Annotated in this window: 59 protein-coding genes and 3 tRNA genes (2 of these 62 running past the window's edge); 28 read left to right on the forward strand and 34 right to left on the reverse strand. The window is 57.9% G+C overall.

Annotation, left to right across the window (positions count from 1 at the left end):
- The 3 genes from AC3WN7_RS08855 to AC3WN7_RS08865 all read right to left on the reverse strand — a co-directional run.
- On the reverse strand, positions 1-923 hold the start of the coding sequence (locus tag AC3WN7_RS08855) for an extracellular solute-binding protein (protein WP_095966786.1). The gene continues 946 nt to the left of window position 1, outside the view; 923 of the gene's 1,869 nt are visible here — the first part of the coding sequence; the start codon lies at positions 921-923; its stop codon lies beyond the left edge, outside the window.
- A gap of 131 nt (positions 924-1,054) precedes the next feature.
- Positions 1,055-1,336 (reverse strand): peptidylprolyl isomerase, encoded by a 282-nt coding sequence (locus AC3WN7_RS08860; protein WP_095966785.1) that lies wholly within the window; start codon positions 1,334-1,336, stop codon positions 1,055-1,057.
- A gap of 107 nt (positions 1,337-1,443) precedes the next feature.
- Positions 1,444-2,325, reverse strand: a complete 882-nt coding sequence (locus AC3WN7_RS08865; RefSeq protein ID WP_095966784.1) for an esterase/lipase family protein — start codon at positions 2,323-2,325, stop codon at positions 1,444-1,446.
- Between the two features lie 338 nt (positions 2,326-2,663).
- Between AC3WN7_RS08865 and AC3WN7_RS08870 the strand changes: the two genes are divergently transcribed.
- The gene (locus AC3WN7_RS08870) at positions 2,664-3,728 is read left to right on the forward strand and encodes a hypothetical protein (RefSeq protein WP_095966783.1); all 1,065 of its coding nucleotides are present in this window, start codon (positions 2,664-2,666) and stop codon (positions 3,726-3,728) included.
- A gap of 57 nt (positions 3,729-3,785) precedes the next feature.
- Here the strand turns inward: AC3WN7_RS08870 and AC3WN7_RS08875 are convergent, their stop codons facing one another.
- Positions 3,786-4,865, reverse strand: coding sequence for a 3-deoxy-7-phosphoheptulonate synthase (locus AC3WN7_RS08875; protein ID WP_095966782.1), 1,080 nt, complete (start codon positions 4,863-4,865; stop codon positions 3,786-3,788).
- A gap of 627 nt (positions 4,866-5,492) precedes the next feature.
- Between AC3WN7_RS08875 and AC3WN7_RS08880 the strand changes: the two genes are divergently transcribed.
- From AC3WN7_RS08880 to AC3WN7_RS08925, 10 genes are all read left to right on the forward strand, one after another.
- Positions 5,493-6,251, forward strand: a complete 759-nt coding sequence (locus AC3WN7_RS08880) for a carbon-nitrogen hydrolase family protein (protein ID WP_102674068.1) — start codon at positions 5,493-5,495, stop codon at positions 6,249-6,251.
- Positions 6,251-6,685 (forward strand): GNAT family N-acetyltransferase, encoded by a 435-nt coding sequence (locus AC3WN7_RS08885; RefSeq protein ID WP_102674069.1) that lies wholly within the window; start codon positions 6,251-6,253, stop codon positions 6,683-6,685. The genes AC3WN7_RS08880 and AC3WN7_RS08885 overlap by 1 nt, the downstream gene beginning before the upstream one ends.
- Before the next feature lie 136 nt (positions 6,686-6,821).
- Positions 6,822-7,463, forward strand: a complete 642-nt coding sequence (gacA, locus tag AC3WN7_RS08890) for a response regulator transcription factor GacA (protein ID WP_008015884.1) — start codon at positions 6,822-6,824, stop codon at positions 7,461-7,463.
- 2 nt (positions 7,464-7,465) lie between these two features.
- Positions 7,466-9,289 (forward strand): excinuclease ABC subunit UvrC, encoded by a 1,824-nt coding sequence (gene uvrC / locus AC3WN7_RS08895; protein WP_102674070.1) that lies wholly within the window; start codon positions 7,466-7,468, stop codon positions 9,287-9,289.
- A gap of 32 nt (positions 9,290-9,321) precedes the next feature.
- Positions 9,322-9,882, forward strand: coding sequence for a CDP-diacylglycerol--glycerol-3-phosphate 3-phosphatidyltransferase (gene pgsA / locus AC3WN7_RS08900; protein WP_007992985.1), 561 nt, complete (start codon positions 9,322-9,324; stop codon positions 9,880-9,882).
- A 63-nt stretch (positions 9,883-9,945) separates the two neighbouring features.
- A tRNA-Gly gene (locus AC3WN7_RS08905) sits at positions 9,946-10,021 on the forward strand.
- A 47-nt stretch (positions 10,022-10,068) separates the two neighbouring features.
- A tRNA-Cys gene (locus tag AC3WN7_RS08910) sits at positions 10,069-10,142 on the forward strand.
- A 195-nt stretch (positions 10,143-10,337) separates the two neighbouring features.
- Positions 10,338-10,424, forward strand: a tRNA-Leu gene (locus tag AC3WN7_RS08915).
- A 251-nt stretch (positions 10,425-10,675) separates the two neighbouring features.
- On the forward strand, positions 10,676-12,223 hold the full coding sequence (locus tag AC3WN7_RS08920; RefSeq protein WP_095966608.1) for a phospholipase D family protein: 1,548 nt from the start codon (positions 10,676-10,678) through the stop codon (positions 12,221-12,223).
- A 526-nt stretch (positions 12,224-12,749) separates the two neighbouring features.
- On the forward strand, positions 12,750-13,355 hold the full coding sequence (locus AC3WN7_RS08925; RefSeq protein WP_095966609.1) for a transglycosylase SLT domain-containing protein: 606 nt from the start codon (positions 12,750-12,752) through the stop codon (positions 13,353-13,355).
- 122 nt (positions 13,356-13,477) lie between these two features.
- Here the strand turns inward: AC3WN7_RS08925 and AC3WN7_RS08930 are convergent, their stop codons facing one another.
- Positions 13,478-13,672, reverse strand: a complete 195-nt coding sequence (locus AC3WN7_RS08930) for a hypothetical protein (protein ID WP_095966610.1) — start codon at positions 13,670-13,672, stop codon at positions 13,478-13,480.
- A gap of 93 nt (positions 13,673-13,765) precedes the next feature.
- The gene (locus tag AC3WN7_RS08935; protein ID WP_095966611.1) at positions 13,766-14,608 is read right to left on the reverse strand and encodes an NmrA family NAD(P)-binding protein; all 843 of its coding nucleotides are present in this window, start codon (positions 14,606-14,608) and stop codon (positions 13,766-13,768) included.
- A 179-nt stretch (positions 14,609-14,787) separates the two neighbouring features.
- On the opposite strand from AC3WN7_RS08935, the gene AC3WN7_RS08940 reads away from it, so the two are divergent.
- A complete protein-coding gene (locus AC3WN7_RS08940; RefSeq protein ID WP_095966612.1) occupies positions 14,788-15,444 on the forward strand; it encodes a TetR/AcrR family transcriptional regulator in 657 nt (218 codons plus the stop codon).
- 33 nt (positions 15,445-15,477) lie between these two features.
- Here AC3WN7_RS08940 and AC3WN7_RS08945 read toward each other — a convergent pair whose 3' ends face one another.
- The 8 genes from AC3WN7_RS08945 to AC3WN7_RS08980 all read right to left on the reverse strand — a co-directional run bounded on the left by AC3WN7_RS08945 (position 15,478) and on the right by AC3WN7_RS08980 (position 21,449).
- Positions 15,478-15,762, reverse strand: a complete 285-nt coding sequence (locus tag AC3WN7_RS08945; RefSeq protein ID WP_007975979.1) for a hypothetical protein — start codon at positions 15,760-15,762, stop codon at positions 15,478-15,480.
- A 207-nt stretch (positions 15,763-15,969) separates the two neighbouring features.
- Positions 15,970-16,200 carry a hypothetical protein gene (locus AC3WN7_RS08950; RefSeq protein ID WP_007975977.1) on the reverse strand — a complete coding sequence of 77 codons (231 nt, stop codon included), beginning with the start codon at positions 16,198-16,200 and terminating at the stop codon, positions 15,970-15,972.
- 129 nt (positions 16,201-16,329) lie between these two features.
- Positions 16,330-16,551 (reverse strand): hypothetical protein, encoded by a 222-nt coding sequence (locus tag AC3WN7_RS08955; RefSeq protein WP_095966613.1) that lies wholly within the window; start codon positions 16,549-16,551, stop codon positions 16,330-16,332.
- Between the two features lie 72 nt (positions 16,552-16,623).
- Positions 16,624-17,649, reverse strand: a complete 1,026-nt coding sequence (locus AC3WN7_RS08960; RefSeq protein ID WP_102675186.1) for a DNA topoisomerase IB — start codon at positions 17,647-17,649, stop codon at positions 16,624-16,626.
- Between the two features lie 75 nt (positions 17,650-17,724).
- Complete coding sequence (gene modC, locus AC3WN7_RS08965) at positions 17,725-18,804, reverse strand: molybdenum ABC transporter ATP-binding protein (protein WP_102675185.1); 1,080 nt, start codon at positions 18,802-18,804, stop codon at positions 17,725-17,727.
- 3 nt (positions 18,805-18,807) lie between these two features.
- A complete protein-coding gene (gene modB, locus AC3WN7_RS08970; protein WP_015094922.1) occupies positions 18,808-19,488 on the reverse strand; it encodes a molybdate ABC transporter permease subunit in 681 nt (226 codons plus the stop codon).
- Between the two features lies 1 nt (position 19,489).
- Positions 19,490-20,257 (reverse strand): molybdate ABC transporter substrate-binding protein, encoded by a 768-nt coding sequence (modA, locus tag AC3WN7_RS08975; RefSeq protein WP_095966616.1) that lies wholly within the window; start codon positions 20,255-20,257, stop codon positions 19,490-19,492.
- A 124-nt stretch (positions 20,258-20,381) separates the two neighbouring features.
- Positions 20,382-21,449 carry an NAD(P)H-dependent flavin oxidoreductase gene (locus tag AC3WN7_RS08980; protein WP_095966617.1) on the reverse strand — a complete coding sequence of 356 codons (1,068 nt, stop codon included), beginning with the start codon at positions 21,447-21,449 and terminating at the stop codon, positions 20,382-20,384.
- Between the two features lie 211 nt (positions 21,450-21,660).
- On the opposite strand from AC3WN7_RS08980, the gene acuI reads away from it, so the two are divergent.
- Positions 21,661-22,644: an acrylyl-CoA reductase (NADPH) gene (gene acuI / locus AC3WN7_RS08985; protein WP_095966618.1), complete on the forward strand. Its 984-nt coding sequence runs from the start codon at positions 21,661-21,663 to the stop codon at positions 22,642-22,644.
- Here acuI and ada read toward each other — a convergent pair whose 3' ends face one another.
- The 5 genes from ada to AC3WN7_RS09010 form a co-directional block, all read right to left on the reverse strand.
- Positions 22,645-23,709, reverse strand: coding sequence for a bifunctional DNA-binding transcriptional regulator/O6-methylguanine-DNA methyltransferase Ada (gene ada, locus AC3WN7_RS08990; RefSeq protein ID WP_102675184.1), 1,065 nt, complete (start codon positions 23,707-23,709; stop codon positions 22,645-22,647). It abuts the gene before it with no gap.
- Between the two features lie 87 nt (positions 23,710-23,796).
- Positions 23,797-24,489: a DNA oxidative demethylase AlkB gene (gene alkB / locus AC3WN7_RS08995; protein ID WP_102675183.1), complete on the reverse strand. Its 693-nt coding sequence runs from the start codon at positions 24,487-24,489 to the stop codon at positions 23,797-23,799.
- Positions 24,479-25,183, reverse strand: a complete 705-nt coding sequence (locus AC3WN7_RS09000) for a 2OG-Fe(II) oxygenase (protein ID WP_102675182.1) — start codon at positions 25,181-25,183, stop codon at positions 24,479-24,481. Before AC3WN7_RS09000 ends, alkB begins: the two co-directional genes overlap by 11 nt.
- A 117-nt stretch (positions 25,184-25,300) precedes the next feature.
- Positions 25,301-25,468 (reverse strand): hypothetical protein, encoded by a 168-nt coding sequence (locus tag AC3WN7_RS09005; RefSeq protein ID WP_007985513.1) that lies wholly within the window; start codon positions 25,466-25,468, stop codon positions 25,301-25,303.
- A gap of 37 nt (positions 25,469-25,505) precedes the next feature.
- Complete coding sequence (locus AC3WN7_RS09010) at positions 25,506-25,808, reverse strand: DUF1883 domain-containing protein (protein WP_007912251.1); 303 nt, start codon at positions 25,806-25,808, stop codon at positions 25,506-25,508.
- A 201-nt stretch (positions 25,809-26,009) separates the two neighbouring features.
- On the opposite strand from AC3WN7_RS09010, the gene AC3WN7_RS09015 reads away from it, so the two are divergent.
- Both AC3WN7_RS09015 and AC3WN7_RS09020 read left to right on the forward strand, forming a co-directional pair.
- Positions 26,010-26,366, forward strand: a complete 357-nt coding sequence (locus AC3WN7_RS09015; protein ID WP_095966622.1) for a hypothetical protein — start codon at positions 26,010-26,012, stop codon at positions 26,364-26,366.
- 72 nt (positions 26,367-26,438) lie between these two features.
- Entirely contained in the window at positions 26,439-26,669 is a 231-nt protein-coding gene (locus AC3WN7_RS09020; RefSeq protein ID WP_102675181.1) for a hypothetical protein, read from the forward strand.
- A gap of 11 nt (positions 26,670-26,680) precedes the next feature.
- Here AC3WN7_RS09020 and AC3WN7_RS09025 read toward each other — a convergent pair whose 3' ends face one another.
- Together AC3WN7_RS09025 and AC3WN7_RS09030 are read right to left on the reverse strand one after the other, a co-directional pair.
- Positions 26,681-26,962: a hypothetical protein gene (locus tag AC3WN7_RS09025; protein ID WP_015094930.1), complete on the reverse strand. Its 282-nt coding sequence runs from the start codon at positions 26,960-26,962 to the stop codon at positions 26,681-26,683.
- Positions 26,963-27,544: 582 nt separating this feature from the next.
- A complete protein-coding gene (locus AC3WN7_RS09030) occupies positions 27,545-27,733 on the reverse strand; it encodes a hypothetical protein (protein WP_095966624.1) in 189 nt (62 codons plus the stop codon).
- Between the two features lie 290 nt (positions 27,734-28,023).
- Between AC3WN7_RS09030 and galU the strand changes: the two genes are divergently transcribed.
- Positions 28,024-28,863, forward strand: coding sequence for a UTP--glucose-1-phosphate uridylyltransferase GalU (galU, locus tag AC3WN7_RS09035; protein ID WP_007975949.1), 840 nt, complete (start codon positions 28,024-28,026; stop codon positions 28,861-28,863).
- Between the two features lie 182 nt (positions 28,864-29,045).
- Here galU and AC3WN7_RS09040 read toward each other — a convergent pair whose 3' ends face one another.
- Genes AC3WN7_RS09040 through AC3WN7_RS09060 form a run of 5 tightly spaced genes read right to left on the reverse strand, consistent with a single transcriptional unit; the run spans position 29,046 to position 32,616 of the window.
- On the reverse strand, positions 29,046-29,489 hold the full coding sequence (locus tag AC3WN7_RS09040; protein WP_158247854.1) for a PaaI family thioesterase: 444 nt from the start codon (positions 29,487-29,489) through the stop codon (positions 29,046-29,048).
- Positions 29,490-29,491: 2 nt separating this feature from the next.
- The gene (locus tag AC3WN7_RS09045; RefSeq protein ID WP_102675178.1) at positions 29,492-30,523 is read right to left on the reverse strand and encodes a fatty acid desaturase; all 1,032 of its coding nucleotides are present in this window, start codon (positions 30,521-30,523) and stop codon (positions 29,492-29,494) included.
- Positions 30,523-31,257 (reverse strand): class I SAM-dependent methyltransferase, encoded by a 735-nt coding sequence (locus AC3WN7_RS09050; protein WP_102675177.1) that lies wholly within the window; start codon positions 31,255-31,257, stop codon positions 30,523-30,525. The genes AC3WN7_RS09045 and AC3WN7_RS09050 overlap by 1 nt, the downstream gene beginning before the upstream one ends.
- Positions 31,244-31,906, reverse strand: a complete 663-nt coding sequence (locus AC3WN7_RS09055; RefSeq protein WP_007975945.1) for a hypothetical protein — start codon at positions 31,904-31,906, stop codon at positions 31,244-31,246. The genes AC3WN7_RS09050 and AC3WN7_RS09055 overlap by 14 nt, the downstream gene beginning before the upstream one ends.
- A gap of 20 nt (positions 31,907-31,926) precedes the next feature.
- On the reverse strand, positions 31,927-32,616 hold the full coding sequence (locus AC3WN7_RS09060) for an iron-containing redox enzyme family protein (protein WP_158247853.1): 690 nt from the start codon (positions 32,614-32,616) through the stop codon (positions 31,927-31,929).
- A 738-nt stretch (positions 32,617-33,354) separates the two neighbouring features.
- On the opposite strand from AC3WN7_RS09060, the gene AC3WN7_RS09065 reads away from it, so the two are divergent.
- The 3 genes from AC3WN7_RS09065 (at position 33,355) to gorA (ending at position 35,720) form a co-directional block, all read left to right on the forward strand.
- Positions 33,355-33,738: a helix-turn-helix transcriptional regulator gene (locus AC3WN7_RS09065; RefSeq protein WP_158247852.1), complete on the forward strand. Its 384-nt coding sequence runs from the start codon at positions 33,355-33,357 to the stop codon at positions 33,736-33,738.
- Positions 33,739-33,762: 24 nt separating this feature from the next.
- The gene (locus tag AC3WN7_RS09070) at positions 33,763-34,182 is read left to right on the forward strand and encodes a PaaI family thioesterase (RefSeq protein ID WP_007975942.1); all 420 of its coding nucleotides are present in this window, start codon (positions 33,763-33,765) and stop codon (positions 34,180-34,182) included.
- A 179-nt stretch (positions 34,183-34,361) separates the two neighbouring features.
- Positions 34,362-35,720, forward strand: coding sequence for a glutathione-disulfide reductase (gene gorA, locus AC3WN7_RS09075; RefSeq protein WP_102675174.1), 1,359 nt, complete (start codon positions 34,362-34,364; stop codon positions 35,718-35,720).
- Here gorA and AC3WN7_RS09080 read toward each other — a convergent pair.
- On the reverse strand, positions 35,717-36,727 hold the full coding sequence (locus AC3WN7_RS09080) for a DNA-binding protein (RefSeq protein ID WP_095966626.1): 1,011 nt from the start codon (positions 36,725-36,727) through the stop codon (positions 35,717-35,719). The genes gorA and AC3WN7_RS09080 overlap by 4 nt on opposite strands.
- 291 nt (positions 36,728-37,018) lie before the next feature.
- Here AC3WN7_RS09080 and AC3WN7_RS09085 point away from each other — a divergent pair, with 291 nt between their 5' ends.
- The 3 genes from AC3WN7_RS09085 (at position 37,019) to ahpF (ending at position 40,355) form a co-directional block, all read left to right on the forward strand.
- Positions 37,019-37,957, forward strand: a complete 939-nt coding sequence (locus AC3WN7_RS09085) for a site-specific integrase (RefSeq protein WP_095966628.1) — start codon at positions 37,019-37,021, stop codon at positions 37,955-37,957.
- A gap of 138 nt (positions 37,958-38,095) precedes the next feature.
- On the forward strand, positions 38,096-38,659 hold the full coding sequence (gene ahpC, locus AC3WN7_RS09090) for an alkyl hydroperoxide reductase subunit C (protein ID WP_007975937.1): 564 nt from the start codon (positions 38,096-38,098) through the stop codon (positions 38,657-38,659).
- A gap of 133 nt (positions 38,660-38,792) precedes the next feature.
- Complete coding sequence (gene ahpF / locus AC3WN7_RS09095; RefSeq protein ID WP_102675173.1) at positions 38,793-40,355, forward strand: alkyl hydroperoxide reductase subunit F; 1,563 nt, start codon at positions 38,793-38,795, stop codon at positions 40,353-40,355.
- A gap of 163 nt (positions 40,356-40,518) precedes the next feature.
- Here the strand turns inward: ahpF and gloA are convergent, their stop codons facing one another.
- Complete coding sequence (gene gloA, locus AC3WN7_RS09100) at positions 40,519-41,040, reverse strand: lactoylglutathione lyase (RefSeq protein WP_095966630.1); 522 nt, start codon at positions 41,038-41,040, stop codon at positions 40,519-40,521.
- Between the two features lie 144 nt (positions 41,041-41,184).
- Between gloA and AC3WN7_RS09105 the strand changes: the two genes are divergently transcribed.
- The gene (locus AC3WN7_RS09105) at positions 41,185-41,703 is read left to right on the forward strand and encodes a DUF4946 domain-containing protein (protein ID WP_095966631.1); all 519 of its coding nucleotides are present in this window, start codon (positions 41,185-41,187) and stop codon (positions 41,701-41,703) included.
- A 164-nt stretch (positions 41,704-41,867) separates the two neighbouring features.
- Here AC3WN7_RS09105 and AC3WN7_RS09110 read toward each other — a convergent pair whose 3' ends face one another.
- The 3 genes from AC3WN7_RS09110 to AC3WN7_RS09120 form a co-directional block, all read right to left on the reverse strand.
- Complete coding sequence (locus AC3WN7_RS09110; RefSeq protein WP_008065377.1) at positions 41,868-42,230, reverse strand: histone-like nucleoid-structuring protein, MvaT/MvaU family; 363 nt, start codon at positions 42,228-42,230, stop codon at positions 41,868-41,870.
- Positions 42,231-42,463: 233 nt separating this feature from the next.
- Positions 42,464-43,996 carry an EAL domain-containing protein gene (locus tag AC3WN7_RS09115; protein WP_102675172.1) on the reverse strand — a complete coding sequence of 511 codons (1,533 nt, stop codon included), beginning with the start codon at positions 43,994-43,996 and terminating at the stop codon, positions 42,464-42,466.
- A 124-nt stretch (positions 43,997-44,120) separates the two neighbouring features.
- Positions 44,121-44,993 (reverse strand): LysR family transcriptional regulator, encoded by an 873-nt coding sequence (locus AC3WN7_RS09120; protein WP_102675171.1) that lies wholly within the window; start codon positions 44,991-44,993, stop codon positions 44,121-44,123.
- A gap of 78 nt (positions 44,994-45,071) precedes the next feature.
- On the opposite strand from AC3WN7_RS09120, the gene AC3WN7_RS09125 reads away from it, so the two are divergent.
- Together AC3WN7_RS09125 and hppD are read left to right on the forward strand one after the other, a co-directional pair.
- Positions 45,072-46,016, forward strand: coding sequence for a DMT family transporter (locus tag AC3WN7_RS09125; RefSeq protein ID WP_102675170.1), 945 nt, complete (start codon positions 45,072-45,074; stop codon positions 46,014-46,016).
- A gap of 250 nt (positions 46,017-46,266) precedes the next feature.
- Positions 46,267-47,343 carry a 4-hydroxyphenylpyruvate dioxygenase gene (gene hppD, locus AC3WN7_RS09130; protein ID WP_095966635.1) on the forward strand — a complete coding sequence of 359 codons (1,077 nt, stop codon included), beginning with the start codon at positions 46,267-46,269 and terminating at the stop codon, positions 47,341-47,343.
- A 125-nt stretch (positions 47,344-47,468) separates the two neighbouring features.
- Here the strand turns inward: hppD and rarD are convergent, their stop codons facing one another.
- The 3 genes from rarD to AC3WN7_RS09145 form a co-directional block, all read right to left on the reverse strand.
- Positions 47,469-48,350 carry an EamA family transporter RarD gene (gene rarD, locus AC3WN7_RS09135; protein WP_095966636.1) on the reverse strand — a complete coding sequence of 294 codons (882 nt, stop codon included), beginning with the start codon at positions 48,348-48,350 and terminating at the stop codon, positions 47,469-47,471.
- A 212-nt stretch (positions 48,351-48,562) separates the two neighbouring features.
- Positions 48,563-49,576, reverse strand: a complete 1,014-nt coding sequence (locus AC3WN7_RS09140; protein WP_102675169.1) for an aldo/keto reductase — start codon at positions 49,574-49,576, stop codon at positions 48,563-48,565.
- Between the two features lie 183 nt (positions 49,577-49,759).
- Positions 49,760-51,070: an MFS transporter gene (locus AC3WN7_RS09145; RefSeq protein ID WP_102675168.1), complete on the reverse strand. Its 1,311-nt coding sequence runs from the start codon at positions 51,068-51,070 to the stop codon at positions 49,760-49,762.
- Positions 51,071-51,240: 170 nt separating this feature from the next.
- On the opposite strand from AC3WN7_RS09145, the gene AC3WN7_RS09150 reads away from it, so the two are divergent.
- From AC3WN7_RS09150 to AC3WN7_RS09160, 3 genes are all read left to right on the forward strand, one after another.
- Entirely contained in the window at positions 51,241-52,362 is a 1,122-nt protein-coding gene (locus AC3WN7_RS09150; RefSeq protein WP_102675167.1) for a sugar diacid recognition domain-containing protein, read from the forward strand.
- Between the two features lie 239 nt (positions 52,363-52,601).
- The gene (locus tag AC3WN7_RS09155; RefSeq protein ID WP_102675166.1) at positions 52,602-53,744 is read left to right on the forward strand and encodes a glycerate kinase; all 1,143 of its coding nucleotides are present in this window, start codon (positions 52,602-52,604) and stop codon (positions 53,742-53,744) included.
- 227 nt (positions 53,745-53,971) lie between these two features.
- On the forward strand, positions 53,972-54,359 hold the start of the coding sequence (locus AC3WN7_RS09160; RefSeq protein ID WP_095966641.1) for a pyridoxal phosphate-dependent aminotransferase. The gene runs 800 nt beyond the window's last position; 388 of the gene's 1,188 nt are visible here — the first part of the coding sequence; it begins with the start codon at positions 53,972-53,974; the stop codon falls past the right edge of the window.

Raw genomic sequence — 54,359 nt, forward strand, 5'->3', positions numbered from 1 at the left:
AGGTGGGCCTTTTGCAGACGACCGTCGCTCAGGGCTGGACTGTCATAACCGATGGAATAGCCGGTGGCGGAAAATTCCCGGTTGTAGTCATAGGCGCCACCGCGCAGGACCTGGCGCGCCACGTCGGTATCGCCGAAGTACTCGATGCTGAAATGATCGAAGTTGTACAGGCCACGGCTGACCGGCAGGTCCTTGCCCCACCAGTCGGGATTGCGTTCGAAGGTGATGCTGCGCCCGGAATCGATCTTGCCCACTTTATAGGGGCCGCTGCCCAACGGCGCTTCATAGCCGCCGCCACCGGCAAAATCGCGAGTCTTCCACCAGTGTTCGGGAAACACCGGCAGGGTCGCGATATCCAGCGGCAGGGTGCGATTTTCGTTGTTCTTGAAATCAAAGCGGATAGTCAGAGGCGATTCCACTTCCACGCCTTTGACGTCGGCGAACTGGGTGCGGTAACGCAGGCTGCCCTGGGTCATCAGCAGGTCGAAGGTATAGCGCACGTCTTCGGCGGTAATGGCTTTGCCATCGGCAAAACGCGCCTTGGGGTTGAGGTAGAAACGCAGTGACAAGCCGTCCTCGGAACGCTCCATCTTCTCTGCCACCAGGCCGTACACGGTGTACGGCTCGTCCAGCGAGCGCTGGGCCAGCGGCGAATAGAGCAAGCCGTCGATCTGGGTGACGCCGATGCCTTTGTCGATGTAAGGCAAGACATGGTCGAACTGCCCGATTTCGATCGCCGATCGCCGCATCGTGCCGCCTTTGGGGGCCAGCGGATTGGTGTAGGCGAAATGACTGAAACCGGCAGGATATTTTGCCGGTTCGCCGTACACGGTCATTGCCGGTTGCGGTGCCGCATTCACACCCGCGGCACCCGACAGCAGGGCCACGGCCGTGAACAACAAGGTAGGGAAAGCCAGTCGCATTGTCAGCCTTAGAGCCGGGTGGTCGTTAACGACAATTTGTACGCTAGCGGCGCGTCCCTCGCCAGCCGAATTACGTGTGTGAAACACAACGGCCCACCAAAAGGCGGGCCGTTGAATAGCTCAAGCGTCGATCAGTCCTGACGACTGGTCACTTCCAGCAGGTGGTAACCGAACTGGGTCTTGACCGGGCCCTGGACCACGTTGAGCGGCGCGCTGAAAACCACGGTGTCGAATTCCTTGACCATCTGGCCTGGACCGAACGAACCCAGATCACCACCCTGGCGGCTGGAAGGGCAGGTGGAGTTTGCCTTGGCAACTTCGGCGAAATCGGCACCAGCCTCGATTTGGGCCTTGAGTTCGTTGCACTTGGCTTCCGAGGCAACAAGGATGTGACGGGCAGTGGCTTTGGCCATGGGAAAATACTCCTTTCAATATTCGATAAAATGCGCAGCCTACCGGATTCAGTGAGCTAATTCTCCTCAAAGTTCCGTTCCATGCGGGATTCACGGCAGGTAGCCCCTCAAAGGCCGGCGGCTCTCAAGCGCTCGGCATGCTGGACATACAGTTCGACCGGGTCGACGCCTGTGCGCAACTGGCCTGCCGGCTGGCCAAGGGTGTCCAGGTGATCCAGCGCATAGTCGGAGCGGATAACCGTGCCCAGGTGAGAACTGAAGCGACCGACCAAACCGTCGTTCTGCCCGGCTTCCGTGACGAAATACCCGGAAAGGACCCGACAGAAACCGTTGAGCGGATTGAGCGCATTGAGCCCTTCGTTGAGCACATTCGACTGCAGCACGCCGCTCCACGAGTAGTAACGAACACCATTGACCCGTTCGTTACCCTTGCCACCCCAGGTGGCGGGCAGTCCTTGCGGGTATTTGTCATTGAAGGCGCCTACGCCCTCGGTGGTCAGTGCATTGAGGGCGGCAATGGCGTTGCGCGGCTGGTACCGGTTGTCGCTCAGGGTCGCGAGGAAGTCGGCGAAGAGGTTCACCACGGTCTCGGCCACATGTTCCGGCAGACGGCCCGGTGTCAATGCCTTGCGCAGGAAATCGGCGAGCTCCGAGCCATGGTTCGGCCCGCTGACGGAAGTCACCGATGCCACACTGCGTGGTGCAACCGCTGCGGCATAACGTGCGGCCAGTGCACCCTGGCTATGGCCTATGAGGTTGACTTTGCAGGCACCGGTTCCTTCCAGTACCCGCTCGATCTGCATGAGCAATTGCTTACCGCGTACTTCGTTGTCATGGATGGCCGACAAGTGGGGAACGAACACCCTTGCTCCGGCGTTCCTCAGCGCCTGCCTGATGTCGTGAAACAGCTCGAACTTGCCGATTTTTTCGAAGCCGAACAGGCCGTGGATCAGCAGTATTGGATAACGAGTGCTTGCATTCCTTTGCATATTCACACCTTTGCACAGAAGTTCGTCGGGACTGCATGGCGTTTCACTCTAAAACACTCGAGGTTGGCGCGATGTATGAAAAGTCCGCCGAAACCTCCGGAAAGCGGAATAGTGCAAGTGTGAATGCTCAAGATTTGCTGAGGTTTTAGTCGGAGTCGTTTGACGATTTTTCACGACAATCAGGTTGCTCTTGATCAAAGACCTACTTCGTATGTATCGATTTTCCGAGCGAGGCTGAGTGAGAGGCCGACATCACGGCGGGTAGTCGTGAGGTTAAATACACGTCACCCCAAGCCGGCCACCCGTTCGGTGTTTATTCCAGGGACTGGAGCGAATGAATGACTGTTTATGAATCCGACACCCTGAATCTCGTACAGCGACCATTGCCACCGCCCTTACTGGAGCAGGCGGAAAACGGCGTTCTGAACCCCTCTGACCGAAAAGCCGTGATCAGGGTCCGTCCTTACCCAGGCATGACCTGCGGCGACAAATTGCTGTTGAATTGGGCGGGGCTGGATGCCGATGGCCTCGCCTGCAATCATCAGGTGACGCGTTTCGTCAGTGACGACAGGGTCGGCGAGGACATGATCTTTGCTGTGGGTAGCGCTTATATCGAGGCGCTCGACGGTGGTTCACTCGAAATCAGCTACTCGCTCTTGAGCAGTCGTTTTATCGGGATCGTGCACTCCCATCGTTTACAGCTGTGTGTGGGTGATGTGCAATCAGACCTGTTACCCGCGACGGTGGACGACGCGGTGGGCAGAACGCTTGATCCGGATCGGGTCAAGGAAGGGGCGATCGTTACAATCAAACCCTATGCGCGCATGACGGCGGGCGACTGGGTGTTGCTGACTTGGACGGGTGTTTCGCTCGAAGCAAGCTTCAGTGATGCACTCAAGGTCGAGTCCTTTGCTGTGGGCAATGAGTTGTCGTTCTGGGTCAGCCCGGAATGCATTGCGCCCAATCTGGGGTCATCCGTTTCCGTCGATTATTGCGTCAAGCAAGCAGGACATGGCCCTCGATACTCTGAAGTAACGACACTGATGATTGGCAAGATGGAGCGGGGACCGCTGCCAGCACCCGTTGTGCTGGAAGCCGACGAAGGCTGGGTGGATCTGCATGACGTGCAGGATGGGGTGACCGTCGTCATCGAAAACCCCAGGGCTGAAAAAGGGGAGCTGGTTTGCCTGAGATGCGAGGGGGAGAAATTCGATCACTGTGACGAGCGCGAAATCACCAGAGACACCGTGGGCGAGCCGTTGATATTCATCGTTCCCTACCGGTTCTGGAGGGAGCATCGAGATTCTGCGATCCGTGTTTCCTGTTCGGTCGAGCGCCTTGATGACAGCTCTCAACAATCCGGGGTGACACTGGTTAAGGTGCAATCCCTGATGGGACATTGATCACCATTTGCCCTCCAGTCTTCAGATGAAGGCCGGAGGGCGGACAGATGATGCCGGTTATTGGGCGTTGTCTTGCACTCGCAGCCGATCTGCCGCTTCAAGCAACAGCTGTTCTGTCCCGGCCCAACCAAGGCAGCCATCGGTCACTGACACACCGTATTGCATTGACGAACTCAACGGCTGACAGCCCTCGAACAAATGGCTCTCGATCATCATGCCGATCAGCGAACGATCACCTTGCAGACGCTGTTCAAGCACATCGTTGAACACGGCCGGCTGGCGCAATGGGTCTTTGCCACTGTTGGCGTGACTGCAATCGACCATGATCCGGGCCGGAATCCTGAGCCGGGCCAAGTCACTGTTCACCCGGGCGATACTGGCGCCGTCGTAGTTCGGCCCGCGATGGCCGCCGCGCAATACCAGGTGAGTGTCCGCATTGCCCGGGGTTTGAATGATTGCCGGATGTCCCTGGCTGTCGACACCGAAATGGCGATGCGGATGGGCAGCGGAACGCATGGCATCGCTGGCGACAGCGACACCGCCGTCAGTCCCGTTCTTGAACCCGACAGGCATGCCCAGGCCGCTGGCCATTTCCCGATGGATCTGCGACTCCGTGGTCCGGGCGCCAATCGCCACCCAGCTCAACAGGTCATCGAAGTAGCCGGCGGCCATCGGTTGCAGCAGTTCAGTGGCAACGGGCAGACCCAGGCGGAGCATTTCGCGCATCAGCTCGCGGGACAGCGTCAGGCCGGCGGCCATGTCATCGCTGCCATCCAGATGCGGATCGTAGGCCAGGCCTTTCCAGCCAACCGTGGTGCGGGGTTTTTCGACGTAGGCGCGCATCACCAGGAGCATTTCGTCGCTGACTTCGGTGGCGAGGCGGGCAAGGTTGCCGGCGTATTCGAGGGCTGATTCCGGATCGTGGATCGAGCATGGGCCTACGATGACCAGCATACGGGAGTCTTCACCGTTGAGAATCGCGCGAACCGCCTGGCGGTGGGTGGCGACTTGCTGGGTCAGGATGTTGCCGAGGGGCAATTGCTGTTTGAGTTGCAATGAGCTGGGCAGACGCAGGGTCAGCGCTTCATTGGCAGGACTCAAGGTGGACAGCGGCAGTGCGGAGACGGACGAGTTCATATTCAAGGCTTCCTGGGCTGGTGGCGGGTTCGTGCCCGCGCGCTCGGCCCTACTGGGGTGTTCGACAATTGGCCAGACTGGCTGTGTGTGTGCGCTTGCCACCTGTAGGTGACCGATCGGAGGCGGCAGGCTGTCCCGAGCGGTGGGTGGTAAATCGCCAGGCGGTAAAACTGTCGTAACGGTAATAAGTGGCGTAGTTCATGTTCTGAATCCTCTAAATGTCTGGTGTGTCGCTAAAAACGTTGGGGCTGAAAAAACAAAACCCCCGGTCGGGAGGCCGACCGGGGGTTGAGAATTCTCTGGTGGCGACCCGTTTAAAGTGGGCGCCGTGTGGGTATCAGGCGCGCCAGTGGCTAAACCAATACCCAAAATAAAAGCTGACCGGAGCACAGCCGTCGTTCACCCGGGCAGCCGCAACCGAGCGCAGGGCGCTGGCGGTACGAAGCTGTGAGAGGGTGCTGAACATGGTCTGTCTCCAATGGATGGGTCGAGCTTACTAGAGGCCGGTGCGCAGATTCAATCAGAAAATGCTATTGGCCGGCGACAGGGTTCTCTATCGCTTGAGTGGCCTGAGGGTTGTGACAAACTCTGTGTCTGTTCAAAAACGCATCGACACAAGGACGCTTCATGTCACCGCTGACCATCGCCGCAGCCCAATCGATTTCCATCGCCGGAGACCTTGCCGGCAATATCGCCAGGCACCAACGCTTCATCGTGGCAGCCGCGGAGCAGGGCGTGCAGTTGCTGGTGTTCCCAGAACTGTCGTTGACCGGCTACGAACGCGGGCTCGCGGCCGAGCTGGCGATTGTGCCGGATGCCGCCGTTCTGCAACCGCTGCGAGACGTCGCCCGGGCAGTCGGTGTGACGGCTGTTGTCGGTATGCCGATTCGACTGCCGGATAACCCGTCGGTCCTGATCGGTGCACTGGTGCTGGGGGCCGATGGTTCGCTTGGGGTCTACAGCAAACAGCATCTGCATCCCGGGGAAGAAGTGGCGTTTGCACCGGGCGCCGGGGGTGAGCCCCTGACCATCGGGACAGACACTATTGCACTGGCGGTCTGCGCCGACTTTTCCCACTCCAGCCATGCCGCTGCTGCAGCGTGCCAGGGTGCAGATATCTACGCCGCAGGCGTGCTGATCACGGAAAACGGCTACGTCGCGGATACCGCGGTGCTGCAAGGCTATGCCGCGCAGCACGCCATGGTGGTGTTGATGGCCAATCATGGTGGCGCGACAGGTGGCTGGGGCTCGGCAGGACGCAGCGCGATCTGGGCGTCGGACGGTTTGTTGATTGCGGCCGCCAGCGGTACCGGCAGCCAGATGGTGGTGGCCCGGCGCAACAGCGAGGGCTGGAGCGGGGAAGTCGTCGCCGTGGAGCCAGCGTGATGGACTGCGCATGGCGTGTGGCCACGCCAGAGGATCTGGCTTTCGCCCGCCACCTGACCTGTAAAAACATGCTGCGCTACTACATTCGGCACGACCTGATATGGCAGGACGAAGCTTTTGACGTGGCCTGGGCAGGGCGGGACAACCGCATGCTGACAAGCGGTGATCAGTTGCCGGGTTATGTGAGCTTGAGCCGTGATGCCAGAGCGTTGTACATCCGCGAACTGCAGGTCGTCGAAGCGTTTCGCGGGCAGGGCATTGGTTCCTGGGCAATCGATCAGGTACTGTCAGTCGCGTACCAGGAGCGGCGACCGGCGTTACGCTTGACGGTTTTTGAAAATAACCCGGCGCGGGTGTTGTACGAGCGCAAAGGATTCACGGTGGTGGGTAAGGATGAATGTTTCCTGAGAATGCAGCTTGATATCAGTCCATGACATTGCCGCAACGCGTTTGCGACCGGCCTTTCAAGATGAATTGAAACTTTTAATCTGATGCTTTCCGCTAGGTCTGCCAGATGCTTTTTGCTAAGGTGTCTGGCAACCCAATAAGACCATATCGCGAGGTGTCTGCTTGATTAGGGTGCTAGTAGTCGATGACCATGATCTCGTTCGTACAGGCATTACACGAATGCTGGCTGACATCGATGGCCTGCAAGTAGTCGGCCAGGCCGAGTCGGGTGAAGAATCCCTGCTCAAGGCGCGTGAGCTGAAACCCGATGTGGTGTTGATGGACGTCAAGATGCCGGGTATCGGCGGTCTTGAGGCCACTCGCAAATTATTGCGCAGTCATCCGGATATCAAGGTCGTCGCGGTGACCGTGTGTGAAGAGGACCCGTTTCCTACGCGGCTGTTGCAAGCCGGTGCGGCAGGGTACCTGACCAAGGGGGCAGGTTTGCCGGAAATGGTCCAGGCCATCCGCCTGGTGTTCGCCGGGCAACGCTACATCAGCCCGCAAATTGCCCAGCAACTGGCGATCAAGTCCTTCCAGCCCACCAACGACTCGCCTTTCGATGCCCTGTCCGAGCGGGAAATCCAGATCGCGCTGATGATAGTCGGCTGCCAGAAAGTACAGATCATTTCCGACAAATTGTGCCTGTCCCCGAAAACCGTGAACACCTACCGTTACCGCATCTTCGAAAAGCTTTCGATCAGCAGTGATGTCGAGTTGACGCTGTTGGCGGTGCGTCATGGCATGGTCGACGCCAGCCTCTGAAAATGACCGAAACCTTTGATCCGAGCGCCTTTCTGTCGACCGTCAGCGGGCGCCCCGGCGTGTACCGCATGTTCGACAGCGAAGCGCGGTTGCTTTACGTCGGCAAGGCGAAGAACCTCAAAAATCGCCTGTCGAGTTACTTTCGCAAGACCGGGCTTGCCCCCAAGACCGCCGCACTGGTCGCACGTATCGCCCAGGTTGAAACGACGATCACGGCCAACGAAACCGAAGCCTTGCTGCTCGAGCAGACGCTGATCAAGGAATGGCGCCCGCCCTATAACATCCTGCTGCGCGACGACAAATCCTACCCCTATGTCTTTCTCTCCGACGGAGAGTTTCCGCGCCTGAGCATTCATCGCGGTGCGAAAAAGGCCAAGGGCAAGTATTTCGGTCCTTACCCCAGCGCCGGCGCGATCCGCGAAAGCCTGAGCCTGCTGCAAAAGACGTTTTTCGTTCGGCAATGCGAAGACAGCTATTACAAGAACCGCACCCGTCCTTGCCTGCAATACCAGATCAAACGCTGCAAGGCACCCTGCGTCGGGCTGGTGGAACCCCAGGTGTACGCCGAAGACGTGCGCCACTCGGTTATGTTTCTTGAAGGACGCAGCAGCGCGCTGACTGACGAGTTGTCTGCCGGGATGGAAGAAGCGGCGATCAATCTGGAGTTCGAGCGAGCGGCCGAGCTGCGGGACCAGATTGCGTTGTTGCGCCGGGTTCAGGACCAGCAGAGCATGGAAGGCGGGACCGGGGACGTCGATGTGATCGCCGCGTTCGTCAACCCGGGCGGTGCCTGTGTGCACTTGATCAGCGTGCGGGGCGGGCGGGGGTTGGGCAGCAAGAACTTCTTCCCTCAAGTCGGTATTGAAGAAGATGTTTCTGAAGTCATGGCCGCGTTTCTCGGCCAATACTTCATCAGCAGCCCTGAACGCGACTTGCCCAGCGAGTTGATCGTCAATGTGGTCCACGATGACTTTCCAACACTGATCGCGGCCATCGACGAGCTGCGCGGTCGTGAACTGACCATCAGCCATCGCGTGCGTGGTACGCGAGCGCGCTGGCAGCAATTGGCCGTGACCAATGCCGAGCAGGCGCTGAATGCGCGCCTGGCGAATCGTCAGCACATTACGGCGCGCTTCGATGCATTGGCCGAGGTGCTGAAGCTGGATGAGCCTCCACAACGCCTGGAGTGCTACGACATCAGTCATTCCAGTGGCGAGGCGACGGTGGCGTCCTGCGTGGTCTTCGGCCCCGAAGGCCCGATCAAGTCCGACTACCGCCGGTACAACATCGAAGGCGTTACGGCCGGCGATGATTACGCGGCGATGCACCAGGCGTTGACCCGACGTTTCAGCAAACTGAAGGACGGGGAGGGCAAGCTGCCGGATATCCTGCTGGTGGATGGCGGTAAAGGCCAGTTGTCCATGGCCCGTGACGTACTCGATGAACTGGCCGTACCTGATCTGATCCTGCTCGGCGTGGCAAAAGGCGCGACACGCAAGGCCGGTTTCGAAACCCTGTACCTGAACGATGCCGCGCATGAGTTCACCTTGCGCGGCGATTCTCCTGCGCTGCATCTGATCCAGCAGATTCGCGACGAAGCCCACCGATTTGCCATTACCGGGCACCGCGCCCGGCGTGGAAAAACCCGTCGGACGTCTACACTGGAAGGCGTCGCTGGCGTCGGTCCAACACGTCGGCGGGATTTGTTAAAACATTTTGGTGGATTGCAGGAGCTGTCTCGTGCAAGCATCGAAGAAATTGCCAAAACCCCCGGGATCAGTAAAAAGCTCGCAGAGTTGATTTATGCAAATCTGCACAGCGAGTAGAATGCCCCCTCACCTCGTAGCCAGTTGTGCCGATGAATATCCCTAATCTGATTACCGTTCTACGCGTTCTGCTCATTCCGATCTTCATTTTGCTGTTCTACCTGCCTTACCAGTGGAGCTACCTGGCCTCCGCCTCGGTCTTCGCTTTTGCTGCCGCCACCGACTGGCTGGACGGATACCTGGCCCGCCGCCTGGAACAAAGCACACCGTTCGGGGCTTTTCTCGATCCGGTTGCCGACAAGCTGATGGTCGCGGTTGCGCTGGTACTGTTGGTGCAGGAACACGGAAACCTGTGGCTCACGCTGCCGGCGGCCGTGATCATCGGTCGCGAGATTGTCGTCTCGGCCCTGCGCGAATGGATGGCCGAACTGGGCGCACGTGCCCACGTCGCCGTATCGAACCTTGGCAAATGGAAAACCGCCGCGCAAATGCTCGCACTGGTGATCCTGCTGGCCAATCCCAAGGATTTCAGTTTCTGGGTCTTGCTGGGCTACACCTTGCTGATGGTGTCGGCCGGCCTGACTTTGTGGTCGATGGTCCAGTACCTGCGGGCTGCCTGGCCACATCTGAAGACCGACGTTGAAAAGAAATAAAACTTTTTTGAATCAAAGGGTTGACGGGGCTTCTGGATTCTATAGAATGCGCCACACCAAGACGCGGGAATAGCTCAGTTGGTAGAGCACGACCTTGCCAAGGTCGGGGTCGCGAGTTCGAGTCTCGTTTCCCGCTCCAAGTTTGTACGCATTTGATGTCGCGCTACTAGATATCAAATGTTTTGAGGCCGAGTAGCAAAATGGTTATGCAGCGGATTGCAAATCCGCCTACGCCGGTTCGATTCCGACCTCGGCCTCCACTAATAAACAAGCTCCGTAGATCTATGATTTACGGAGCTTTTTTATTTTCAGCAGCCTGCAAGATTTAGTCTTGAAAAGGGTATTTGCGAACTTGCTTCACCGGGGCGGGATGTATATATTTCCACCTCTGCTGCACAGGCGTCAGAATTGCCAGATCGTTATTTGGCACAACCTGGACGCTTCACCGCGCTACCGCCCGAATGGCGAAACTGGTAGACGCATGGGACTTAAAATCCCCCGCTCGTAAGGGCGTGCCGGTTCGATTCCGGCTTCGGGCACCATGAATATCAAGGGCTTGCGTGAGATACCTCATGCAGGCCCTTAGTTTTTTCCGCCATCAAAAAATCTTTTTCGCAATTCGCTACTGCCCGACTGCATGCTCTGCAGGGAACCGGTAGATTTCGACACGCTGCCTGAAACGGGCTTTACTGGAACAAGTCGTGCGGATTATCGAGGGCTGCATGTTCTCGGCAGCCGGTACTGGCTGGATGCCGGGTCCCTATCTACACCCGTCGATGTTGAGGGCCAGCCCATGTCCCGGTTCCTCTGCGCCATGTTGTTCGCGCTGCTGCTAGTCGGCTGCGCCACCACGCGCTTGCCCCATGACTTCAGCGAGGCGATCCCCGCCAGTGAATCGGCTTTCGGGCGTTCGATCCAGGCTCAGGCCGCCGCGCATGAGGGGCGTTCGGGTTTTCGCTTGCTGCCCAACAGCAGTGAAGCATTCCGGGCGCGCGCCGAGTTGATCCGCAATGCGCAGAAATCCGTCGATCTGCAGTACTACATCGTGCATAACGGTCTCAGCACCCGGGCACTGGTTAATGAAATGCTGCTGGCTGCCGATCGCGGCGTACGGATACGTATGCTGCTCGATGACACGGCCACCGACGGCCAGGAAGAAGTCATCGCTACCCTGGCGGTGCACCCGAACATCCATATCCGCGTCTTCAACCCTTTGCATCTGGGCCGCAGCACCATCGTCACTCGAACCATGGGCCGCTTGCTTGATCTTTCCCAACAACACCGACGCATGCACAACAAACTGTGGCTGGCTGACAACAGCGCAGCCATCGTCGGCGGACGCAACCTGGGGGATGAATATTTCGACGCCAAGCCCGATCTCAACTTCACCGACATGGACCTGCTTTGCATCGGCCCGGTCGCCGAGCAGTTGGGGCACAGCTTCGATCAGTACTGGAACAGCGCCTTGAGCCAGTCGATCAGTGACTTCCAGATCAACAAGCCGACAGCACAGGACTTGCTCAAGAGCCGCCAACGTCTGGAGCAGTCGCTCCAGTCCTCACGTACCGAGCACAGGGCGTTGTACGACCATCTCATGACCTACCAGACTCGACCGCAACTCGAGACTTGGCGCAAGCAGCTGATCTGGGCCCATAGCACGGCGATGTGGGACGCTCCGAGCAAGGTCCTGGCTGACGGCGAACCTGCACGCGCGTTATTGATGGCCACACAACTGCGGCCTGAACTCGATGGCGTCAGTAACGAGCTGATCATGATCTCGGCCTACTTCGTCCCGCAACAGTCGGGCATGGACTATCTACTGGGCCGTGCCGATGCCGGCGTTGATGTGCGCCTGCTGACCAACTCACTGGAAGCCACCGATGTGCCGGCGGTGCATGGCGGCTATGCACCGTATCGCAAGACGCTGCTCGAACATGGCGTGAAACTCTTTGAGCTGCGGCGTCAGCCGGACGATCCCGGCCGCAGCTCTTCGTTTGGATTCAGTGGTGGCTCGGACTCCAGCCTGCACACCAAGGCCATGATCCTGGACAAGCAGAAAGTGTTCATCGGCTCGTTCAATTTCGACCCGCGTTCAGTGTTCTGGAACACTGAAGTCGGGGTGCTGGTCGACAGTCCCGAACTGGCCGGCTATGTGCGCCAGGCGGCGCTTGATGGCATGGCGCCGGCCATGAGTTACCAGGCCCGACTGGAAAACGGTGAAGTCGTCTGGTTCACCGAGGACGACGGCCGCCAACATACCTTGAGCAAGGAACCCGGCGGCAAATGGCGCAGCTTTAAAGCCTGGCTCAGCGACAAGGTCGGCCTGGAGAAGATGCTCTGAATCGAAACCCGGAGTCCCCCTCTGGTCTCGTCGTGCAACAGGGATTTACAAAGAACCCTTTCGATAAGGGTGACGCGATCAAGCTGAAAGTCTTCTGACGTTTTTGCCTGCAATTGCCTGACTCAGGCACCTTGCAGGAGCCGGCTTGCCAGTGATGGTCGTTAACGATTACACGTGTGAACTGGATAAACGCGGCGCACTGGAGTCCATCGCCAGCAGGCTGGCTCCTACAGTTTTAGCGTGGGCGCGGCCCCTTGTGGGAGCTGGCTTGCCAGCGATGGTCGTTAACGATTACGCGTGTGAACTGGATGAACGCGGGGCACTTGAGTTCATCGCCAGCAGGCTGGCTCCTACAGTTTCCCGCGTGGGCACGGACCCTTGTGGGAGCTGGCTTGCCAGAGATGGTTGTTAACGATAGCGCGTATGAACTGGATGAACGCGGCGCACTGGAGTCCATCGCCAGCAAGCTGGCTCCTACAGTAGTTACCCGGGATTGTGCGAAGAACCTTATTTTTGAGCGTGATGAATGACACAACGAAATTTTTTGCTGTTGGCTTTGTTGTTCATGTTTTTGACAGGTTGCACGACCACGCCACCCAAGGATCAAGACAATCTCTGCAGTATTTATCGTGAATATCCAGACTGGTACGAGGACTCGCTGGAAATGCAGAGTGAATATGGGACACCACTGCATGTGGCCATGGCCATCATGAAGCAGGAAAGCAGCTACGTGGCGGACGCATTGCCGCCGCGTGACTACCTGCTCTGGGTGATCCCCTGGGGGCGAGTCAGTTCGGCCTACGGTTATGCGCAGGCTCAGGACCCGGTGTGGGGTGAGTACAAGGACAGTACCGGCAACGGCGGTTCACGTGACAGTTTCGACGACGCGATCATGTTTATCGGCTGGTACACCACGGGCACGCAACGTCAGCTCGGAATCTCCAAATGGGACACCTACAATCAGTACCTGGCTTATCACGAGGGGCGTGGGGGCTTTAGCCGCAATTCCTATCGCAGTAAACCGTGGCTGATGCAGGTTGCCCGGAAAGTGCAACAGCAATCGGAGATTTACAACGCCCAACTCAAGCAGTGTCGCCAGGCGCTGGAAGATGATCGCGGTGGGTGGTTCTAGCGCGGCAGAGACTCCGCTAGCGGGCGTTATGGGGGATCAAGGGCTTGCCAGCGAAAGCCGATGCAAGCCCTTGCGGTTTCTGCGCCATCATTTCTGTCTTGATGGTGGTTGCCGGATTTTTTTCAGGAAGCCGGGCCGGTCTTGCGACGATCGCTGCCGGTCGGGTTGCCGGTGTTGATCAGCCTTCTTTCCAGCAATACGTTTTCCAACGCCTGGCGGTCGGACGGGGTCAATTGATGCTCTCGCTCCTTGAGTTCCAGCAGGATCGGGGTGGACCACTGGCGGTAGGTTTGTTCCGCACTACGATTGAGTGACATGCGTTTTCTCCTTGATCAGGCTCCTGCCAATAAAGGCACCGCAGTTCGATACGCAAGACACCCTAGCCGACGAACCCTGTTCTCGCCAATGCGTTACATCGGACGCCCGTTACCCCAGATGCCCGCAGCCGCGGTGCGCTGCACGTAGTCGCTGAAGTCGCGCGCCGGCCGTCCCAGTGCCCGCTGTACGCCATCGCTCACGGGTGTGTTGCGGCCGTCAAGCACGGTGGTGAAGAGGTACAGCACCAGATCGATCAACGCCGGGGGAAGTTGCTCCTGTTCCATTGCCTGTCGATAGGCGTGCGCCGGTATGGCCACGAACTCGATGTTGCGATGGGTGGCACGGGCAATCTCGGCCACGGCGTCGGTAAAGGTCAACGCCCGAGGACCGGTCAATTCATAGAGCAGGTGTGTGTGCCCGGGTTGGGTCAATGCGGCGACGGCGCACTCGGCGATGTCGTCCGCATCGACAAAGGGTTCGGCGACCTGGCCGACGGGGAGTGCGAGTTCACCTTGCACGATGGGTTCAAGAAAGTGCGCCTCGCTGAAGTTCTGGCAAAACCAGCTGGCCCGCAGAATCGTCCAGTCAATCCCGCTGTCCTGTACGACACGTTCGGCCTGTTCTGCTTCGACTTCGCCGCGCCCGGATAACAACACCAGTTTGCGGACTCCGCTTTTCACCGCCAGATCGGTGAAAGCCTGGATGGTTTCGACAGCACCTGGAACGGCGAGATCGGGCTGGAAGGAAATGTAGGCCGCATGAACCCCCTCGATTACCGCGTCCCAGGTTGATCGATCCTCCCAGTCGAAAGGAGGATTCGCATCGCGGGAACCCTGGCGAACGGGCAGGCCGGCCGCTTCGAGTCGTTGGATGATTCGCCGACCGGTTTTGCCGGTGGCGCCGAGGACCAGCAGGGTTTGCTGAGCGGTGTTCATCGCGTTCATCTCCATCGGTTAATGTGAGTAATGCTCACATTAAAAATATGATAGATCCTCATGTTTGTGCGTCAACCCATCGGATCGAATCGCCCGACGGGTGGACATCTGTTGTTTGGCATGGGGATGGGCGATGCTAAGGTGAGTACATGTCACGTTATTGATCGGGAAATTCACTCGTGCGCAAAAAGCCCCCTGAAGCCCTCGAACAGCCTGCTGCAGAAGCTGTTCGGCGTAATCCCACGCAACAGCGCAGTCGCGAGCGTCAGGAGCGGATTCTGACCGCGGCGACTCAATTGATTGCAGACAAGGGCAGCGATCAGCTCAAGATGAGTGAAATCGCCGAGCGCGCGGAAATCTCGATCGGTTCTCTTTATCAGTATTTTCCCGACAAGAGCGCCGTCATCCGAACGCTCGCCGAACGCTACAACGCTGAGAGCCGTCGTTGCATTGAACAGGCATTGGAGGCTGTCGAGGATGCCCAGGGTTTGCAGGCCGCCTATTCGCAGTTGCTCGATCTGTATTACGAAATCGTGATGGCGACACCGGTGATGCGTGACATCTGGTCCGGCATGCAGGCCGACAAGCAGTTGTTGCAGCTGGAGCTGCAGGAGAGTCGGGTGGCCGGAGCGCTGCTGGCCCAGGCCATGCTTCGTGTATATCCGCAAAGCGATGAGCTGAAGGTCCGGCAATCCGCGTTTTTGATCTGGCACCTGGGCGAGGCGACCATGCGGCTGGCTGTCACTTGTACGCCAGGGGAAGGGCGCGCGCTGGTCGAGGCGTTCAAGCGCATGTCCCTGCGCGAGGTCATGGAGCCAGCGTGCAGGGACATCTGATCGCAGTAAAAGCCTGGTAGCTGTTTCAATTGCTTAGACGAAAGGTTGGCCGGCAAATCCCCGTGGCAGTCGTTGCAGGCCGGCCATCGCGGTCAGTCGTTCGGTCCAGGCTGAACGCCAGTTATCGGCGGTGTGCACGGCTTTGGCTTTGCGTGCTGCGCGGCGGGCGGCGTTGCGTTCAGCCTTGCGGGCTTCTTTGTAGGCGTCGGTGTTTCGGCAGCTTCTGCATTTCACCCGATTGAGTTCGCGGGTCGATACCAGGTTGTTGCCGTGGTGACCGCAGGCCAGGTGCCCGCTGACTTTGAAATGAGTGACCATTGGAACGTCTCCTTGGTGACGTGTGATCGGTTGACCCCACGTGAGCGGTGACGTTCGATTGGTTTTGCGCAACAAAAAATCCCGGCACGAGGTCGGGTTGCAAGAGAGGGGAAAAACTCGGCAGGCAGACAGCTATCCGGAGGCGTCAGTGCCACCGGTCATGCTGCCCGAATCGGGCCTGTCCTCGTACCGCGAGTCCGTGGCGGATCATCTGAACCGAGGCAGAGGCCGGTCGACAGGCTGGAGAGAAGACAGCGTGTGCCGGATCAGCGGCGTGTCCTTCTCGATGTCGTTCAGGCGATCACGAATTCTGAGGGCGGTGGGGTGTCCGCCTTGATGATCGACCCAGTCGGCGATTTCCTTGCAGGCCGCAGCCAGGCGCGCCTGACGGGAGTCCAGCAAGGTGAGCAGGGTGGTGATGGACTCTTTTTCGGACATGGGAGACACCTCCGTTCAAGAAACCTGGTGTGGCAGCAAAAAGCCCGCTGGGAGCGAGCTTTCTGCCGTTGGGGTCGCTGTTCCTTCAGCCATTTCAGTATAGACCCGTTAAAAAATGGTGACAGGCCCTCAAACTTGTCGGGCTGTCACTTGTGATTTGGCGTTCAACTGCCGGCAAACTCGCTGAGCGTCTTCTTCAGTGTCGTAGCCATCGCCGATAAAGCCTTGGGTGCGGGTATCGGCGATGCGATACCAGACCGCGGCATCCGGAGGCAGATGGTCATTTTCACCCGCACGGCGGCCATGGATGATGATCTTGTTGCAACGCTTCACGACGAAAATGTCTTCCATGGCGTCTCCGCAGCGGATTCGTGTTCAGTTCAACTATAGAAGTCATTGGTGATCGTGCAAAAAATAGGCAGGTCAACTCGTCGGTTCAGGCGCGACGGGCATTCTCTCAAGGAAGTTCGCCAGTCTGACCTCCTCGGCCGATAGCCCCTTGCGCGCCCTGGTTCTTGGCAGTTGCGCCAGATCACCGAGAAGAAAGCCATCCAGCACCGCGGGGTGGATATAGCATTTGCGGCACACCGCCGGGGTATTGCCGAGCTGCCTGGCCACATTCTTGACCATTTCCACCAGGTGCCGCCTGGCATCCGTTTCAGGCTCCCAGTGCAGTTTGCGCAACATCGCCAGGGCCAGGACGCTGCCGGCCCAGGTGCGGTAATCCTTGGCGGTGAAATCGGCGCCGGTGAGGGTTTGCAAATAGCTGTTGATGTCGGATGAACTGACGGTGTGCCGGTCTCCGTTTTCATCCAGATACTGAAACAGGTTCTGCCCGGGAATGTCCTGGCAGCGTTTGATGATCCGCGCCAGTCTTCGGTCTTTCACGGTGATCTGGTGCTCGACGCCACTTTTGCCGCGGAACTGGAACAGGATGGCGCTGCCGTTGATCTCCACATGGCGGCTGCGCAAGGTCGTCAGGCCGTAGGAGCGGTTGTCCCGGGCATATTGGCTGTTGCCGATACGGATCAACGTCGTGTCCAGCAGGGTGATGACCGTGGCCATGACTTTGTCGCGACTGAATCCCGGTGCCGCCAATTCGGCTTCCAGTCGCTGACGCAGTTTCGGCAAGGTCAGCCCGAACTCACGCAGGCGCAAGTATTTGTCGGCGTCGCGCACCTCCCGCCAGCGCGGATGATAACGGTATTGTTTGCGACCCCGGGCATCCCGGCCGGTGGCCTGCAGGTGCCCGCATGGATCGGCGCAGATCCACACTTGGGTATAGGCGGGTGGCACCGCGAGTGCGTTGAGGCGTTTGATTGCCTCCGGGTCGGTGATGCGCTGGCCAGCCGGGTCGAAATAGGCGAATTTTCCCCGCAGTTTCCTGCGGGTGATGCCCGGTTGGGTGTCATCGACATAATGCAAGTCAGGCGGCAGTGCATCGGGCATGACAGGCGTCCTGGGCGAGGAATCACGGGGCGTTACAGCCATGGACCGCGCCCCGCTGCAGTCGTGCCGGCGGATTTACGCCAGTACTGCGACCGCTTTGATTTGTGCCCAGAGTTGCTGGCCAGGGTGGACGTTCAGTTGATCGCGGGAATAGCGCGTGATCCGCGCCAGTAGCGGCGTACCGGCGGCGTCCAGGCGAATCAGCACATGGGCGGCGTTGTCGGCGTTCATTTCACTGACCACAGTGACCGGCAGGCGATTGAGAATGCTGCTTTGCCCGGCACTGTGCAGGTTCAGGCTGACATCCCGCGCCTGGACCTTGCAGCGCAGTGCCTGGCCTGCATCCATGGGCGTATGCGGTACCCGAATGTTCAGGCTGGTGCCGGGCAATTGCAGGCTCAGCAATTGATAGTCGGCGTCATAGGCGCTGACACGACCTTCGATCACCACACCGGCGTCGTCCCCCATGGCCAGCGGCAAGTCGAGGCGCGCCAGGGTCTGGCTGATCGGACCGCTGGCCAGTGCCTTGCCGTGGCTGAGCAACACGATATGGTCGGCCAGCCGCGCGACCTCATCCTGGGAGTGGCTGACGTACAGCACCGGAATGTCGAGCTCGTCGTGCAGCCGCTGCAGGTAAGGCAGGATTTCACTTTTGCGTTGGGCATCCAGCGCCGCCAGGGGCTCGTCCATCAACAACAGTTTCGGGCTGGTGAGCAAGGCGCGGGCGATGCCGACGCGCTGTCGCTCGCCGCCTGAAAGGTGTTGCGGATGGCGGTCCAGCAAATGGCGGATGCCGAGCAATTCGGTGGCGTGGGCCATGTCGACCCGACGCTGAGGTTTCGGGATGCGCTTGAGGCCGAACTCCAGGTTGGCCAGCACCGACAGATGAGGAAACAGGCTGGCTTCCTGGAACACGTAGCCCAGCGTGCGTTTGTGCGGTGCGACGAAAACCTTGTTTGCGCTGTCTTGCCAGACTTCATCGTTGACCTGGATAAAACCCTGGTCGGCCCGTTCCAGACCGGCGATGCAGCGCAGGCAAGTGGTCTTGCCCGAGCCGGAATGACCGTAAAGCGCGGTGACGCCACGGCCCGGCAGTTGCAGGTCGACGTCCAGGGCGAAGCCTGGGTAATCCAGTTTCAGGCGCATGTGAATCATCGCTCAGCTCCAGCCCGCTTTGGTTTTTCGGCTGGAATACAGCGCCAGCAAGACAACAAACGAGAACACCAGCATCGCCCCGGCCAGCCAATGGGCCTGGGCGTATTCCATGGCTTCGACGTGATCGTAGATCTGCACCGAGACCACGCGGGTCTTCTCGGGAATGTTGCCGCCGATCATCAGCACCACGCCGAACTCGCCGACCGTGTGGGCGAAACCGAGAATGGCGGCGGTAATGAAACCGGGGCGGGCCAGGGGCAGGGTCACGCTGAAAAAGGTGTCCCAGGGATTGGCCCGCAACGTTGCGGCCACTTCGAGCGGGCGCGTGCCAATGGCGGAAAAAGCGTTTTGCAGCGGCTGGACGACAAAGGGCATCGAATACAACACCGAGCCGATGACCAGCCCTGCAAAACTGAACGTGAGGGTGCCAAGACCGAGTGATTGGGTGAACTGGCCAATGAATCCGTGAGGGCCTAGCGCCAGCAGCAGATAAAAACCGATCACGGTCGGTGGCAACACCAGCGGCAGGGCGACAATCGCCCCGACCGGACCGCGCAACCAGGAGCGGGTGCGCGAAAGCCATAACGCAATCGGAGTGCCGACAATCAGCAGGATGACGGTCGTCAGGGACGCCAGTTTCAGGGTCAGCCAGATGGCGGAAAAATCGGCACTCGATAGCGACATTTTAGATTTCGTAGCCGTAGGACTTGATGACAGCTGCCGCCTTAGGCCCCTTGAGGTAGTCAACCAATGCCTTGGCGGCCGGGTTGTCCTTGCCCTTGTTGAGGATCACGGCGTCCTGCTTGATCGGGTCGTGCAGGCTGGCCGGAACGATCCAGGCCGAACCGCTGGTGATCTTGCCGTCCTTGTAGATCTGCGACAGCGCGACAAAACCCAGCTCGGCGTTGCCGGTGGAGACGAACTGATAGGCCTGGGTGATGTTCTGGCCTTCAACGATCTTGTCCTTGACCTTGTCGGTCAGACCTTCCCTGGCCAGTACCTGGGTCGCCGCCAGGCCATAAGGCGCGGCCTTCGGATTGGCGATGGACAGGTGTTGGTACTCGTTCTTTTTCAGCACGTCGCCCTTGGCATCGACGTAGCCTTCCTTGGCCGACCATAGCGCCAGGGTGCCGACTGCGTAGGTGAAGCGCGAACCCTTGACGGTATCGCCTTCGGCCTCGAGTTTTTTCGGGGTGCTGTCGTCTGCCGAGAGGAACACTTCGAACGGCGCGCCGTTTTTGATCTGGGTGTAGAACTGGCCGGTGGCACCAAAGGCGGTGACCAGTTTATGCCCGGTATCCTTTTCGAAATCAGCGGCGATGGCCTGGATGGGCGCGGTGAAGTTGGCAGCGACAGCCACCTGGACTTCGTCCGCCTGGGCTGAGCCGAAGGCGAATACGGCGAGCAGGCTCGTGAGGCATGCAGGGGTAAAACGTGAGGCGCGAAGGGTCATGAAACGGCTCCGTTAAAGGCTATTGCAGCAGGGGTGAATCGTTATGTAGAGAAATATATAGCGAATTGCCTTTAAACGGAATGTGTTGCGTTAAAATTGTATACAATTTTAACGCAGGTTATGCTCAGAGGCGACCTAGCAGCCTCGCTAATCCTTCTTCAGCCAGTTTTCGAGTCAGTGCCTCGGTGGTCAATTCAACGCCGAGAGTAAATGCCTGGCCGGCCCAGAGGTTGCTGAATTCCGCTTCACCTTTGGCCCGCAACGGCATCAACGCGCCACCGGCCAGGGGGAAGGCCGGGGCCTTGGCGCTCATGGGGCCCAGTTCACGCATCACCCGATTAAGAATGCCCCGGGCCGGGCGGCCGGTGAACACGTTGGTCACCGCCGTCTCGCTTTCCTTGGCGGTGCGCAACGCTTTGTGATGGGACGGGCTGACCTTGGCCTCCGGGGTGAACAGGTATGCGGTGCCCACCTGTACCGCCGACGCCCCCAGCATGAAGGCAGCGGCGACGCCTCGTGCATCAGCGATGCCGCCAGCGGCAATCACCGGTACTTTCACTGCATCGACGACTTGCGGCACCAGGGCGAAAGTCCCCACCTGGCTGCTCAGGTCATCGCTGAGAAACATCCCGCGATGGCCTCCGGCTTCATAGCCCATGGCAATGATCGCATCGCAGCCATGCTGCTCCAGCCACACGGCTTCTTCGACGGTGGTGGCCGAGGACAAGACTTTCGCACCGGTGGCTTTGACCCGGTCGAGCAGGGACTTTTCCGGCAAGCCAAAGTGGAAGCTCACCACCTCGGGGCGAAACTCTTCGATCACTTGGCAGGCCGCGTCATCGAACGGCGCTCGATTGGACACCGGGGTTGGCGCATCGAAATCGGCGCCGAGTTCCTGGTAGTAGGGTTGCAGCAGATTTTTCCAGTCCTGCGCGCGTTGCTCATCAGGGGCTGGAGGCTGATGACAGAAGAAATTGACGTTGATCGGGTGCCGGGTGTGTTGGCGGATGGTTTTCAGCTCTTCGCGCAGTTGATCGATGCTCAGCATCGCCGCGGGCATCGAGCCGAGGCCGCCGGCATTGCAGGCCGCAATCACCATGGACGAGTTTGTGGCACCGGCCATCGGCCCCTGAATGATCGGCAGTTCGATCCCGAGCAGGTCAAGAATGCGGGTATCTGGCCATGGGTTCATGTGCTGTGTTCTCCGACGTTGAAGCAGGGCAGGGACGGTAGAACAGGATTTGTAACGCAACGATTGGCGCAAGGCCAGTCGTCTTTTCATTTCGCCAGGCTTGCTTCGCGCCGATGGGGTGGCTGATTGGCTTATAGTCGAGTACGACAATCTGTTGCCATGTGTTATTTCAAATGCACCACAACCCGACTGATTCCATTGAGAGGCCTTAATGTTCAAAGGTATTTTGATCGACAAAGACGACAGCGGTTACCGGGCCACACTGCAAGAGATCCAGGACGATCAGTTACCCGAGGGCGATGTCACGGTGCGTGTCGCCTACAGCACGCTGAACTTCAAGGATGGCCTGGCGATCACCGGCAGCAGTCCGGTGGTGCGCAAGTTCCCGATGGTGCCGGGCATCGACCTTGCCGGTGTGGTCGAGGTCAGCGGGCATCCGGACTACAAGGTCGGTGACCATGTCCTGCTCAATGGCTGGGGCGTAGGGGAAGGGCATTGGGGCGGCCTGGCGCAAAAAGCTCGCCTGAACGGTGACTGGCTGATCCCGCTGCCCAAGGCATTCACCGCCGCCCAGGCGATGGCCATCGGTACGGCCGGCTACACGGCCATGCTGTGCATCCTGGCTTTGGAACATAACGGTGTGACGCCCGGGCAGGGTGAAATCCTGGTCACCGGCGCCAACGGTGGCGTCGGCAGTTTCGCCATCGCGTTGCTGAGCAAGCTTGGCTATCGAGTGGTCGCGTCCACCGGACGTACGTCGGAGCACGACTACCTGAAGCAACTGGGCGCCAGCGAAATCATCGATCGCGCCACGCTATCCGAGCCGGGCAAACCCTTGGCCAAGGAGCGCTGGGCGGCCGTCATTGATTCGGTCGGCAGCCACACCCTGGCCAATGCGTGCGCCAGCACCAAGGCCAATGGCACCGTCGCGGCCTGCGGTTTGGCGCAGGGCATGGACTTTCCGGCGTCCGTTGCGCCCTTCATTCTGCGCGGTGTGACCCTGGCCGGCATCAACAGCGTGACCCAGCCCAAAGCCAAGCGCGTGGAGGCCTGGAGTCGCCTGGCCGAGGACCTGGACTTCAACCTGTTGCCGTTGATCAGTCACGAAATTGGCTTGAGCGAAGCCATTGAGGCCGCACCGCGCTTGCTTGCCGGGCAATTGCGCGGCCGCGTGGTGGTGGATGTGAATCGCTGATTACCGCGATTCGCGCTCCAGCAACTGGCGTTTGCGCTCGACACCCCAGCGATAGCCCGAGAGATTGCCATCGCTGCGCACCACGCGATGGCACGGGATCGCCACGGCCAGGCTGTTCGCGCCGCAGGCTTGAGCGACGGCGCGAACGGCTTTTGGCGAACCGATGCGTAGCGCGACATCGGCGTAGCTCGCCGTGCTGCCAACGGGAATCTCCCGCAGTGCTTGCCAGACCCGCTCCTGAAATGCGGTGCCGCGTACATCCAATGGCAGGTCCAGGCCAATCGCCGGGGCTTCAATAAAGCCGACGACCTTGGCAATCAACGCTTCGAACGCCTGATCGGCGCCAATCAAATTGGCTCGCCGGAACTTGTCTTGCAGATCACAAACCAGTTGGTGCGGATCATCACCGAGCAAAATCGCGCAAACCCCGCGTTCACTTTGCGCCACCAGAATCGCCCCCAGCGAACACTGGCCCACGGCAAAACGAATGTTGTTGTTTTGCCCGGCCGCGCGGTAGTCCCCGGGTTTCATTCCGAGCAACTGGTCTGCCGCTTCGTAAAACCGGCTGTTGGAGTTGAAGCCGGCGTCATACAGGGCATCGGTCACCGAGCCGCCGTCTGCCAGGCGCTCGCGCACCTTGCGTGAACGATGGGCATCGGCGTAGCCCTTGGGCGTCAGGCCGGTGACGGCTTTGAACACGCGATGGAAGTGGAAGCTGCTCAATCCCGCAGCCTCGGCCAAGTCGCCCAGGGTGGGCAGCGTTTCGGCGCTTTCAATCTGGCGGCAGGCAGCGGCCACGGTGGCGGCATGCTGCGCGGCGAGTTCGCTCTGATCCTTTGCCGCGCGCTTGCTCGGACGATAACCGGCGGCCCGGGCCTGTTCGGCGCTATCGAAGAATTCGACATTGTGTGGCTTGGGCAGGCGCGCGAGGCTGCTGGGGTTGCAGTAGATGCCTGTGGTCTTCACGGCATAGACAAACTGCCCGTCAGCCTTGGGGTCGCGCGCGACCACGGCGGCCCAGCGCGGATCGTTTTCGGTGGTGATCCTGGTCGATCGGGTTGTCATGGCGTCACGTCCTTTGAGGAGTTGCCTGCAGATTAACCATGGGGCCATTCCCACACACTCCGGCGCTTGCGGTCAAATTCGAAGTCTTCATCCGGCGGTGCGGAAGGTGAAGTTGATGCGTTGCTCGCCCAGTCTTGGGTGAAGGCCGTCCTTGATCGGCAATACGCCGTGATAACGCAGGCGATCCACGCCACCCCAGACCACGATGTCACCATGCAGCAGGGGGATGCGCTGGCTTTTGTCACTGCGTGCAAAGCCGCCGAACAGGAACATCGCCGGCAAGCCCAGCGATACCGAAACGATGGGGGCTGCGTAGGAATGTTCGTCCTTGTCTTGATGCAATGACATTTTTGCCCCGGGGATGTAGCGGTTGATCAGGCAGGAATCGGGCACAAAACCGCTGAAACCCGCTGCCTGCGCTGCCGCTTGTGCCAGTTGGAGAAACACCTCGGGCATCAATGGCCAGGGCTGACCGGTCTGGGGATCGTGACGGGTGTAGCGGTATCCGGTGCGGTCCGTGGTCCAGCCGAATGTGCCGCAACTGCTCAGGGCGACCGACATGGTAAAGCCGCCGGGCGTGACCATCTGCCGAAACGGCGCGGCCGCCAGCACTGCCTCCAGAGCGGGCAGCAAGCGCTCGAGCCAGGGCAGGGCGAAGCCTCTGAGCACCCAGGATTGTTCACCGATCTGCTCGCGCCCGGGTTCTCGCCCGGGTTCTCGCTCGGGCTCTGCATCGGCAAACAGATCGAAAGTCAGCGGGTTCATGGGCTCATGTCGCATCGTGAAAGATGATTCCAAGGGTATGCCGTTTGCCGCTGTGCAGGCGACTCACGCCGTGGCGCAGGGTCACGCGGTAGTAACCGCGAGTGCCTTTGACCGGCCGCTGGTTGACGGCAAAGATCAGCCCGTCACCTTTCTTCAGGTCGATGACCATCGGCCGTGACTGCATCCGCGGGCGTTGTTCGGTCATGACAAATTCGCCACCGGTGAAGTCTTGATCGGGGTCCGACAGCAGAATCGCCACTTGCAGCGGGAAAACGTGCTCACCGTACAGATCCTGATGCAGGCAGTTGTAGTCCTGCGGACCATATTGCAGCAATAAGGGGGTCGGACGGTTCTGACCAGCGGCATGACAGCGCTCGAGGAAGGCGGGATGAGTGTCAGGAAAACGCTGCGGCAAACCCATTTGTTCATGCCAGCGATTGGCGATGGGCGCCAGGCGCGGGTAGAGCGCGCTGCGCAAGCGCGCCACAAGGTCCGGCAACGGGTAGCTGAAATACTTGTACTCGCCGCGGCCGAAGCCGTGACGAGCCATCACCACGTGCGAGCGAAAGGACTCGGTCCGGGGGTACAGGGCGCTGACCTGATCACAAGCCTTGTGGCTCAGCAGTGAAGGGATGACGGCGTAACCGTCCAGGTCGAGTTGCTGTTCCAGTCGGGGCCAGTCCAGCCGGTCCAGATATTGCTCGCTCATTGCCGGGCCTCTAGTGGTTGAGGTGGCCAGTCTGGAGGACTTGAATGCAGCAGGCACTCCGGCGCTTGCGGTCGAACTGCGAACGGGAGCCGACGTCCATTGTCGCTCCGGATTGCGTTACAGCGCTTTGCTGACGCTGATTTCGCTGATGACGTCGTCCTGTCCATGAATGGCATCCAGCGCCGCTTTGGCTTCTTCTGCGGTGCCGTTTTCAAGCTGGGCAAACTCGAAGCGGCGCTCGCCGTTGAGTTTGTATTTGATGACGTACTTGGTCGTTTGGGCCACGGTCGTATCTGCCTGTCTTGTGTTTCGGGTGTGCTGATCAGCTCAGTTTCGTGCTGGAACGGCGAATGATTTTGATCGAGTGCGTCAGGGTGGGCTTGCGCGTCACGCTGATAGCGCGGCGGTTGACGGTGTCGATCGTGATGTTCCAGAAACCGGTGCTGGGGGCGGTGATGCGCGCCGGAAACGTGTCGAACGCACCGCCGTGATAGGTGTGACGGCCGCCATTCTTGAAGCTGCGGAAGTTGGCGTCGTTCATCAAACGGATGTTGCACATTTGGGAGCATTGAATGACGACGATGTCGTCTTCATTGAGGTGCTCGCGCTGATGGATAAATTTCATGGGGCGCCTCCAGAAGGGCTTTTTCTACAAAATCAAAACGATAGCATGGGCGATGGGCGCAGTTTATCAGCCCGAAGGCCTTATTATCCGGCCGCCTTGACAATAAAAAACGCTAATTTCACCTTTGATGAGCGATAAAGCAGTTTGCCTCGGAGAAAAAACGCATCTGCGTTGTCCGAGCCTCTTTATCGGAGGTTTTGTATGAAGTGGGGTTTGTGGGTTGTTTCGCTGGCGGCATTGGTGAGTGGTTGTGCGAACGTCTCTGACATCAACGAGTCACTGCCGACCATGAGCGTGATTTCTGGCAAGAACCCCCATGAATATGCGCAATGCCTCAGCGAAAAACTGACCGACAGTCGTGGCGCCTTGCAAATCGAACCGCACAAGGATGGCCTGCGTGTGATCGTGCCGCTCAAGTATTCCACGGGGCCGTCAGCCGTTTTCGACATTGAAGAGCGCTCCGGTGGCAGCAGCATCAAGCTGCACGAAAGCATGTCCAACGTCCCGGTGCGTCCAAAGGATGTACAGAAGGCTGCCACCGAGTGCATTTCCGGCTGATAAACTATCGACCCACAGCACCGATGCCGCCAAAGCCTGGCTTTGGCGGCATCGTCATTTCTGGAGTCGACTATGAAACGAGAGCAGGTCCGGGAGCGTCATGCAGAGGGACTTATCTCTGCCACCCATGTGATCCAGAATCCGGCGGAGCTGGGGGAATGGATCGTGTTTTTCAAGAAAAGCGCCGGGCGCAGCTATTTCCTGGTGGATGACAATGACGAAGTCGAGTCCTTTGGCAAACTCGACGATTTGATCGAAACAGTGCGCGGACTCGGGATCAAGTTCGCCGAAATTCATCTGTAGGGCCGAGCGCCTTATTTGCAGACCACCACGACGCTGCGGTTCTTGTAATTGCCGATATCGGCGCCGAGGGTTTTTTCACTGACCTTGAGCGCTGGCGTGCCGTCGGTGCCGACAATCCGGTAGCCGGTACCTGCACAGGAGGCATCGGCCTTTTCGTAGCAGGCGGCCCAGGAATTCGCCTCTCCCGAGCAATCGATCGTCAGACCCTGCTCTCCGTTGCCCAGGTAGGTTTCTTCCGACGTTGCGCAGCCGCTCAGGGCCAATACCGCTAGCAAAGGCAAAATTTTATTCATGGTTTGATCATCGTCAGGGGGGTGGGCTAAGGCTGAGACAGCGTCGGACTCAAAAGGTTATAGCCAAAGGCCACTTCTTTTTCGGTGTTCCTATTAAGAAAGTTCCTTCACGCATTCCTGGGAACTGTAGGAGCCAGCCTGCTGGCGATGGACTCAAGCGCGCCGCGTTCAACCAGTTCACACGCGTTATCGTTAACGACCATCGCTGGCAAGCCAGCTCCCACAAAGGACCGTGCCCACGCTGAAACTGTAGGAGCCAGCCTGCTGGCGATGGACTCAAGCGCGCCGCGTTTATCCAGTTAACCGCGTTATCGTTGACGACCATCGCTGGCAAGCCAGCTCCCACAAAGGACCGTGCCCACGCTGAAACTGTAGGAGCCAGCTTGCTGGCGATGGACTCCAGTGCGCCGCGTTTATCCAGCTCACCCGCGTTATCGTTAACGACCATCGCTGCGATGCGGCGACCCGACAAGCCAGCTCCAGGAGACCGCGTTCGCGTCGAAAACGAAGTCACCTCCAAACCAGTGAAAGAACCATAAAAAAGCCCTGCGCCATGGCAGGGCTATTCGAGAGAGGCGTCGGTCAGCTCTTGTCCTTGCCGCGTCGCTTGGGTTCCGGGTGCTCAAGCTCCAGCACCGAGGCCACCTCGATTGCCAGGGCTTCGGAAGGGAAAGGCCCGGCGATATGTTCACCGGCGACACTGGCCACCCACCATTGGCCGTCTTTCACCTTGTTGATCAGGAATCCGTTGACGCTTTTTGCTTCCGACATCTATTTGCCTCGTTGTCTGGTTCAATCGCGCCATGATACCGGCAAACGCACGCAACGGGGGGCGATGGGCGTATGGTGACGGGTTCCGGGCGGTAGAAGGCCGTGCATTTGCGCCAGTCTCTGCTATGCATAAGAGGCTGTGCAATCGCCTGCGCACTCCCGCAGGGAACTATCGGCAAGATTATTTCTCTATGTTGGCATCGGTTAGCCAGAGCGGGGCATTGTAAGGTGCTCGCCGCCTGATTAGACTGCGCCGAAACTCGTACACGCACAGCCTTACAAGGACTTATATGATCAAGAAATGCTTGTTCCCAGCAGCCGGTTACGGTACTCGCTTCCTGCCAGCGACTAAAGCCATGCCCAAAGAAATGCTGCCGGTGGTGAACAAGCCACTGATCCAGTACGGCGTCGAAGAGGCACTGGATGCCGGCTTGAACGAAATCTCCATCGTCACCGGTCGCGGCAAGCGCGCCCTGGAAGACCACTTCGACATCAGCTACGAGCTGGAAAACCAGATCAAGGGCACCGACAAGGAAAAATACCTGGTCGGCATCCGTCGCCTGCTGGATGAGTGCTCGTTCTCCTACACTCGCCAGACAGAAATGAAAGGCCTGGGTCATGCGATCCTGACCGGTCGCCCGCTGATCGGCGACGAGCCGTTCGCCGTGGTGTTGGCGGATGACCTGTGCGTCAACCTGGAAGGTGACGGCGTACTCAAGCAGATGGTCAAGCTGTACAAACAGTATCGCTGCACCATCGTCGCGATCATGGAAGTCGACCCGCAGGAAACCAGCAAGTACGGCGTGATTGCAGGCGACCTGATTGGTGATGACCTGTACCGCGTGCGCAACATGGTCGAGAAACCAAAACCGGAAGATGCCCCGTCGAACCTGGCGATCATCGGTCGTTACATCATGACGCCGGACATCTTCAGCCTGATCGAACAAACCGAGCCAGGCAAAGGCGGCGAGATCCAGATCACCGACGCCCTGATGAAACAGGCGCAAGATGGGTGCGTGATTGCCTACAAGTTCAAAGGCAAGCGTTTCGACTGCGGTGGCGCTGAAGGCTACATCGACGCGACCAACTTCTGCTTCGAGAACTTCTACAAGACGGGCAAGGCTTATTGATAGCGTTTGAGGTTCTTGTGAGAATTTACTTGATTTAGTGTTAAATCAAGTAATAGACAAAGTAAATGCCCCGACATCGTTCGGGGCGTTTGCTTTTATATCGCAGTAAGACATGCCGATGCCTGAAAGGCCTTTTTCTATTTTATATGGGGAGGATTTTTGCTTTTTATATCTAAATTTTCTTAGCTTGTGCTGAACTCTATCGAACGCCAGACGCCACTTGCTATGGCAATGAGTTTTTCACTTACTCGAAGCTCGCCGGATACAAATACCAAGTTGCCGGTAATCTTATTGACCCTTGCAGTACCTATAACCCAGTCACCAGCTTTTGCCCCAGCAACAAAGTCGGTGTGTAAACTCACCGTGATACATGGTTTATTTCCAGTCGCGTGAAAGGCAGTACCGCCCAAGGAGTGGTCGAGAAAGGTCATGATCATGCCTCCATGCAGGCGTTCCAGCGAGTTCAAGTGTTTCTGATCAATTTGGAATTTGAATGTCCAAGCGTTTGCCTCGTTCTTGTGCAACAAAGGACCAACCGTTTGTTCAAAGCCATCATAGGAAAATAGCTGGGGGAAAGGCTCATACCCGTCAGGGTATTTGTTATACGTTTTCGGGAGTGCATCCATGATTACCTCAGTCTTGTTTTTTCGGTTGTAAGGTGAGGGGAGTGTTTGTCCAATATCCATCGCCAAAGTGGTGGGAAAAGCGAAATTATTGCCATGGTGAAATATCCATATGGCATAACAGGCGCATCGGATTGTTGGCTCAAGGCATGAAAGGGTTTGGCAGGATGGACGTGGTGATCTGAATGATGTCCTAGATTAAATAATGCATAGTTGGTCAGTGAGTAATTGTCCCAAGAGCTTGAGTGGCTTGGTTTGCGACTGCCTCCGTTCCTATTTAGCCCGTAGTGCTGCATGTAATTCACTGTTTCAAGAACAAGCACTGCAATGACACCTTGGGCTATAAATGCAACAAGCGCAATTGGTCCAAGAAGAAGCAGTATAGCTATGTAAACGAGACTCTGAATAATCCATAGACTTATAGCGCGGTTGTGAATGGGATGATACTGATGGCCTGAGAATATTGCAGATCGGGCACATTCTCTTTTCCACATAGATATGCCACCAAAAAAAATTGATCGGATGTAAAATTTGTATAGGGACTGGCCGTGTTGTGCTGATGAGTGGTCCTTCCCTGTTGCTACGTTGGGGTGATGGCTGTACAGGTGTTGCAACTTGAAGTGGGGATAGCTCGATAGAAGCATGAGGGCGGTGCCTAAGTGCCTACTTATGAAAGTTCCCCTATGAATCATTTCATGGGCTAAAACAATTCCAACAATTCCTGTTGTTAATCCGCAGTTGTAGATTAGTACGATTTTTTCGAAAGATGTAAATTTTTCATGTGGAATGGTAATGATCGTGCTGGCTACTACGGTAATGACAATTAGAGTGGTAAGTCGAGCAATGAACTCTGGTATCGCTGGGAAATAAGTATTTTTATTTGTTGGGGCGACTGGCTTGCCTAATATTTCGATAGCAGGATAAACCACAGTGCCAAGAATTATAGTGGTGTAGATCCAGTAGCCACCGGTCCATAAACCTAGTCCGACAGACATAGGGTGAAGTAAGGCTAGACAGTACGCCCAATCACGAACCATTAAATTGACTCCACAAGCATGCCCACAGGGGTAAAGGGGGTGACCTTGTATGGTAAATCGGCAATCCGAATAATGAATTCCATCTCTTGGATACTATAGGCTCGTCTGTGTGACGCTACTCCATCACTGATGAAGCTACTAGAGTAAAAAGGCGATAGAGACTGTACGAGTACAGGCCCATAAAAAGTGCGCCGCAGATCAAAAATTATCACCTTTTTGGAAATCCTCTTTAATTCCCGAAGTAGTTTGATAACGATACCCGCTGGAAAGTGGTGCAGTGCCTGGCAGTTCAGCGCGATATCAAATTTCAGGTTTGAGAATAAAAGGTTGGTGGCGTCTGCAACAAGCCATTCAATGTTCATATGTCTGAAGGCAGTTGTGTTGGTTTCTATGTGACGTTGTGAAAGATCACTTCCTACGGCATGAATGTGAAATTTACCATGATCAACTTGCGATGTCACACTCCTGAGCAGCCAACAACTTCCTCCACAAACTTCAATAACCGATACACTACCCGCTACTTGCGCTCGTATATTTTTTAGTATGAAGTCGGTGAGCTTTCGCTTGAGTCCAGATGCATTTGCGAGTGCTTCCAAATCTCTGACAACTTCGGCCGCTAATTCACTTTCAGGGAATAGGTCAAGAATTTCCGCCTTTTCCCGATAGATCAGTCTGTCAACAAAGCCAAAATGCTGTTGGCGATAAGCAGCGAACTGTTCTTCAAATGGTATCATGTGACAAGCTTTTTTGTTTTAACTCGGGTTGGAGAAACTCGACATGCTTTCGCCGCTGACGAATCGCCCTCATCGTTTTCTGTTGGTGAAAATACCGATTAGACCGCTCCTTTAGATAGAGCGCCGCGGAACTCTCATTTGTTTGGTAGTATATGATCCAATCGTCGATATCATCACGCCCCAGCAAGTGAAGAGGGGGGTGATCGATCGGAACCAAGCCAAACTCCACAAAGTATCTAAGTGTTTGATATCGAGTTATTCCGACTATGAAATCGAAATTGTCTTTGATTGCTCGAGTTGCAGCTTCTTGGAGTAGAATGCCAATCGCAATGTTGCCGCGAAAATTCGGCGTTAAAACCACATTAGTTGCTTCTAGAAGTCTTGGTCTGTACCCGATATCGGGCAGGTATCGAAAGTAAGGATTTGCCTCGGAATACAGGGTTTCGCATAGGCCAAGTGTCCCTTCCATTTTTTCGTCAAAGTACAGGCCGAAGCACTTGGTGTCTGGTCCAGGCAAAATTGATGATGTGAAAAAACCGAGCGGCTCGTAGGATTGCCTGAGGATTTTTTCATACTGATACGTTGAGTCAGGATCTGATCGATCTATCTCTCGAATTGAGTAATTTCTCAGGTCATAAAAATCTTTCATGCACTTCTCCGATCTGAGCGTTACGCCAATGCAGAGTTTAGAGGCGGCACGTCGGCTGTATCTGCCGTCAATACGTCATTGAATAACTGACCGTACAAGCGGAACGTCATACGGCGTGCATGCACTACGTACTCCAGTTCGTTATCATGAACGAACTCAATTGCCTCAATTGCTTCCTGTAGGTGCTTCGCATCGAATCCTCCATGACTGCGCAAGAATGTCACTGCGTTACTTGGTATCCCATATTGTTCCGTCATGACATCCGCGAACATGGTGCCGAAGTCGGCTCCTAGCCCTTCGGTAGCCGTCGCGACCCCGAGGATGCCAACGGGATTGCCATAGGTTGCCATATAATAGTTCTGGGTAATCAAGCCCCAAGCGCCTGCAGAAGGCTGGGAATTAAGAAGGAAGTCCGAATCAAGGCCAATATTTTTCAGATCCTTGATGCAGAAAAGATCGTGGCCATTCTCTTCAAGAACTTGTTCAAAAAACCAGTTGCGAAGCCCCCGACGATCATCGCTCAGGCGCGCTCCACCCAAGGCCAGCATTCGGGACGTGTGACGTACTAAGTGATAGGTCTCACGAAGGTAAGATGCGTAATGAGCTCTGGTCATGCCACCGCTCGCAACGACTCTCAACAGTGGATTGGTTTCAACGAACTGTTTATATTCGTTCTTCGTCTTCTGTACGATCAAGTCAAACTTGTGCATGTTGACTCTCCTGGCGATTGGAATCCTTACGATAATCGCCATTTCTGAGCGCTAGAATAGGAAGAATGTACCATTGACCCATTGATGAGACCTGTTGCCCATATTGGTCTACACGTAGTCTCTATCCTGCGTGCTCCTCCTCGCTATTCTGAGTTATGGTTTCTTCACGCTACAGGGATAGAGGTCTAGGTGTCCGAATTTCGCAGGCAAACTATCTCCAAAGCTAAAAGGATTAATTTGTTACAAGTTTGTGTTGACGCGTCATGCCTGGATGCTATCTTGCTCGCGTTACCCTGATTGATAATTTGCACCTTAAAGATAATAACTAAAATAAAAAGAAGAATCATATATATGACGCATCAATTGCCCGAGAGTTTACTTAATAGTGCGATGCCTCTATCAGATTGTTCAAGTCCATCATTGGGCTTGATTCGGGGGAAAATGCGTAATTGCTGGGACTTTCTCCGATTTTTTCAACGACTCACTGATCAAGCCGTTAGATATGATGCGTGTTTTTTTGGGTGTGGTGTGTTGCATGCTCTCGGTGTGTCGTTGGATCGCGAAATTACCCATAACCTGCCTCTATCATATCGAAAGGGTATCAGAACGACTGCAGGGGGTGTGCAAAGTCCCCCGCTGTCGACTTGGTTTGCTTCGGGTAAGCCACTGTTGGTAAAGATACCCAGCCAATTATGTTCAGCATGGGAGGAGAACTTCGTTGCTCATGGATATAGAAATATGGTTATCCATGGCTTTTCTGATAGAGAAGCCGGAACGGTCTCTATCTTCGGGTTTTACAACTATATCTCTGAAAGTGATGATAGGGTGGTCGACCTTCTCAATGCTATTGCAGCTATTACTCATTCTGCATTACATGAGCTTCCTCAAACTATTGGGCGCGAATTTCATCTGGTGGATAGTAAAAAGCCGGTGGCCCTGACGGAGCGAGAAGAAGAGGTTATCTACTGGGTAAGTCAAGGTAAAACTAACGCGGATATAGCGATCATCCTTGGTATTAGTTCAAATACTGTTAGAAATCACCTGCACAATGCGTCGGAAAAACTGTCTGCAAGCAATAGAGTGGAGCTTGTTTCCTTTATGGCTCAACGTTGTACCGGTTAATGATATAAATTCGGAGAATACGTAATGGATAGGAAAGCATTTTTCTGGATGGTACAGGAGGGGCGTTTGCCGCCACCGAGAGCAGCTGAAACACTAGGAATAAAAATCTTAAAAGTTGATGCTAATGAAGGAAGTGTTGAAGTCTTGTTTGAGGCTATCGACGCTTTTACGAATCCGGAGGGCAATATACAGGGAGGGTTCCTTGCCGCGATGCTTGACGACACGATGGGGCCAGCCCTAGCTGCAACACTTGACGAGGGTGAGTTTGCGCCAACCTTGAGCCTGAATGTTAATTTTCATGCCCCGGCCAAAATAGGGGCTCTGATCGGGAGGGGGCGGGTAGTCAAGCGCGGAGGACGGGTTTGCTTTCTCTCTGGTGAGCTTGAGCAGTCGGGTCAAGTCATCGCGACTGCGAGCGCTACTGTGTTGATCCGAAAGCTATAGGGGGGCAAAAGATAACTTCCTGACTATGGCAAAATACCCGGATCACAACAATTGATTGAAAATTAGGTCGGACGGCGAATCGCTCGAGTAGGTTTTTTACTTTTCGGCCTCATATCGTCTGCAGCGCTTGCCCCACAAATGTCTACGGGTATGCTGTTGGCCTGCCGAGGAGATTGAAAATGGCCTACGATTTTGACCTTTATGTGATTGGTGCCGGTTCCGGCGGTGTGCGGGCTGCGCGGTTTGCCGCCGGGTTTGGTGCGAAAGTGGCGGTGGCCGAGAGTCGCTACCTGGGCGGCACTTGTGTGAACGTCGGTTGTGTGCCGAAAAAATTGCTGGTCTACGGTGCGCACTTCGCCGAGGACTTCGAGCAGGCATCCGGTTTTGGCTGGAGCCTGGATGAAGCGCAGTTCGATTGGGCGACGCTGATCGCCAACAAGGACCGTGAGATCAATCGCCTCAATGGCATTTATCGCAACCTGCTGGTCAACAGCGGCGTGACCTTGCATGAGGGGCACGCGAAGATCGTCGATCCGCATCAGGTCGAGATCAATGGCGAGCGCTTTACCGCCAGGAATATTCTGATCGCGACCGGCGGCTGGCCGCAGATTCCGGAGATTCCGGGGCACGAGCATGCCATCAGTTCCAACCAGGCATTCTTCCTCAAAGAGCTGCCCAAGCGGGTGTTGGTGGTGGGCGGTGGCTACATTGCGGTCGAGTTCGCCGGGATCTTCCATGGTCTGGGTGCCCAGACCTCGTTGCTGTATCGCGGTGAACTGTTCCTGCGCGGCTTTGACGGTTCCGTGCGCAAGCATTTGCAGGAAGAGTTGACCAAGCGTGGCATGGACCTGCAATTCAACGCGGACATCGAGCGCATCGACAAGCAGGCCGATGGCAGCCTGAAAGTCACGCTCAAGGACGGCCGCCAGCTGGAAGCCGATTGTGTGTTCTACGCCACCGGGCGTCGTCCGATGCTGGATAATCTCGGGCTGGAAAGCACCGGGGTCAAGCTCGACAAGAAAGGCTTTGTCGAGGTCGATGAGTTGTATCAGACCGCCGAGCCGTCGATCCTGGCGCTGGGCGATGTGATCGGTCGTGTTCAGCTGACACCGGTCGCGCTGGCTGAAGGCATGGCGGTTGCGCGACGTCTGTTCAAGCCTGAGCAGTATCGTGCGGTGGATTACAAGATGATCCCGACGGCAGTGTTCAGCCTGCCGAACATCGGCACCGTCGGTTTGACCGAAGAAGAGGCCCGCGAAGCCGGCCACGACGTGCAGATCTTCGAAAGCCGCTTCCGGCCAATGAAGCTGACCCTGACTGAATGCCAGGAGCGCACGCTGATGAAGCTGGTGGTGGATGCCAAGACCGACAAGGTATTGGGTTGCCACATGGTCGGCCCGGAGGCCGGTGAAATCGTCCAGGGCCTGGCGATTGCCTTGAAGGCTGGCGCCACCAAGCGCGACTTCGACGAAACCATCGGCGTGCACCCGACGGCCGCCGAAGAGTTCGTCACCATGCGCACGCCGGTCGCCGGTTAATCGTCCTTCGCTGCGTCTGCCGCTGCCGCAAGGGTTGCGGCCAGACGTACGCGTTCTTCCAGATCCGTTCGGGTCCTGGTCAGTTCAATTTCCAGTGACTTGTTGAGCTGCGACTGCTCATCGACGTTCTGCTTGAGTGCCTGACTTTCCAGCAAGGCGACGCGCAGGCGTTCCTGGAGGAGGGTGCGCTCGCCGTCGACGCGGGTGGCCTGTTCCAGCAACTGATCTTGGCGGGTATTGCTTTGCTTGAGCTGTTCCTGCAGCAGGCTCAGTTCGCGCAGTGTGCCGCGGTTTTCAGTCAGCAAGCGTTCGTTGTCGCGGTGCAACTGGGTGATTTCATCCTGGCGTACCAGTGCGCTTTGTTGTGCCTGGCGCAGTTCCATCTGTAGCTGTTGCACCTGGCCTTCGTGGCGACTCATTTCCTGTTCGCGCTGTTCCTTGACCGCATTGCGGTAGTGCTCCAGTGCGTCGCGGGTGTGCAGGTGCTTTTCCTCGAGGGAGCGGATCTGCTCGTCCTTGTCTTTCAAGCGCAATTCGAAATCGGCCAGCGCCTGGTTCATCCCGGCGTTACGGGTTTGCTCCGTTTGCAGCATGGCGCGGGTTTCTTGCAGGGCCTCGGATTCCTGAGTCAGTGCCAGGCTCTGGAACTCGTATTGCTGGTGCAGTTCGCTGTTGGCCTCTTGCGCTTCGTCGAGCTGTTTTTCCAAAGCCTTGCGTTGTTCCTCGTACTGCGTGCGCGCCTGGTCGATGGGTTCCTGTGCCTGCTCCTTGAGTCTTTGGGCGAGCCGCGCCACCAGCGCCATCAGTTCATCGTCAATCGGTTCTGCTGGCGTTTCGACCGCCTCGTTCCTGTCATCGAGCTCTTTGAGGTAGCGATGAATCGTGGTTTTCGAGCCGGTATTGCCCATTTCGATCCGTACGGCATCGATGCTGGGGTTTTCGCCACGGGCAAGGATCGCCAACCGAGCGGCTTGCACCACCGCTTTATTTACACCGCCGCGTGCCATGAGATCTCCCGGGTTTTGTTGATGTGGTACGTACCACGTAAATACACATTGTACCATTCAATTGATAAAGTTAAATGCTGAATGTTATTAACACGGGATATACTGGTATTACTCCGTGTGATCGCAGTTTCGAAGTATTCCTCGCGCGATTTCCGTACACAAACCCTGTAGGAGCGAGCCAGCTCGCGAAAAACCCGAGACCGCCGCGGGGCACCTGCCAACCAGCGTCATCGTTAACGATCATCGCGAGCAAGCTCGCTCCTACAGTCGGTCAAAACAGGTTCATGCCCTATGAGCGATCTGGATCGCTATCTGCAAGCCGCGACTCGCGACAACACCCGTCGCAGCTATCGGGCGGCCATCGAACATTTCGAAGTCACGTGGGGCGGTTTTCTGCCGGCAACCGGTGACAGCGTGGCGCGCTATCTGGTGGCTCATGCCGGCGTGTTGTCGATCAATACGCTGAAACTGCGCTTGTCGGCCTTGGCGCAGTGGCACAACAGCCAGGGTTTTGCCGACCCCACCAAGGCGCCGGTGGTGCGCAAGGTGTTCAAGGGCATCCGTGCGTTGCATCCGGCCCAGGAAAAACAGGCCGAACCCTTGCAGCTTCAACACCTGGAGCAGGTGGTCAGTCGTCTGGAGCTGGAAGTGCAAATCGCAAGGGCCGAAGGCGACCGACCGGGATTGCTGCGGGCCAGGCGCGACATGGCGTTGATCCTGCTGGGCTTCTGGCGCGGCTTTCGCAGCGACGAGTTGTGCAGGCTTCAGGTTGAACACGTGCAGGCCAGCGCCGGGTCCGGCATCAGCCTTTATCTGCCGCGCAGCAAGAGTGATCGCGACAACCTCGGCAAGACTTATCAGACGCCGGCCTTGCAGCGGTTGTGCCCGGTGCAGGCTTACATCGAATGGATCACCGAAGCGGCACTGGTGCGTGGGCCGGTGTTTCGTGGCATCGATCGCTGGGGGCATCTGGGTGAGGAGGGGTTGCACGCCAACAGCGTGATTCCCTTATTGCGCCAGGCGCTGGCGCGCGCAGGCATTGCCGGTGAACTCTACACCAGCCATTCCTTGCGCCGTGGCTTTGCGACCTGGGCGCATCAAAGTGGCTGGGATCTGAAGTCGCTGATGAGTTATGTGGGCTGGAAGGACATGAAGTCGGCCATGCGCTACATCGAAGCCAGTCCGTTCCTCGGGATGGCGCGCCTTACGGAAAAGCCGATCGAGTCCTAGAGATCGTTTTCTTCTATAAATACAGTCGGCTAATAGCGAAAGCCAATCAGCAGCATCAGGTTTGCCAATGAGCCTTCCGTTCGTCGAGTGGGTAAAGTTCTCTCCATCAACTTCTTAACCCCTGACGGAGAGTCAACGATGCCTATCATCAACAGCCAAGTTAAACCGTTCAAAGCTGACGCATTCAAAAATGGCGACTTCGTAAAAGTCTCGGACGCTGACCTGAAAGGCAAGTGGTCTGTCGTGTTCTTCTACCCGGCCGACTTCACCTTCGTCTGCCCGACCGAGCTGGAAGACCTGGCTGACAACTACGACGCATTCCAGAAGCTGGGCGTCGAGATCTACAGCGTTTCCACCGACACCCACTTTGCCCACGCTGCCTGGCACAACACTTCGCCAGCCATCGGTAAGATCCAGTACACCATGATCGGCGACCCGACCCACGCCATCTCCCGCAACTTCGACGTGCTGATCGAAGAAGCAGGCCTGGCTGACCGTGGCACCTTCGTGATCAACCCGGAAGGCCAGATCAAGATCGTTGAACTGAACGACGGCGGTGTAGGTCGTGACGCTTCCGAGCTGCTGCGCAAAATCAAGGCTGCCCAGTACGTCGCTGCTCACCCCGGCCAGGTTTGCCCTGCCAAGTGGAAAGAAGGCGAGGCCACTCTGGCGCCGTCCCTGGACCTGGTCGGCAAGATCTAAGTCTGTGACGCGCTTCATCAGGGCGGACTTCCGCACCTTCTAAGCAAGCTGCACCGCCCAATAAAAACGCCCGGGCGAGATTCGCTCGGGCGTTTTTTTATGTCTTCGCAAAAGCAAAAAGGAAATCGCCCGTATGTTGGACACCAATCTTAAAGCCCAGTTGAAATCGTACCTGGAACGGGTCACCCAGCCGATCGAGATCGTTGCTTCCCTCGACGACGGTGCGAAATCCCAGGAAATGCTCGAACTGTTGAAAGACGTTGCCAGTCTTTCCACCCAGATTACGTTGCTCGACAACGGTGATGATGCACGCAAGCCATCGTTCTCGATCAATCGCCCGGGAGCCGACATCAGCCTGCGTTTCGCCGGCATCCCGATGGGCCATGAATTCACTTCGCTGGTGCTGGCCTTGCTGCAAGTCGGCGGTCATCCGTCCAAAGCCAGTGTCGAGGTGATCGAGCAGATCCGTTCGCTCAAAGGCGAGTTCAACTTCGAGACTTACTTCTCGCTGTCGTGCCAGAACTGCCCAGACGTGGTCCAGGCGCTGAACCTGATGGCGGTACTGAACCCGAACATTCGCCACGTCGCCATCGACGGTGCACTGTTCCAGGCTGAAGTCGATGAGCGCCAGATCATGGCGGTCCCAAGCATCTACCTCAATGGTGTGAATTTCGGTCAGGGCCGCATGGGTCTGGAAGAAATCCTCGCGAAGATCGACACCAGCGGCATTGAGCGTCAGGCCGAGAAAATCAGCGCCAAGGATGCCTTTGATGTGTTGGTGGTCGGCGGTGGCCCGGCCGGTGCTTCGGCGGCCATCTATGCGGCCCGTAAAGGCATTCGCACCGGTGTCGCGGCCGAGCGTTTTGGTGGTCAGGTGCTGGACACCATGGCCATCGAAAACTTCATCTCGGTGCAGGAAACCGAAGGGCCGAAACTGGCCGTAGCCCTGGAAGAACACGTCAAGCAGTACGACGTGGACATCATGAATCTGCAGCGTGCCGACAAGTTGGTGCCCGGCAAAAATGGCGAGCTGCACCAGATTCACTTCGCCAGCGGCGCATCGCTCAAAGCCAAGACCTTGATTCTGGCGACCGGAGCGCGGTGGCGTGAAATGAACGTCCCGGGCGAGCAGCAATACCGCAACAAAGGCGTGGCGTACTGCCCGCACTGCGACGGCCCGCTGTTCAAGGGCAAGCGCGTGGCAGTGATTGGCGGCGGTAACTCCGGCGTCGAGGCGGCCATCGACCTGGCGGGTATCGTGTCCCACGTCACGCTGCTGGAGTTCGACGTTCAGTTGCGCGCCGATGCGGTGTTGCAGCGCAAGTTGCACAGTCTGCCGAACGTCACTGTGATCACCAGTGCGCAAACCACTGAAGTCACCGGCGACGGTCAGAAGGTCAACGGCCTGCGCTACAAGGATCGCCAGAGCGACGAATTGCGCAGCGTGGAACTGGAAGGGATCTTTGTGCAGATCGGTTTGCTGCCCAACACCGATTGGCTCAAAGGCACCATCGAGCTGTCACCCCGTGGCGAGATCATTGTCGATGCGCGCGGTGAAACGTCGGTGCCGGGTGTGTTCGCCGCCGGCGACGTGACCACTGTGCCGTACAAGCAGATCGTGATCGCGGTGGGCGAGGGCGCCAAGGCTTCGCTAAGCGCCTTCGATCACCTGATCCGCACGTCCGCCCCGGCATAAAACCCGGCGCTGAAAACACAAAACCCCATGAACGATCATGGGGTTTTTTGTGTCTTGCACATCACTCATGTAGGAGCGAGCTTGCTCGCGATGGTCGTCAACGATAACGCGGGTTGGCAGGTGCCCCGCGGTGTTCTCAGGTTTATCGCGAGCAAGCTCGCTCCTACAGAGGCGCCGGCTGGATGATCTCGACCCAGTAGGCGTCCGGGTCCTTGATGAATGCCAGGCTCTTCATGCGGCCATCGCTCAGGCGTTTCTGGAAATCGCAGCCCAGTGCTTCAAAGCGCTCGCAGGCGGCGACGATGTCCGGCACCGAGATGCAGATATGGCCGAAACCACGCGGGTCGGTGTTGCCATTGTGGTAGGCGAAGTCCGGGTCGTTCTCTGTGCCATGGTTGTGGGTCAGTTCGAGAATGCCAGGGATCGATTTCATCCACTCGGTGCGCGCGGCGGCATCGGCCGGGATCTGGTTTTTGTCGACCAGCGCCAGGAAATACAGGCTGAACTCGGCTTCCGGGAAGTCGCGTTTTTCCACCAGGGTAAAACCCAGGATGCGTGTGTAGAAGTCCAGGGATTTGGTGATGTCCTTGACCCGCAGCATGGTGTGGTTGAAGACAAATTTCTGCGTAGCGGTGTCCGGCTGGGCGGTGACGCCGGGGAAGGTGTTCAATTCGTGCAGGCTCATGGGCCCTCCGGGAAATATGTGGGCTAACGAATGGTGACAATGATACGCAAGGGGGCGGACATCACCAAACCCAAACGGTCGGCTATTGCCTGACAGCCGGCCTGGGCCCAGACTTTACGGCTTGATCCGTGAGTGCCGATTGCAATGATTCGATTCCTTAACCTGCTGTTTATCCTGCTGGGCGTGTTTTCGCTGGCGGGCGCTGCGCGTGCCGACGCGCCAGTGGTGACCTGGCCGCAAGGCTGGCAGATCGAAGCCGTCCCTGACTCTGCGTCGGGTGTGAGTCGCCAGCGGGCGGTGAAAAATGATCAGGACGGATCGCCGCTCCTGGTGATGGAGCTGACCATGAGCCCGGTGCAAAGCGATCATCAGGTAAACCTCGAAGGCGTATTGCTGGAGATGCGCAAGTCGGTTCAAAAAGACTTCTTTCAGGGTGGGTATCAAAGTGTCTGTACGCGAATTCATTCGACTACCTTGAGTCGATTGGCCGCGCTGGAAACAACCTGCACCGTGACGCAAAACGGCAGGCATGTGCTTTCGCAAACATTGGTGGCCGCGGTGGATGCGGATAAGGCCTATGTTTTTTCCTATGCAGGGCAGGCCGAGGCTTATAAGGCGAGCCAGGATGAAATAGACGCAGCCCGTAACAGCTTGAAACTTTAGTTGGCGACAGTGCTTTTTCGATGCATGAAAAAAATTTTAGATATCCAAATGGATTAAGCACAAAGTAGTTGGCGGTCAGGTAGTTGTCTTGTGCTCGCCGCAGGCATTTAGATAGCCCATGAAAAAGCCCTGCATAAGCAGGGCTTTTTTTGTCGCCGCGAGAGTTAGCCGCGCAGCCAGGAGTCGACGGTAGCTGCACCGTACTGTTCTTTCCAGGCTTTCAGGCCGCGGTGATTGCCGCCCTTGGTTTCAATCAGCTCGCCGGTGTGCGGGTTCTGATAAACCTTGACCACGCGAGCGCGGCGGGTTTTCGGTGCTGCTTGCTGCAGGCCGGATTTTGCCGGGTTAGGGTCGAGAATGGCGATGATGTCGCGCAAGCTCTTGCCATAGGTTTTCATCAAGCCCTGGAGCTTCTCTTCGAATTCGATTTCTTTCTTGAGCCCGGCATCGTTCTTCAGGGATTCCAACTGCTTGAGCTGTTCTTGAAGGGCCTTTTCGGCTGCACGAAATTCAGCGAGTCTGGACAATATCTTTACTCCAATAGTGTGTTTGGCTGATACCAACCGCAAACAAAGCTATAAGCCAAGAGCCTTGAAGCGACTCGGTGATAGTGGCTCACCTGCCAAATTAGCGCAGGCAGGAAAAATTGTAGTAGTTAATTGGCCAAGAGTAAATCCTGTCTTTTTCTTCATGTAACGTTGGTAGTGTCTTGATTCAAATTTATGCCTGTAGTCGTTGTTTTATCGATTAAATTTTCGAGTTAATGGTTGCTTAATGCACTAATGAATTCCGCCCCGGGCATGGGTTTGCCGAACAGATAACCCTGCAGGAAGTTGACCTGACGAGCGCTGAGGTAATCACTCTGCTCACGGGTTTCGACACCTTCGGCCACCAGGGCAAGGTCGAGTTTGACGGCCAGGTCGATGATGCTGTCGAGGATGTGGCTGGAGAGGGTGTCGATGCCGATCATGGCGACAAAACTCTGGTCTATTTTCAGGAAGTCGACATTGAACTGCCGCAGGTAGCCAAGGCTTGAATGACCCGTGCCGAAATCGTCGATGGCGATCTTCACGCCCAGTTCGCGAAGTTGCTCGAACAGTTGCAGGGTGATCGCCGTTGGCTCGATAAGTTCGCGTTCGGTCAGTTCCAGTACCAGGTAGATCGAGCCCGGCTCGAACGCATCGAGAAACTCGCGGCAATCCTTGACCAGATCCAGGTCCTGGCAATGGCTGGCGGTAATGTTGATGCCAATGTGAAAGGGTTTGTTGAATCCGGCGGATTTCGGCGCGAGCAGGGCGGCGGTTTGTCGCATGAGCGAACGGGTCATCGGTACGATCAGCCCGCAGTGCTCGGCAAACGGGATGAACAGGTCCGGACGCACCAGGCCTTCCTTCGGATGTTTCCAGCGCATCAGCACTTCAGTGCCGGACCAGCTTTTGCTGTCGCCATGCACCACGGGCTGGAAATACGGAATGAACTCTGCGGCTTCCAGTGCCCGTTGCATTTCCTGGGTGGGGGCCGAGGAGCGCTTTTGCAGGAAGTGACCAATTGACCCGGCAATCACACCGAAGAAAATCAGCAGACTGAACAGGGGGGGATACTCGCTACTCATGTATCGCCAGGTTTCGCCTTTGGGGAAACCGGCTTCCACGGCAAAAGCATAGTGCCCGGAGGTCAAGCGGCTCTGCGCAACGGGGAGTTCAGGCGTGGCACCTGTGTGAACCTTGCCATCGGCGGACATCCAGTCCGGGCCAACTTGCAGCACCAGCAAGGTCTGGCGGCCGATCAAGCGCAGAACGTTGCCCAAGTGATAACCATAGAGGGTCGTCAGCGCACCTTTTTTTCCTTCGCTCAGGCGGTACACCAGCAAGGCGGTGTTGGGCGTCACCGGATTGCCGTTCATGAGCCACAAAGCGCCCTGGGTGTAGTCGCCGGGGCTGACCGTTTCCTGGTAGTCGCCGAACAGCGAGCTGCAATAGAGGCTGTTGTCCCACACCAGATTGGTCGAGCGCACGAATGGGCGACGAGTGACCTGCTCGCGCAGCGCCAGTTTGACGTCACCGCAACTTTGGCCAGCCATCGGCAGCAGTTCGCGAGCGGCCTGAGCGGCGTTGTCGAGCATCAAGTCGAACTGACGAACCGCTTCCTCGGCGGTTTTTTCGGCGTCTTGCTTGAGCGCCCGCCCTGCCTGCAGGTAAAGAATGGTCCCCCCCAGCAGCACCGGGAGTAATCCACTGAGCAGAGTGACAGCAATTTTCGTGCTGCGGCTGCGGGTTTTGGCTTTCAGCGGCATTCGCGAATCCCGTCACGAAGAAGTAAGGCTCTCAACAACTGGCAGGGCGATACGCCTCCCATAAAGAGTTCGGGTAATGGCCATGATAGTTGGCCCTTGGTAGTTGTGCTGGTAGCTATGCCGCTCAACGCAGGTCGAGGCTTGCGGCCAGTTCGATAAAGGCCAGCGTCGCGGGTGATGCCTGGCGTCGATCGAGTACCGCCAGGCCGACCTGGCGCACCACCGTCGGCGACAGCGGTTTTTTCACATAGCGGCTGTCTGATTGATGGGGTAATGAACTTTCGGCGACTACTGTCACCCCGTCGCCGCGAGCGACGACATCGAGGGTGCTCATCAGCTGTGAGCAGCGATAACGGATGTTGGGCGTCAGTCGGGCCGCAGTGAACAGGCGTGAAACCAGCTCCGAAGAACCGGCCTCGGTCAGCACAAACGGGAAGGCGCACAGGTCCTTCAGGTTCAGGCTGTCGTGAACCGCCAGCGGGTGGTCGGCGGGCAGCAGCGCGACCATCTGGTCTTCGATCAGCGCGACCGTGTCGAAACGCTCCTCGGGCAACACCACGAAGCCGATGTCGATCCGTCGCTCCTCCAGCCACTGCAGTACCTGGCGGTCAGGGCCTTCATCGATATGCACTTCTATGCCGGGATGGGCGGCGCGGTACTGCTGCAGAATCAACGGCAACAATTTGATCGATGAAGTCGGCCCGAACGAGCCGATACGCAACGTGCCGCGTTTCATGCCCCGCGCATCGGCCGCTTCCTGGCGCAGGGTGTTGGCCAGGCCCAGCATCGCTCGGGCGCGAAGCAGCAACTGCTGGCCAATGTCGCTTGGCTCGACCCGGGTTTGATGCCGGCGCAACAACTCGACCCCTAGCTCCTGCTCCAAAGACTTCAAGGCATGGGACACCGCCGATTGGGAAATGCCCAGGCGATTGGCCGCTGGCGTGAAGCCGTGGAGTTCGGCCACGAGGGAGAAAATCTCCAGTTGAGTGAGGGTCATGAGTGTTTGCTCATTTTACAATGACTGAGTATTAGTCGAATGATAGATCATCTCTCCGATATCCGACCCTGGAACCTTATGACGATCTGTGAGCAAACCCTGTCAAAACCCTCGGATCTGCCGGTGTATCTGAAACTGGCAGGCGTCAGCATGGTGTGGGGCGGCACCTTCGTTGCCGGACGCTTTCTGGCCGACGGCCTCAGCCCGCTGCTGGCTGCCAGCCTGCGGTTTTTACTGGCCAGCGTGGCATTGCTGCTGTTTGTACGCATGGCGCGGATACCGCTGCTCCGGCCTAGCGCCAGGCAATGGCTGCAATTGGTCTTGCTTGGCTTTTTCGGGATCTTCTTCTACAACCTGTGCTTCTTCTATGGCCTGCATTACATCAACGCTTCACGGGCATCCTTGATCGTGGCGCTGAACCCGGCGGTGATCGGGCTGGCTTCCTGGTTGCTGTTCAAGGAGCGTTTGAACCGGGCGAACGTCGCCGGTATCGCGATCTGCATGGTGGGCGCGAGCATGGTGATCGTCAGTCGCAACCCGCAATTATTGGCCGCCGGTACCGATGCCTGGATCGGCGATCTGCTGATTTTCGGCTGCGTGCTCGGCTGGGGCGTCTACTCGCTGTGCTCCAGAGAACTGAACCAGACCCTGGGGCCGGTGCAAACCGTGACCTGGTCGATTCTGCTGGGCACCGTCATGCTCTGGATGACCTGCCTTGTCCGTGGCGAGGTGAGCGTCACCGCGATCGTCCACCTCGGTGCCCGGCAATGGTTGAGCCTTCTGTATCTTGGCGTGCTGGGTTCGGCGCTGGCGTACATTGGCTACTACGACGGCATCCGTAAAATCGGTGCGACGCGTTCCGGGGTGTTCATTGCCTTGAACCCGCTGACAGCGGTGATCCTCGGGGCGCTGTTGCTCGATGAGCCGTTGACGCTGGCCATGTGCCTGGGTGGCGGGCTGATACTGGCGGGGATTTTCCTCTGCAACAAACCCCTTGCGCGGGTAAGGAAAAAGGGGATTTGATACAGAAGGCGGACAAATTGATTTACGCTGTGTAGAATCAGGTTACGCATACAATAATAATCGTCTTCTGGCAGCAGAAGCCTCGCCCGCAAGAGCCTTGGGTCGACAATGAAGATATTCGGGTTTCAACTGATCTACGGTGATTTTCTCGCCCGCAGTGTGCGGGGCATCTCCTGTGCGCCACCCAGCGGTCTCAGCATTGCTTACAACTAACCTTAGTTAATTGATAAAAAATGATGAGGCGCCAACCATGGCAGATTTATACGAAAACCCGATGGGCCTGATGGGCTTTGAATTCATCGAGCTCGCATCGCCGACCCCGAACACCCTGGAGCCGATCTTCGAGATCATGGGCTTCACCAAGGTGGCGACCCACCGCTCCAAGGACGTGCACCTGTATCGACAGGGCGCGATCAACCTGATCCTCAACAACGAACCCCACAGCGTCGCCTCGTACTTTGCGGCCGAGCACGGCCCGTCGGTGTGCGGCATGGCGTTCCGCGTCAAGGATTCGCAAAAGGCCTACAAGCGTGCCCTGGAACTCGGCGCCCAGCCGATCCACATCGAAACCGGCCCGATGGAGCTGAACCTGCCGGCGATCAAAGGCATTGGCGGCGCTCCGCTGTACCTGATCGACCGTTTCGGTGAAGGCAGCTCGATCTATGACATCGACTTCGTGTTCATCGAAGGCGTTGACCGCCACCCGGTCGGTGCCGGCCTGAAGATCATCGATCACCTGACCCATAACGTGTATCGCGGTCGCATGGCCTACTGGGCCAACTTCTACGAGAAGCTGTTCAACTTCCGCGAAATCCGCTACTTCGACATCAAGGGCGAGTACACCGGCCTGACCTCCAAGGCCATGACCGCACCCGATGGCATGATCCGCATCCCGCTGAACGAAGAATCGTCCAAGGGCGCCGGGCAGATTGAAGAGTTCCTGATGCAGTTCAATGGCGAGGGCATCCAGCACGTTGCGTTCCTGTCCGATGACCTGATCAAGACCTGGGACCACCTGAAAAGCATCGGCATGCGCTTCATGACCGCGCCGCCGGAAACCTACTACGAAATGCTCGAAGGCCGTTTGCCGAACCACGGCGAGCCGGTCGGCGAACTGCAGGCGCGTGGCATCTTGCTGGACGGTTCGTCCGAGTCGGGCGACAAGCGTCTGCTGTTGCAGATCTTCTCGGAAACCCTGATGGGGCCGGTGTTCTTCGAGTTCATCCAGCGCAAGGGTGACGACGGTTTCGGCGAAGGCAACTTCAAGGCGCTGTTCGAATCCATCGAGCGTGATCAGGTTCGTCGTGGCGTGTTGTCCACGGACTAAACCATTACACCGATAAACCTGTGGGAGCGGGCTTGCTCGCGAAAGCGGTGTGTCAGTCGCCAACTAAGCTGGCTGACACACCGCTGTCGCGAGCAAGCCCGCTCCCACATTTGTTTTGGGTGTGGTTAAGGCCTGCGCTGCCGCACCAGATGCTTGAACCCTTCAAACACCAGCACCAGCACCGCCATCCAGATCGGGATGTAGGTCAGCCATTCGCCGGCCTTGATGCTCTCTCCCAACAGCAGCGCCACGCCCAGCAGCAGCACCGGTTCGACGTAGCTCAACAAGCCGAACAGGCTGAACGGCAGCAGGCGACTGGCAATGATGTAGACCACCAGCGCCGACGCGCTGATCACGCCGAGCAGCGGGATCAGCAGCGACAACCATGGATGCTGGTCAAACACGCCAAAACCCTGTGCACCGCTCTGAACGAACCAGACGGCCACCGGCAGCGTCAACGCCATGTCCAGCCACAAGCCGCCGAGGTTGTCTGCTGCCAGCCGTTTGCGCAGAACGAAGTAGGCCGGATAACCAATGCAGACCAGCAAGGTCGCCCAGGAAAAACCACCGACCTGATACACCTCGTTGACCACGCCCAGGCAGGCGAACACCACGGCGATCTTTTGCAGGTACGACAGGCGTTCGCCATAGGCGATCCGCCCGGTCAACACCATGGTCAGCGGCAGCAGGAAGTAACCCAGGGATACATCCAGGCTGTAACCGTTGAGCGGCGCCCACATGAACAGCCACAATTGCACGCCGAGCAGGGCAGAGGAGGCGATCAGCGCGCCAATCAGCTTCGGATCGGCCTTGGCGCGCCGCACGATCTCCAGCACGCGCTTCCACTCGCCGGACACCACCATGAACACGGTCATGCACGGCACGGTCAGCAACATGCGCCAACCGAAGATTTCCACGCCGCTCAAGGGGGTGAGCAGCGATGTGTAGTAATACATGACGGCAAACAGCACCGAGGCTGAAACCGATAGAGCGATACCTTTAGACAAGCTGTCCTCGCGAGGTTGAAGGTGAAACGGGGGTGCGGAGGATACGTGTTTTTCAAGCCGAATATTGACCAATCAATCAACACGATCCAATTGTGGGAGCGGTGGTGCGACGATTCGACTTGCTCGCGAAAGCGGTTTTCCAGCCAACATCAATGTTGAATGTTAAGCAGCCTTCGCGAGCAAGCCCGCTCCCACATTGGTTTTTTATTTCTTCAGCTAATGCGCGGTTTACGCCCCGACACAAAATGGCTCACATCATTGAACCCCGGTGTCGACGCATGCCCCGGTGTCACCAGCGCATCGATGAACGCCTCGTCCTCGGCCGTGATTTTCACCGCCTGCGCCTTAGTGTAGGCGTCCCATTGCGCTTCGGTACGCGGCCCGACAATGGCCGAGGTCACGGCGCTGTTGTTCAGCACCCAGGCAATCGCGAACTCGACGATGCCGACGCCGCGCTCCTGGGTGTATTGCTGGATCTGCTGGGCGATGCGCAGGGATTCGACGCGCCATTCAGTCTCAAGGATGCGTTTGTCCTGGCGACCGGCACGGCTGTTGGCGTCCGGTTCCACATCCGGCGCGTATTTGCCGCTGAGCACTCCGCGCGCCAGCGGGCTGTAGGGCACCACGCCCAGTCCATAATTTTGTGCCGCCGTGATCTGCTCGGTTTCAGCCTGGCGGTTGACGATGTTGTACAGCGGTTGGCTGATCACCGGCCGGTCAACGCCGAGCTTGTCAGCCACGCGAATCACTTCGGCGATGCGCCAGCCACGATAGTTGGACAGGCCCCAATAGCGGATCTTGCCCTGGCGAATCAAGTCGCCGATGGCCGATACCGTGACGTCCAGCGGTGTGTTGTGGTCTTCACGGTGCAGGTAGTAGATGTCGAGGTAGTCGGTGCCCAGGCGCGTCAGGCTGGCGTCGAGACCGTTGAACAGATGCTTGCGGCTCAGACCGCTGCGGTTGGGGATACCGTCCACGGGACCGAAACCGACCTTGGTGGCAAGCACCCATTCATGGCGGCGGCTGGCGATGGCCTCGCCGACGATTTCCTCGGAACGGCCGCTGGTGTAGACGTCGGCGGTGTCGATGAAATTGATGCCCTGGTCCCAGGCCTTGTCGATGATCCGCAGGGAGTCTTCGGTACTGGTCTGTTCGCCGAACATCATGGTGCCCAAGGTCAGGGTGGACACCTGCAGGCCCGAATGACCCAATGTGCGATAGCTCATGAGCAAATCCTTTTACCAGTGGGAAAGGCTCAATCAGATACCAGAACTGCACCCTGGAGCAAACGCAAATCGAATCAAATGTGGGAGCGGGCTTGCTCGCGAAGGCGGTGTATCAGTCGACAATATTGTTGTCTGACACTCCGCCTTCGCGAGCAAGCCCGCTCCCACAGGGAGTGGTGTTGATCAGGCGCGCAACGTACGGGTCATGCGCAACGCCAGCAGACTGCCGCAGACAATCACCCCCGCCAGCAGGTACAGCGCCGCATCGGTCGAACCGGTGCTGTCCTTGACCCAACCCACCAGGTACGGGCTGAGGAAACCCGCCATCTGGCCCATCGAATTGATCAGCGCCAGGCCGCCGGCGGCAGCGCCGGCACTGAGCAGGGCGGTCGGCACGGGCCAGAACATCGGCAGGCCGGTGAGGGCGCCCATGGTGGCGATGGTCAGACCGAGAATCGCGATGGCCGGGTTGGCGGCGAAGTTTACCGCGATCAGCAGCCCCAGCGCGCCCATCAGCATCGGCACCACCAGATGCCAGCGACGTTCTTTGCGCAGGTCCGCCGAACGGCCCACGATCAGCATGAACACCGCAGCCAGCAGGTAGGGAATCGCACTGAGCCAGCCGATTACCAGGTTATCGCCAAAGCCCAGGTTCTTGATGATCGATGGCAGCCAGAAGTTGATCGCGTAGACGCCGCTCTGGATGCAGAAGTAGATCAGGCCGAAGGCCCAGATCGCCGGGTTCTTGAACACCGCCAGCAGCGAATCAGTGGTGGTTTTCGGTTTGCTGGCCAGGTCTTCAGCATGGTCGGCTTCCAGCACCGAACGCTCGAACGGAGTCAGCCATTTCGCATTGGCGTAACTGTCACTGAGCAGGAAATAAGCCAGCGCACCGAGGATCACCGTCGGAATGCCTTGCAGCAGGAACATCCACTGCCAGCCGGCGAGACCGCCCTGGCCCGCGGCGAAGTGGTTGAGAATCCAGCCGGAGAAGGGGCTGCCGAGCAGGCCGGATACCGGGATCGCCGACATGAACAACGCCATGATGCGGCCACGGCGGAAGGTCGGGAACCACTGCGAGAGATACAGCACCACGCCCGGAAAGAACCCGGCTTCGGCGGCACCGGTAAACAGGCGCAGGGTATAGAACTCGGTCGGCGTGGTGACGAACAGCAGGCAGGTCGACAGCGTGCCCCAGGTCATCATCATCAGCGCGATCCAGCGCCGTGGGCCGAATTTCGTCAAGGCCAGGTTGCTGGGTACGCCGCACAGTACGTAACCGATAAAGAAGATGCCGGCGCCCAGGCCGTACACGGTTTCGCTGAACTTCAGCGCGTCGAGCATCTGCAGCTTGGCAAATCCAACGTTGACCCGGTCGAGGTAGTTGAACAGGTAGCAGATGAAAATGAAGGGGATCAAACGCAGGGTGATGCGCTTGTAGACGGCGTTTTTGTCGTCAGCGATGGCCTCGGACGCTACGGCGCTCTGTGTCATGGCGGCTCTCTCTTTATTATGATTTTTTGCGATGCAAAGGGTAACGTTGATCGCCCAGAGAGTCTCGACCACCCTCAGGGCGGCTGTCTTTGTGCCTGAGCACAGGGTTTGCAACCAAGGCCTGTGCGGGTGAACAACCCGTTCCATCTCCGTCTTCAAGGATCACTTGCATGTTCGAACTCGATCACGACCTGGCCCAGGACATCGTCGACCGGGCGATGGCCATCCTGCCGTACAACGTCAACGTGATGGATAGCCAGGGCCTGATCCTGGGCAGTGGCGAACCGGAGCGGGTCAACACCCGGCATGAAGGCGCGCAACTGGTCCTGGCCAACGGCCGCGTGGTGGAGATCGATGCGCAGACGGCGATTCATCTCAAGGGTGTGCAGCCGGGCATCAACCTGCCGCTGTTGCTCGATCAGCGCCTGATCGGCGTATTGGGTATCACCGGCGAACCCGAGCAACTGCGCACCTATGCCGAACTGGTGCGCATGACCGCCGAGATGCTGGTAGCCCAGCGCAACCAGCAGGCCGAACAGCAATGGCGGCGCCAGCGCTGCGATGATCTGCTGGCGCTGCTGCTCAGCGAAGCCGGGGATTCTCCGCGGCTGATCGATGAGGCGCAGCAGTTGGGCCTCAAGCCACAAATGACCCGGGTGCCGTACCTGTTCGAACTGGGTCTGGAACATGCTGCGGGGCAAACCGTCGAGGCACTGAGTGCCTGGTTGACCACCCGCCACCCGGACAGTTGGTGCGTCAGCTCGGCGAAAACTTCGTTGCTCTGGTGTCGGCCGGCCAGCCAGTCGGTGGAGAACGAGCGCTTGCTGGACAAGCTTGACGGCCTTGGCTGGAACATCCTGCGCATTGCCGTCGGTGGGCAAGCCGATGGGCTGGCGGGGTTGCGTCGCTGCTATCGCCGGGTCGGCGACTTGCTGGCCTACGGTCGCGAAGTGTTGCCGCGCTCCCGGCTGTTGACGCTCAACCGCTATCGACTGCCGGTGATGCTCTGGCGCCACCGCAACGACGACGCCCTCGACGAATTGCTCAACCCGCTGCGCAAGGTCATTGCCAAGGACAGCAATGGTCAGTTGCTGGCGACCCTGCGCAGTTGGTGTGAACACGACGGCCAGAGCCAGGCCTGCGCCGATGCGCTGGGCATCCATCGCAACAGCCTGCGTTATCGCATGGAACGGATTGCCGAGCTCAGCGGCGTCGATCCGCTGCGGCTTGATGGAATGCTCGCGTTGTATCTGGGCGTGCAACTGCTGCCCGAGCCAGACTCAATTTCGTGAGCGACAAAATCCCCCTGTAGGAGCGAGCTTGCTCGCGAAAAACCAGAGGACGCCGCGGTAAGTCTGATTTCCCGCGTCATCGTTACCCTCCATCGCGAGCAAGCTCGCTCCTACAGGTGAAACGTCTGCCTCGGGTTTTGTGGAAATGAACAATAATCCTCAACACCGCTTGTGCAGCGGACCGGCGTTATTGTTCATGGCGGCTGGCAGCATGTGGGCATTGGAACTGGAGAATTCCCATGAAAATCGTAATCGCCCCCGATTCGTTCAAGGACAGCCTCAGCGCTCAAGGCGTAGCCGACGCCATTGCCTTGGGATTGGCGCAGGTCTGGCCTGATGCCCAACTGATCAAATGTCCGATGGCCGATGGTGGGGAAGGGACTGTCGAGTCGATACTGGCCGCGTGCGAAGGCGAACTGCGCCGCACCCTGGTTCGCGGGCCGCTGGGGGCCATGGTGGAGGCCGCTTGGGGCTGGTTGCCGCAGAGCCGCACCGCAATCATCGAAATGGCCGAGGCCAGCGGTTTGCAGTTGGTCCCGGTGGCGCAGCGGGACGCGTGCATCAGCAGCACCTTCGGCACCGGGCAATTGATCCGTGCCGCACTGGATGCCGGTGCACAACGGGTGATCCTGGCGATTGGCGGCAGCGCGACCAACGACGGCGGCGCCGGTGCCATGCAGGCCCTGGGCGTGAAATTGCTGGACGCTCAGGGACAGACGCTGTCACCGGGCGGCCTCGCCCTTGCGCAATTGTCCCGCGTGGACCTGAGCGACATCGATCCGCGTCTGCCACAGGTGCGCTTCGACATCGCCGCCGACGTCAATAACCCGCTGTGCGGCCCCCACGGCGCCTCGGCGATTTTCGGCCCGCAAAAAGGCGCTTCGCCCGTGCAGGTCGAACAACTGGATCAGGCGCTGGGGCACTTTGCCGACCATTGCGCGGTCGCTTTGAGCAACGACGTTCGCGACGAACCGGGGAGTGGCGCGGCCGGTGGCCTGGGGTTTGCCGCCAAGGCGTTCCTGGGCGCGCAGTTCAAGGCCGGGGTCGAGGTGGTCGGCGAACTGGTGGGCCTGGCCGAGGCGGTTGCAGGCGCCGATCTGGTGATCACCGGCGAAGGGCGTTTCGATGCGCAAACCCTGCGCGGCAAGACGCCATTCGGTGTGGCGCGTGTCGCCAGGCAACACGCCGTGCCGGTCATCGTCATCGCCGGTACGCTGGGCGAGGGGTATCAGGCGCTTTATGAGCACGGCATCGACGCTGCGTTCGCCCTGGCAAGCGGGCCGATGACCCTGGAACAGGCCTGTGCCGAGGCGCCGCGCTTGCTGCGTGAGCGGACAACCGACATCGCGCGTGTCTGGCGGATGGCTGCTCGCAAGCATTGAACGATGCCTGTCAATCAACGACATCCTTGTGGCGAGGGAGCTTGCTCCCGTTGGGCTGCGCAGCGGCCCCCTTGTTCGGCGGTTGCTGCGCAACCGAACGGGAGCAAGCTCCCTCGCCACAATAGCTCCGATGGCAATTTTGAGGGTGGAGTTGAACGCCATGCTGGCGCGTTTCGTGATTTGAGATAGGGTTGTGGCTTGGAGTACCCGCGCGACAGGAGAACAACATGCGCTACTCAGCCTTGACCCAACGAATCGCCGGTGACGGTGCGGCGGCCTGGCAGATTCACGATCGAGCGCTGCACTTGCGCGAACAGGGCGTCGACGTCCTGCTGTTGTCCATTGGCGACCCCGACTTCGATACGCCGCAACCCATTGTCCAGGCCGCCATCGCCAGCTTGTTGGCCGGTGATACGCACTATCCTGAAGTGCGCGGCAGTCGTGGCCTGCGCGACAGCATTGCCCGCCGACATCGGCAACGCAGTGGCCAGGTGGTGGATGGCGAACATGTGATCGTCTTTCCGGGGGCGCAGTGCGCGGTGTATTCGGTGGCGCAGTGCCTGCTCGACCCGGGCGATGAAGTGATTGTCGCCGAGCCGATGTACGTGACCTATG

Source organism: Pseudomonas sp. FW305-70 (assembly GCF_058783925.1).

Coding starts and splice junctions, on each gene's coding strand:
- AC3WN7_RS08860 (WP_095966785.1), bottom strand. CDS start 1,336: ATGGCCAAAGCCACTGCCCGTCACATCCTTGTTGCCTCGGAAGCCAAG.
- AC3WN7_RS08865 (WP_095966784.1), bottom strand. CDS start 2,325: ATGCAAAGGAATGCAAGCACTCGTTATCCAATACTGCTGATCCACGGC.
- AC3WN7_RS08870 (WP_095966783.1), top strand. CDS start 2,664: ATGACTGTTTATGAATCCGACACCCTGAATCTCGTACAGCGACCATTG.
- AC3WN7_RS08875 (WP_095966782.1), bottom strand. CDS start 4,865: ATGAACTCGTCCGTCTCCGCACTGCCGCTGTCCACCTTGAGTCCTGCC.
- AC3WN7_RS08880 (WP_102674068.1), top strand. CDS start 5,493: ATGTCACCGCTGACCATCGCCGCAGCCCAATCGATTTCCATCGCCGGA.
- AC3WN7_RS08885 (WP_102674069.1), top strand. CDS start 6,251: ATGGACTGCGCATGGCGTGTGGCCACGCCAGAGGATCTGGCTTTCGCC.
- uvrC (WP_102674070.1), top strand. CDS start 7,466: ATGACCGAAACCTTTGATCCGAGCGCCTTTCTGTCGACCGTCAGCGGG.
- pgsA (WP_007992985.1), top strand. CDS start 9,322: ATGAATATCCCTAATCTGATTACCGTTCTACGCGTTCTGCTCATTCCG.
- AC3WN7_RS08920 (WP_095966608.1), top strand. CDS start 10,676: ATGTCCCGGTTCCTCTGCGCCATGTTGTTCGCGCTGCTGCTAGTCGGC.
- AC3WN7_RS08925 (WP_095966609.1), top strand. CDS start 12,750: ATGACACAACGAAATTTTTTGCTGTTGGCTTTGTTGTTCATGTTTTTG.
- AC3WN7_RS08930 (WP_095966610.1), bottom strand. CDS start 13,672: ATGTCACTCAATCGTAGTGCGGAACAAACCTACCGCCAGTGGTCCACC.
- AC3WN7_RS08935 (WP_095966611.1), bottom strand. CDS start 14,608: ATGAACACCGCTCAGCAAACCCTGCTGGTCCTCGGCGCCACCGGCAAA.
- AC3WN7_RS08945 (WP_007975979.1), bottom strand. CDS start 15,762: ATGGTCACTCATTTCAAAGTCAGCGGGCACCTGGCCTGCGGTCACCAC.
- AC3WN7_RS08950 (WP_007975977.1), bottom strand. CDS start 16,200: ATGTCCGAAAAAGAGTCCATCACCACCCTGCTCACCTTGCTGGACTCC.
- AC3WN7_RS08955 (WP_095966613.1), bottom strand. CDS start 16,551: ATGGAAGACATTTTCGTCGTGAAGCGTTGCAACAAGATCATCATCCAT.
- AC3WN7_RS08960 (WP_102675186.1), bottom strand. CDS start 17,649: ATGCCCGATGCACTGCCGCCTGACTTGCATTATGTCGATGACACCCAA.
- modC (WP_102675185.1), bottom strand. CDS start 18,804: ATGATTCACATGCGCCTGAAACTGGATTACCCAGGCTTCGCCCTGGAC.
- modB (WP_015094922.1), bottom strand. CDS start 19,488: ATGTCGCTATCGAGTGCCGATTTTTCCGCCATCTGGCTGACCCTGAAA.
- modA (WP_095966616.1), bottom strand. CDS start 20,257: ATGACCCTTCGCGCCTCACGTTTTACCCCTGCATGCCTCACGAGCCTG.
- AC3WN7_RS08980 (WP_095966617.1), bottom strand. CDS start 21,449: ATGAACCCATGGCCAGATACCCGCATTCTTGACCTGCTCGGGATCGAA.
- acuI (WP_095966618.1), top strand. CDS start 21,661: ATGTTCAAAGGTATTTTGATCGACAAAGACGACAGCGGTTACCGGGCC.
- ada (WP_102675184.1), bottom strand. CDS start 23,709: ATGACAACCCGATCGACCAGGATCACCACCGAAAACGATCCGCGCTGG.
- alkB (WP_102675183.1), bottom strand. CDS start 24,489: ATGCGACATGAGCCCATGAACCCGCTGACTTTCGATCTGTTTGCCGAT.
- AC3WN7_RS09000 (WP_102675182.1), bottom strand. CDS start 25,183: ATGAGCGAGCAATATCTGGACCGGCTGGACTGGCCCCGACTGGAACAG.
- AC3WN7_RS09010 (WP_007912251.1), bottom strand. CDS start 25,808: ATGAAATTTATCCATCAGCGCGAGCACCTCAATGAAGACGACATCGTC.
- AC3WN7_RS09015 (WP_095966622.1), top strand. CDS start 26,010: ATGAAGTGGGGTTTGTGGGTTGTTTCGCTGGCGGCATTGGTGAGTGGT.
- AC3WN7_RS09020 (WP_102675181.1), top strand. CDS start 26,439: ATGAAACGAGAGCAGGTCCGGGAGCGTCATGCAGAGGGACTTATCTCT.
- AC3WN7_RS09025 (WP_015094930.1), bottom strand. CDS start 26,962: ATGAATAAAATTTTGCCTTTGCTAGCGGTATTGGCCCTGAGCGGCTGC.
- AC3WN7_RS09030 (WP_095966624.1), bottom strand. CDS start 27,733: ATGTCGGAAGCAAAAAGCGTCAACGGATTCCTGATCAACAAGGTGAAA.
- galU (WP_007975949.1), top strand. CDS start 28,024: ATGATCAAGAAATGCTTGTTCCCAGCAGCCGGTTACGGTACTCGCTTC.
- AC3WN7_RS09040 (WP_158247854.1), bottom strand. CDS start 29,489: ATGGATGCACTCCCGAAAACGTATAACAAATACCCTGACGGGTATGAG.
- AC3WN7_RS09045 (WP_102675178.1), bottom strand. CDS start 30,523: ATGGTTCGTGATTGGGCGTACTGTCTAGCCTTACTTCACCCTATGTCT.
- AC3WN7_RS09050 (WP_102675177.1), bottom strand. CDS start 31,257: ATGATACCATTTGAAGAACAGTTCGCTGCTTATCGCCAACAGCATTTT.
- AC3WN7_RS09055 (WP_007975945.1), bottom strand. CDS start 31,906: ATGAAAGATTTTTATGACCTGAGAAATTACTCAATTCGAGAGATAGAT.
- AC3WN7_RS09060 (WP_158247853.1), bottom strand. CDS start 32,616: ATGCACAAGTTTGACTTGATCGTACAGAAGACGAAGAACGAATATAAA.
- AC3WN7_RS09065 (WP_158247852.1), top strand. CDS start 33,355: ATGGTTATCCATGGCTTTTCTGATAGAGAAGCCGGAACGGTCTCTATC.
- AC3WN7_RS09070 (WP_007975942.1), top strand. CDS start 33,763: ATGGATAGGAAAGCATTTTTCTGGATGGTACAGGAGGGGCGTTTGCCG.
- gorA (WP_102675174.1), top strand. CDS start 34,362: ATGGCCTACGATTTTGACCTTTATGTGATTGGTGCCGGTTCCGGCGGT.
- AC3WN7_RS09080 (WP_095966626.1), bottom strand. CDS start 36,727: ATGGCACGCGGCGGTGTAAATAAAGCGGTGGTGCAAGCCGCTCGGTTG.
- AC3WN7_RS09085 (WP_095966628.1), top strand. CDS start 37,019: ATGAGCGATCTGGATCGCTATCTGCAAGCCGCGACTCGCGACAACACC.
- ahpC (WP_007975937.1), top strand. CDS start 38,096: ATGCCTATCATCAACAGCCAAGTTAAACCGTTCAAAGCTGACGCATTC.
- ahpF (WP_102675173.1), top strand. CDS start 38,793: ATGTTGGACACCAATCTTAAAGCCCAGTTGAAATCGTACCTGGAACGG.
- gloA (WP_095966630.1), bottom strand. CDS start 41,040: ATGAGCCTGCACGAATTGAACACCTTCCCCGGCGTCACCGCCCAGCCG.
- AC3WN7_RS09105 (WP_095966631.1), top strand. CDS start 41,185: ATGATTCGATTCCTTAACCTGCTGTTTATCCTGCTGGGCGTGTTTTCG.
- AC3WN7_RS09115 (WP_102675172.1), bottom strand. CDS start 43,996: ATGCCGCTGAAAGCCAAAACCCGCAGCCGCAGCACGAAAATTGCTGTC.
- AC3WN7_RS09120 (WP_102675171.1), bottom strand. CDS start 44,993: ATGACCCTCACTCAACTGGAGATTTTCTCCCTCGTGGCCGAACTCCAC.
- AC3WN7_RS09125 (WP_102675170.1), top strand. CDS start 45,072: ATGACGATCTGTGAGCAAACCCTGTCAAAACCCTCGGATCTGCCGGTG.
- hppD (WP_095966635.1), top strand. CDS start 46,267: ATGGCAGATTTATACGAAAACCCGATGGGCCTGATGGGCTTTGAATTC.
- AC3WN7_RS09140 (WP_102675169.1), bottom strand. CDS start 49,576: ATGAGCTATCGCACATTGGGTCATTCGGGCCTGCAGGTGTCCACCCTG.
- AC3WN7_RS09145 (WP_102675168.1), bottom strand. CDS start 51,070: ATGACACAGAGCGCCGTAGCGTCCGAGGCCATCGCTGACGACAAAAAC.
- AC3WN7_RS09150 (WP_102675167.1), top strand. CDS start 51,241: ATGTTCGAACTCGATCACGACCTGGCCCAGGACATCGTCGACCGGGCG.
- AC3WN7_RS09155 (WP_102675166.1), top strand. CDS start 52,602: ATGAAAATCGTAATCGCCCCCGATTCGTTCAAGGACAGCCTCAGCGCT.